Origin of the sequence: Flagellimonas amphidinii (assembly GCF_013090115.1) — a bacterium.
Lineage (GTDB): Bacteria > Bacteroidota > Bacteroidia > Flavobacteriales > Flavobacteriaceae > Flagellimonas > Flagellimonas amphidinii.
In genome coordinates this window covers 576,032-633,702 of sequence record NZ_JABFNN010000039.1, presented here as the reverse complement: position 1 = coordinate 633,702, position 57,671 = coordinate 576,032, and the positions used below count along the sequence as shown (strand labels likewise).

Below are 57,671 nucleotides of genomic sequence, written 5' to 3'. Positions count from 1 at the left end.
AGTAGAACAATAACCGCAGAACAGAAATGGGCGAGGAACAATGTTTTTATTATTTTCGTTAAAACCCCATGGGAATGATATCCGAAGAACAATTTCAAGAAGAGCTTACTATCATTATAAAAAATGCCATTCGGGAGGATGTTGGAGATGGAGACCACAGCTCTTTAGCGTGTATTCCAGAAACGGCAACAGGAAAAGCCAAACTTTTGGTAAAGGATAAGGGAGTAATTGCTGGAGTACAGTTTGCACAGCAGGTGTTTACTTATGTTGATGCCACTATGAAGGTTGAAGTGCTCATTCCAGATGGCAAACCAGTGCAGTATGGAGATATTGCTTTTTATGTGGAAGGCAGTTCCCAAAGTATTTTAAAAGCAGAACGTTTGGTGCTCAATGCAATGCAAAGGATGAGTGCCATTGCTACAAAAACCAAAAGTTTTGTATCCTTATTGGAAGGAACACAGACCAAAATTCTAGATACCCGAAAGACTACTCCAGGAATTCGTGCTCTGGAAAAATGGGCCGTAAAAATTGGAGGAGGGGAGAACCACAGGTTTGCCCTGTACGATATGATCATGCTGAAAGACAATCATATTGATTTTGCTGGTGGAATTACCAAAGCCATTCAAAAAACACAGCAATATTTGGAGGCTACCCAAAGAGATCTTAAAATTATTGTGGAAGCGAGAAATTTGAATGAAGTGGAAGAAATATTACAATCCAAAGGAGTGTATCGCATCTTATTGGATAATTTTAATTACGAAGACACCCAAAAAGCCGTGAAGATAATTGGAGATCAATGTCTCACAGAATCTTCTGGGGGCATTAATGAGAACACCATCAGAAAATATGCAGAGTGTGGTGTGGATTATATCTCTTCAGGTGCATTAACACATTCCGTTTATAATATGGATTTAAGTTTAAAAGCTGTTTAATGTCTGTAGCCATAGAAGAGCAGCTGGAAAAGATACCCGTCATCAATTGGGTGGTTCGCTTATTGAAAAAGATAAAGCTCAAGGCATTTGAAGGACTTTCTTTTTACGATTTAATTGAAATGTATTTGGTTGGAATTGTAAAAGGAACGCTATCTACAAGGGCAAGTTCCATTGCTTTCAGCTTGTTCATGGCCTTGTTCCCCTTGCTCATATTTATGGTGACCCTTGTGCCATTTCTTATTCCCTATGTGAGCGTTGGCAATGAAAATTTTGATTCCCAATTCTTGGTTTTCTTGGAATCTTTCCTGCCAACTGCGACCAGTGATTATTTTGGGGATATATATCAACAGATCAAGGACCAAAAGAGGGGGGGATTGCTGTCATCTGCATTTTTGCTCTCTATATTTTTAGTAGCGAATGGGGTTAATGCTATTTTTTCGGGTTTTGAGAACTCCTACCATGTTGAATTGACACGAAACTTTTTTAGGCAGTATGCTTATGCACTTATGGTGGGAATAATTCTATCTATCTTATTGATTATAGGAGCGGTGGCTTTTGTGTATTTTGAGTTTTACATTGTGGAATATACCAGTGAATATTTCGGAAAAACACTGGGCTATGATGTGGAAAAAGGGGATACCATAGGCATCCAATTGACCAAGATCCTATTTTTTATGTTACTCTCTTACCTTACCACAGCAATTTTGTACTACTTCGGAACAGCAGAAGGTCGTAAGGCAAGATTCTTTTCAGCAGGTGCATTGATGACTACTTTGCTATTTTTGCTCACTTCATATCTTTTTGGGGTTTATGTAGAGAAGTTTGCCCGATATAACGAACTCTACGGCGCCTTGGGAGGATTGTTGATTTTGATGGTGTTTATCTGGTTGAATTCCAATATCTTGTTATTGGGTTTTGAATTGAACGCTACTTTGAATTCACTGAAGAAAAGGCATGAAAAACAAAACGAAGCTTCATAAACATGTTTTTATTGGCTGTTTATTGATTTTTCAACTAGGAAGATCACAAACGGTATTTGGAAAATGGAGAACTGTGGATGACCGCAATGGAATAACCAAAGCCATTGTTGAAATCTATAAAGAAAATGGTCTTCTGCAGGGAAAAATCGTTAAGATTCTGGAAAAAGGCAATGAGAATGCCCTGTGCACAAAATGTAAGGGAGAGCTTAAAGATAAACCTGTACTTGGCATGAAAATCATGAATGATTTAAGACAGAATGATAAAGGTGAATATAAAGGGAGTGATATGCTGGATCCTGAGCATGGAATGACTTTTAGAGGTAAAGTGTGGCTGGACCCGGAGGATAAGGACAAATTAAAGGTTAGGGGATATCTTGCATTTTTATACAGAACCCAAACCTGGTATAGAGTAAAGGGGGATTAAGTAAAACGTATGGACTATTTTTTGGATGTTGTCCTTCCTATTCCTTTGGAAAGGTTGTTTACCTATAAAATCTCGCAAGAAGAGGCCGATTTTATACAGCCGGGAATGCGTATTGCGGTTCCTTTTGGCAGGTCTAAAATTTATACTGCACTGGCATACCATATACACCAGAATAGGCCTTTGGCTTACGAAGCCAAAGAAATTTTCCAGATTTTGGACCAAAAACCTTTGGTTGCCCCGGTTCAATTAAAGCATTGGGAGTGGATTGCCAAATATTATATGTGCACTTTAGGTGAGGTTGTCCGAAGTGCTTTGCCAAGTGCTTTTCTATTGGAAAGTGAAACTCTGGTCCTGCCCAACAAGCAAACCCAGATAAATGAACTGGACCTTACTGATGATGAATTCTTGGTATTTGAGGCCCTACAGCATCAAACGGCATTGAAAATTGGCGAGATAAGTGCTATTGTGGACAAAAAGAATGTTTTGTCCTTGGTCAATGGATTGGTTCAGAAAGGTGTAGTGGTTCAAAAAGAAGAACTCTATGAGCAATACAAACCAAAATTGATACGGTATGTAAAGCTTTCAGAAGAATTTGATGATGAGCCAAAGCTTGAAGCATTGTTGGAACAACTTACACGTGCACCTAAGCAAAGTCAAGTAGTTTTGACGCTTTTTCAAATACAAGCTACCTCCAACAAACCTATCCGGGTAACAGAACTTGAAAAAGAAAGCGGGGGATCCAAAGCAGTAATCAAATCATTGATTGATAAAAATGTGCTGCAAGAATATCATATTAGAACAGATAGGATAGCTTATGATTTACAATCGGATGCATCTAGGGATATTGAATTAAATCAACACCAATCCAATGCTTTAGAAACTATAAAGCAAGGTTTTGACCTGAAAAAACCCGTGCTGCTTCATGGTGTAACCTCATCTGGAAAGACAGAAGTATATGTAAAACTCATTCAACAATGCCTGGATAACGGAAGGCAAGCATTATATCTTTTGCCAGAAATTGCTTTAACCTCCCAGTTGATCAGTAGACTCCGTCAATATTTTGGACATAAAGTATCCGTATACCACTCTAAATATAGTATACATGAAAGGGTTGAGGTTTGGAACAATGTATTGGCCAATGCTGAAAAAGCCCAAATTGTAATAGGGGCACGTTCCTCATTGTTTTTGCCATTTTCCAATTTAGGTTTAGTGGTTGTGGATGAAGAACATGAAAATTCCTTTAAACAATTTGATCCTGCACCCAGATATCATGCTCGGGATGCCGCTATGGTTTTGGCAGCTTACCACAATGCCAATGCTCTTTTAGGTTCGGCTACACCAAGTGTGGAGAGCATGGACAATGCTAAAAAAGGAAAGTATGGGTATACGTCGATTGAGCATCGGTATGGAAATGTACTGATGCCTGAAATCAACTTGGTGGATATTAAGGAAGCTACCCGTAAAAAACGTATGAAAGGGCATTTTTCTGAAGTATTGATCAATGCCATTACCGAAACCTTAGAGGAAGGTGAGCAAATTATCCTTTTTCAAAATAGGAGAGGTTTTGCCCCTGTGGTTGAATGTACTACCTGTGGCCATGTGGCCCAATGCCCCAATTGTGATGTGAGCCTTACTTATCATCAACACAGAAATGAATTGCGATGTCATTATTGTGGATATCATATGGCATTACAGCAAGCTTGCCTAGCCTGTGGCAGTTCTACTTTGGACAAAAAAGGATTCGGTACGGAGCAGATACAGGAGGAATTGTCCCAACTTTTTCCAGAGGTGTCTGTGGGAAGAATGGATTTGGACACTACACGGGGGAAATATGCTTATGAGAAGATTATTTCGGCTTTTGAGAATCAAGAAATGGATATTTTGGTGGGTACGCAAATGGTCACCAAAGGGTTGGATTTTAGAAATGTGAGTTTGGTGGGTATTATGAATGCTGACACCATGCTCAATTATCCCGATTATCGCGCGCATGAAAGGTGTTATCAAATGTTGACACAAGTTGCAGGTAGGGCAGGGCGTACTAAAAAAAGAGGCAAGGTCCTCATTCAAACCTATAATCCTTATCATCAAATACTACAACAGGTCACCACAAACAGTTATGATAAAATGTATGCGGAACAGCTTTATGAACGGGAGCAGTTTAAATATCCTCCAGTAGTACGCATCATAAAGATTACCTTAAAGGATAAAGACTTCAATAAATTGAATGAGGCAGCACAGTGGCTTTCGGATTCGTTGCGAAATGTATTGCGCTTACAGGTTTTGGGTCCAGAATATCCTCCGGTAGCTAGAATGAGAAGGGATTACCTAAAAAATGTATTGATTAAAATACCTCGTGGTCAATCAGTGCCCCAAACAAAAAATAGCATTAAAAGAATTGAAAAATCTTTTAATGCTATCTCCAAGTATAAAAGTGTTAGACTGGTCTATAATGTAGACCACATATAATTATACGTTGGCCAGTGCTTCAGCTAGCTCTGTTTTTTTGTTTCTACTTAAAGGAATCTGTCTACCCCCTACCTCAACATTTTTACTGTTGAATTTTTCTATTTTTTCCAGATTCACGATGTAGGATTTATGGATTCTAAGGAATTTTTCGGCAGGCAATTGCTTTTCGAAAGATTTCATAGTGGACAGGATTACAATATTGGCTTCATCTGTTACCAATTTAATGTAATCTCCAAGAGCCTCTATCCATTTAATATCGTTAAGGATGACTTTGCGTTTTTTGAGGTTGCTTTTTACGAAAATGTGTTCTTCATCCTCGTCAACCCTGTTCAATTGTTCGTATTTGGCTACTGCTCTTTTTACAGAAGCTTCAAATCTTGCCAAAGTGATGGGTTTGTGCAAATAATCAGTTACATCATAATCAAAAGCCTTGAGTGCGTAATCAGGCTTTCCAGTGATTAAAATTACTTGTGGAGGGTTCTCCAATGCTTCCAAAAGGTCGAAACCACTAATGATTGGCATTTCAACATCCAAGAAAATCAGGTCGATTTCATGGTTTTTTAACCCGTTCTTAGCTTCAATAGCATTGCTATATTCAGCTACAAGGGCAAGGTGAGGGTGATTGTTGACCAATTTGGCAACGGCCATCCGCTGCATGGAGGAGTCGTCGACAATTATACTTTTTAATTTCATAGAATGGGGTGATTTGTAGGGTTTTAAATCATCGGCAAATTACACAAAAAAGACGTTTAGGAGCAACAAAAGATGTAAACATGGTCTATTTTGTTGTGTATATTACCATATACGTTACGTAGGTTTAATAGGTTTGTTTGTGTTAATAACTCTTGTACTTTAAACGAAGTTTTTTACCTTTTCTTGCGAGGGGAAGGAAATATTACTAATTTTGCGCTCCTTTTAAAATATAATATATGAACCATTACGAAACTGTTTTCATTTTGAATCCCGTTCTATCTGAGACCCAGATAGAGGAAACAGTCAAGAAATTTGAGGATTTCTTGATTAAGAATGGTGCCAAAATGGTCTCCAAAGAAGATTGGGGACTTAAAAAGTTGGCCTATCCCATTCAGCACAAAAAAAGTGGATTTTACCACTTGTTTGAATTCACTGCTCCAGGAGAAGTTATTGCTCCTTATGAGGTTGAATTTAGAAGAGATGAGCGCATTATGCGTTTCTTGACCGTAAAATTGGACAAGCATGCAATTGCTTGGGCAGAGAAAAGAAGAACTAAATTAAAAGCAAACGCATAGGGCTATGGCATCTATTGAACAACAAGCAAAATCAAAAAAAGATGGGGAAATCAGGTATTTGACCCCATTGAACATAGAGACCAGTAAGCAAAAAAAATACTGTAGATTCAAAAAATCAGGGATTAAGTACATTGATTACAAAGATCCAGATTTCTTGATGAAATTGGTAAATGAGCAAGGAAAACTTCTTCCAAGAAGACTTACCGGAACCTCATTGAAGTATCAGAGAAAAGTGGCCCAGGCCGTTAAACGAGCCCGTCATTTGGCCTTAATGCCGTATGTTGGCGATATGTTGAAATAAAAATTGTTGGAAGCATGGAACTTATTCTAAAAGAAGACGTACAGGATTTAGGCTTTAAAGATGATATCGTAACTGTAAAAAATGGTTATGGAAGAAACTTTTTGATACCGCAAGGGTTGGCTACTTTAGCCACTCCATCCGCAAAAAAGGTTTTAGAGGAAAACCTTAGACAAAGAGCCCATAAAGAAAAGAAAATCATTGATGAGGCCAATACAAAGGCTGACGCATTGAAGCAATTGGAAATTAGAATTCCAGCCAAGGTAGGTACTGGAGACAAATTGTTCGGTTCTGTGAACAATATTGACTTAGCTGCAGCCTTAGATAAGGCAGGACATCAGATTGATAGAAAATTCATAAATATTAAAGGGGGAACCATTAAAAGAGTAGGTCCTTACGCTGCTCAAATAAGACTTCACAGAGAAGTTGTGGTTGATTTTCCTTTTGAAGTAATCGCCGAGGCCAAGTAAATATTAAGTTTTGGTTAATAACTTGTTAAGAGCTATGCGTGCATAGCTCTTTTTTTTGTCTATGTTTGTAGTTACTCAAAACTAATTAACTCACTCATTATGAAGAAATTTCTACCATTGGGGATACTGTTCTTTATGGTATTCTCATCAGCGTTTTCCCAAATCACTACATCCAACATCAGAGGTACTGTTTTGGATGATCAGCAAGTTCCGCTGTTAGGAGCTAACGTGGTGGCGGTGCATACCCCAACGGGTACCCGCTACGGTGCCATTACCAATGAAGAAGGTAGGTACAATTTATTGAACTTAAGGGTAGGAGGTCCTTACGAGATTACCATTTCCTATGTTGGATTTACAACTAGCGTAAAAAATGATATTTTTTTAACGTTGGGTAAAACTTTTAATCACAATGTTGCACTGACTTCAGATAGTCAGCAACTGGATGAAGTGATTTTGGTTGGCGATCAAACCGGAACCTTTGGAAGTGATAGAACTGGAGCTGAGACCAGTGTTGGTAGGAGGGAATTGACCCGACTTCCCACTATATCAAGATCTACCAACGATTTTACTAGATTGGAGCCTACGGCCAGTGCAGGTTCCTTTGGAGGTCGAAACGACCAGTTTAATAACTTTTCCTTGGATGGGGCCATTTTCAATAACCCTTTCGGGCTGGATGCCGCACAGCCAGGTGGGCAAACCGATGCAAATCCTATTTCCATTGACGCCATTGATCAAATTCAGGTGACTACGGCACCTTATGATGTTACACAATCTGGTTTTACAGGAGCTTCAGTCAATGCGGTTACCAAAAGTGGAACCAATGAATTTTATGGAACTGTTTACGGTTTCTTCAGAAATGAAGACCTTACTGGAGGCAAAGTAAAAGGGGATGATGTATTTAAGGCGGATTTGAGTCAGACCCAATACGGAATCAGTATTGGTGGTCCGATTATAAAGAATAAACTTTTCTTCTTCGCCAACTTTGAAAAAGATGATAGGACCGATTTAGGTTCTAATGGCTTTGTGCCCAATAGGGGTACTGGCGCAGCCAATGAATCAAGAGTTCTTGCATCCGATTTTGAACTGGTTTCCAATATTTTGAGCCAAGTATCCATAGGAAATGGACAGTTTTACAACCCAGGGAGGTACGAAGGGTTTAATTTTGACCAAGAGTCCACCAAAGGTATCTTCAAATTGGATTGGAACATTAATGACAATAACAGATTGGCCATTATCTACAATTTCTTGGATGCATCCAAAGAAAAGCCGGCCCACCCAACAGCATTGGGTTTTAGGGGGCCAAACCTATCAACTTTACAGTTTGAAAATGCGGGATACCAAATCAATAACAAAATTCAATCGGTACAGTTGGAATTGAACTCTACGCTTTCCGATCAAGCTATCAATAAGTTACAATTGGGCTATACCCATTTTGATGATTTCAGAAATCCGAAATCAACTCCAGCACCAACCATTACATTGCTAGATGAAAATGGTAGTTCTAACTACATTATAGCAGGACATGAGCCGTTTTCCATCAACAACCGATTGGATCAGAAAGTGTTCCAGTTGACGAACAATTTAAACTTCTTTAAAGGGGATCATACCTTCACCGTAGGTTTCTCTTTTGAAAAATTCCAATTTGATAATTCTTTCAACCTCGGGGTATATGGTGCTCAGGGAGTATTTTTCCCAACAGGATCCATTGCTGACTTTAGAAATTTAGATGCTGCTGGGGAGGCTGCCCTAGTTGGTTTTTATCAAGATGCCTTTAATGCCGCAATTGCTGCGGATAATGCATTGAACGCAGCTGGAGAAGGAAATGCAGGAGGTTGGGCATTAGCAGAAACGAATGTTGGACAAATGGCTTTTTATTTGCAAGATGAATGGAACGCAACCGAAAACTTTAAATTGACCTACGGTATTCGTTTTGATAAGCCTTTATATTTTGATTCTGCCGAAAAAGCGCAAGATGTAATAGATGTTGCTCCAGCTTATGTGCCCGATATTCCTTACAACAACCCGAATACAGGCGAGACTGTATTCTTTGATTCCACTGAATTGCCGACCAATGATTGGTTGATTTCCCCAAGATTGGGCTTTAATTGGGATGTACATAATGATGCCACTTTGCAGATACGTGGTGGAACAGGTATATTCACAGGCCGTTTCCCATTTGTATGGTTAGGAAACCAGATTGCCAACCCAAATGTATTCTTTTATCAAGTGGTTGACCCAGATTTCAAATGGCCACAAGTTTGGAGAACCAGTTTGGGAGCCGATTATCAAATGGAAAATGGTGTGATTTTAACGGCTGATTTTTCATATTCCAAAGATGTAAATGGTCCGCACGTACAGAACTGGGGATTATTGCCCCCATCGGAAACCCTACAAGGTGTGGATAATAGACCTATTTATGGAGCAGATGATCTGATCAATAATGCGTATGTTTTCTCCAATTCTGACAAAGGGCGTATTTGGAATGCGGTATTCAAAGGACAAAAAACATGGGATAATGGGCTGTTTGCAAGTTTGGCCTATAGTTATTTGAATTCTAAAGATGTTAACTCCATCGAAGCGGAAATTACAGGTGACGCCTTTGTGGCGAACGCTATTTCTGGTAACGCAAATGATGATGTGCTGTCTTACTCTAGATACGGGGACACCCACAGATTTGTTGGGGTCATTTCCAAAGTATTTAAAACAGGAACTACCGTTTCCACTTTCTTTGAATATGCACAAGGAGGAAGATTTAACTATATCTATGGTGGAGACATTAATGGAGACGGCTCCAGTATTAATGATCTGCTTTATATTCCAACTGCATCAGAAGTAAGCCAGATGAACTTTAGTGGAGATGGACAGGCAGCTGCTTTTGAGGCCTTTATTCAACAAGATGATTATTTAAGTGAAAATAGAGGTTCATACGCTGAGCGTTATGGCGCATTGGCCCCTTGGAGAGGAAGATGGGACCTTAAAATTCTTCAAGACATTAAATTTGCTAACAAAAATACCATTCAGTTGAGTTTGGATGTACTGAATGTTGGTAACCTGATCAGTTCTGATTGGGGTGTAATTCAGATTCCAACCAACCAGCAAGTGTTGGGTGTAACCGTGGACGAAAACAATGTTCCAACTTATACCTTTGATGAAAGTTTGGCAGAAACTTTTAGTTCGGATACCAGTCTATTGTCTAGATGGCAAGCTCAGTTCGGTGTACGGTATATTTTCAACTAAAGACCATCCAATTAATAGAGAAAAGGTCGTGCGAAAGCATGGCCTTTTTTTATTTTTGCAGGATGAAATACAGACGATTGACACAACAGCAGCTGGAGGAATTACATCCGGAGTTCATCAATTTTTTGGCAACTCAATCCATAACGGCAGAAGAATGGAAAACCATCAAAGAAGAAAAACCAGAAGTGGCCGAAGAAGAATTGGATGTATTCAGTGATTTGATTTGGGAAGGCGTGTTGTCCAAAGTGGAATATTTGGAGAATATCTCAGAACTGCATATGCACCTGTTTCATTTGACGGACAAAGAAATGAAGTTGTTTTCTGTGAAAGTGATGAACCCAGAGATAGATTTGCGCACTCAAGAAGGCTTTGGTTGGTTCAAAAGAAATTTTCAGTCAGATTTTGTGGAATACTTGACCGCCTCCAAAGCTTACGGTGAAGATAAAAACTTGGATAAGTTCAAGTTGATAGAGCAAGGTGCTACTATTACCAAAGGTGAACTTTATCAATGGTTTGAGCAGATTATGGAGTAGTATCAGAGGTAAGATTTGCGATGACAGATATTGGATATCAGCGTAGATGAAACATTGTTGACCTTCCATTGTCAATTGCTCATTGTTGATTGTCCATTGCAAAACAACCCCCTATATTTGCAGCAGAATTTTTAGTACATGGCACAGAAACCAAGCATACCCAAAGGAACAAGGGATTTTTCACCTTCAGAGGTGGCCAAGCGTAGCTATATCATTCAAACGATAAAAAAGAACTTTGAAATCTATGGTTTTCAGCCGATAGAGACCCCATCTTTTGAAAATTCAGACACCCTCATGGGTAAATATGGCGATGAAGGCGATCGTCTGATTTTTAAGATTTTAAACTCAGGGGACTTTATCTCTAAAGTGGATGATGTTACCTACAGCTCCAAAAAATCCAGCTCATTGCTGCCCAAAATTTCTGAAAAAGCCTTGCGCTATGATTTAACCGTGCCCTTTGCACGTTATGTGGTCATGCACCAAAATGAGATTGATTTCCCTTTTAAACGTTACCAAGTACAGCCCGTGTGGAGGGCAGATAGACCCCAAAAAGGACGTTTTCGCGAGTTTTACCAATGCGATGCAGACGTTGTTGGTGCCAACTCCTTATTACAAGAAGTGGAGTTTGTGCAATTGTACGATGCTGTCTTTTCGGATTTAGGGTTGAAGGGAACCGCTATTAAAATCAATAATAGGAAAATACTCTCCGGTATTGCAGAAGTTATCGGAGCCAAACACCTTTTGATAGACTTTACGGTCGCTCTGGATAAGTTGGATAAAATTGGTGAGGAGAAGGTGAAAGAGGAGCTATTGGAAAGAGGTATTTCTGAAAATGCCATTGCCAAGGCACGACCTTTGTTTGAAATGTCCGGTTCCGTTTCTGAGCAACTGAGCCAACTAAAAAATTTGTTGGAAGACTCTGAAGTGGGAATGCAAGGTGTTGGGGAGCTGGAAGAAATCATCAATACTGTGGATGCCATGGGTTTGCAATCAGCCAGTCTACAGTTGGATGTGACTTTGGCCAGAGGACTCAATTACTACACAGGAGCTATTTTTGAAGTAGCCGCACCAGAAGGTGTAAAAATGGGATCTATTGGCGGTGGCGGACGCTACGATGACCTTACAGGTATTTTTGGTCTGAAAGATGTTAGTGGTGTGGGGATTTCCTTTGGATTGGACCGAATTTATTTGGTTTTGGATGAGTTGAAGCTTTTTCCAGAGACTTTGGATGTTTCTTTGGATGTATTATGTCTCAACTTTGGAAAACAAGAAGCAATGGCAGCATTACGATTAGTTTCAAGTTTGAGAAAACAAGGACTTCGTGCAGATTTATACCCAACTGACGCTAAATTCCAAAAACAGCTAAAATATGCCGATAGACGGGATGTGCCCTATGTTATTTTATTAGGGGAAAAAGAGCTTGCTGAAGGCAACTTTGTGGTCAAGAACATGAAAACGGGTGACCAGAGTTCTTATGCCTTGGAAAATGTTGACCAATTTGTCCAAGAAATCCACTAAAGCCTTTTTTTGATTTCCTTTATGATTGTTTTGTAATAATCAGAACCGTGGGATACATATTTTGCCGTATGGGCCAATCCCCAAGTTTCTTCAGCAAATTGGTGCAGGGAAATCAAGTCCAAGGCTTCAACTTCACTTTCTTGTTTTTTCAAAGTTTGCAAAGGTGATTTGAGTTCACACAAAAATATATGATGGAATTCTGCATCAGTAAAATCTTTGGAAATAGTATGGATTTCTTTGAAGGTTCCAATAGATTTTAAATCACTTTCAATAATATCCAATCCAATTTCTTCTTGTACTTCCCGGATTGCTGCAATCATGATTTTCTCTCCTGAAGAAACATGGCCGGCAACGGACACATCCCAAAGTAGGGGGTGGGTTTCCTTGTCTTTTCCTCTTTGTTGAATCAAGATTTGACCATTAGCTGTATACAACCAAACATGGACTGTAGCATGAAAAAGACCCTTCTGGTGCGCTTCAGATTTTAAACAGGATTGTCCAGTAGGTTTTCCGTTTTCGTCAAGAATATCTACCAGTTCGTCCATTGTTTTTTAATTATCAAATGTCATTTCGAACGGATGTGAGAAATCTCAAAACAGTAATCAATATGGCTTAGATTCCTCCTGACATTCGAAATGACACTGGTTTTAATCAAAATAGCTGAAAGTCTCCCCTTCCTTAATGGTCAATAAAGTTTCGTAAATCAGGCGAATTACGTTTTCTACATCATCTCTGTGCACTGTTTCCACTGTCGTGTGCATGTAACGCAATGGTAAAGAAATCAAAGCAGAAGCTACGCCACCATTGCTATAAGCAAAGGCATCGGTATCCGTCCCTGTATATCTGGACGAAGCTTGACGCTGGAATGGTATTTCTTTGGCCTCCGCAGTTTCAATGATACGTTCACGCAACTTTTGTTGCACCGCAGGAGCATAGGAAATCACCGGTCCTTTTCCCATGGAGCAATCTCCCTGGGTCTTTTTTTCAATCATTGGAGTGGTGGTGTCATGGGTCACATCAGTAACTATGGCAACATTGGGTTTGATGGTTTCCGTAATCATCTCCGCACCTCGAAGTCCAATTTCTTCCTGCACAGAATTAGTGATATAAAGTCCAAATGGCAATTTTTCACCGTTTTCATGAAGCAATCGGGCCACTTCGGCAATCATGAAACCACCGGCACGGTTATCCAAAGCGCGACATACGAATTTGTCTTTGTTCAATATTTGGAACTCATCTGGATAAGTGATGACGCACCCCACATGAACACCCATTTTTTCAACTTCAGCCTTATCTTTTGCACCTATATCTATAAAGATGTTGTCCAATTTTGGCGGTTCTTCCTTGGCTCTGTTTCTAGTATGGATGGCCGGCCACCCAAAAATACCTTTTACAATTCCTTTTTTGGTATGGATGTTCACCCATTTAGATGGAGCAATCTGATGGTCACTACCTCCATTTCTTATGACGTACAACAATCCATTTTCGGTAATGTAGTTCACATACCATGAAATTTCATCAGAATGCCCCTCGATAACAACCTTGTATTTGGCCTCGGGGTTAATAACGGCTACAGCTGTGCCGTAGGTATCTGTGATAAAATCATCAACATAGGGTTTCAGATAGTCCATCCAGATTTTTTGTCCTTCCCATTCATAACCTGTTGGAGAAGCATTGTTCAAGTATTTTTCAAAAAATTTAAGCGACTTTGCGTTGATGATTTTTGATGCTGCCATAAGATAAAATTAGTCCACAAACATAACAATATTCACTTTTATTTAATAGCCAAATCTTACCTTTATCCTTAATTTTGGCAGGACTTTTGAGAATTTAACCGCATGTTTCGCTATTGTATAGCCATATTTTTTTTATTGCTTCAAGTCTTTGGGTTTTCCCAAGAGATTCAACAAGATTCGCTCATACATGAGAAAGATTCCGTAGCGGATTACTGGGTTCGGTTTGAGGGTGATTCCATTCTCTACAGCTCTATTGAATTAGATGAAGTCTATCTTTTTGATAAACTCGCATTTGCCAACAAAAAAGAAAAGCTCAGGTATTACATTTTACGAAGAAAGACTTTAAAAGTATACCCATATGCTAAAATGGCTGCAGAGCGCTTGGTGGAATTGAATGATAGTTTGGAGCACATCAAGAAAAAAAGGCATCGAAAAAAATACACCAAAAAAGTCCAAAAATTCATTGAGGATGAATTCTCTGCAGAGTTGAAGAAGTTAACGCGGACCGAAGGTCAGATTTTGGTGAAACTGATTTATCGTCAAACTGGTAAAACCGCTTTTGATTTGGTCAAAGAGCTTCGGAGTGGCTGGAGGGCTTTTTGGTACAATACCACGGCAAAGGCATTCAAAATTAATATCAAAGAAGAATTCCATCCAGAATCAATACATGAGGATTATTTGATAGAGGACATTCTACAACGTGCCTTTGCTTCCAATAGATTGGAGCGACAAAAGTCCGTTTTGGATTACGATTATGCCCAACTCAGCAATAAATGGAAAGAAGGCTATCCAGAAACCAACAAAAATTAGTCTTTTGATTTCTTTCCGAATATGGCATCCATCATAATATTTACAGAACGGAAGCCTAAAAAGATTGCCAATCCGGCAAACAAAAATCCAAGAATCAATACGGGAATAAATAAGGGATTGTCTTTATTTTTAAATGCTTCGTAAATCAAGAATGGTCCTGTAAACATTGCTAAAACCGTAAATCCAAAAGATTTTAGGCTTTTCACCAAAAGTTCTTTGTCCGTTCGTCTCATACGACCAAAGTAGGAATATTAGCTTATATTTAATGCCAATCAACTAAAAATTAGGTATGGAAATACTTGTCTTAACCATAGTCATTCTGTTTATTATCGTTGCAACGGTAAAATTCAAAATGCACCCTATTTTTTCATTGAGTATTGCATCGGTGGTATCTGGTTTTTTATTGGGACTTACGCCTGAAGAAATTATGACGGCAATAGGTGAGGGCTTTGGGAAAACACTTTCAGGAATAGGACTGGTCATTGCTTTTGGAACAGTAATAGGTATTTATTTGGAGAAAACAGGTAGCACGCAAGTATTGGCCAATAGCATATTAAAGTTGATAGGGCTCAAACGTTCTCCATTGGCCATTAACTTAGCGGGCTATGTAATTTCCATTCCTGTTTTTTGTGATTCGGGATTCATTATACTTTCTTCATTGAATAAAGCTATAAGCAAACGCACAGGAATTCCGACTCTTGTCTTTGCTATTTCTTTGGCCACTGGATTGTATGCCGCCCATGTGTTTGTACCCCCTACTCCTGGACCTTTAGCTGCAGCAGCTATTTTGGATGCTGATTTAGGGCTTGTGTTACTTTTGGGACTGGCAGTTTCCATTCCGGTTTCTTTAACTGGGTATTTTTGGGCCAGATTTATTGGGAAATCATTGGAAGAGGAAGAACATATTCAAAAACCGGTTGAGGCAGAAGCAATCGAATCTTCAATAAAACCCATTCAGGCATTTTTGCCGCTGTTGGCTCCGATAATTCTCATTGCTTTAAAATCCATAGCAAATTACCCTACGTATCCTTTGGGCAAAACATGGGTGTTTTATGTGCTGGATTTTTTGGGCAATCCTATTATTGCTTTATTGATAGGTGTTTTGTTCGCGTTTATGTTAGGAAATAATACACCTGCCAAAGAACGACAAGATTGGGTAGCAACAGCGTTTAAACAAGCAGGTGCCATTGTATTGATTACAGGAGCGGGAGGAGCATTTGGAGCTATCTTACGGACTATTGATATTGCTTCTTTAATTAGCTTGGAATCCAATTCTGGAGTTGGCGGACTTTTGATCGCTTTTGTAATTGCAGCGGTATTAAAGACAGCACAGGGGTCTTCCACTGTTGCTATTATTACCACATCAGCAATAATTGCTCCTTTGTTGGAAACCTTTGGTTTATTGTCTATAACGGATAAAGCTTTAGCAGTTCTTGCAATAGGTGCTGGTGCCATGACGGTATCCCATATCAACGATAGTTATTTTTGGGTGGTTTCACAATTTTCCAACATCAATGTAAAAACTGCTTTAAGAGGACATACTTTAGGGACTTTGCTTCAAGGGGTTACTGGAGTAACAATAATATTATTATTGTATTGGATACTTTAAGGGAAATTGTCTATTCTATGGTAATGGACCGTTTGAATTCCTGTACAACGGCAAAGTAACCTAGGGCAAAATCTTCTGGTCGCTCAACATTATCAAAAATATTGATATTGTCCAACCCAGTAACATCAAAGACGTTTCCTCGAACAGTGGCAACCGGGGTGTCAAAAATACCTCCATCGTTTTCAGTTTGCTCCACTAAAAGATCCATGTAATTGAAAAATTCTTGATCTGCACCCAGAATACTTACCGTGGCTTCTTCACCAGGCTCCAAAGTTGCATCATAGAAATAGGAAAACTGAAATTGTTGACCATCAATGAATTCATCACGTAGTGCTAAAAATTCACCAAAATCAAAATCAAAAATATAATAATCATGCAGGCCAGGAGGATCGGTGAAGGTAACAATTACCTCGGTATCGTCTTCATCGAATAGTGTTTCGGTTCCTTGTGTCAAATTATCAATAGGAACTGTAGGAGCATATTCGGTTCTTGCATAATAATTCCTGTCATTATGTGTTACCTGTAAAATGAAGACCACACCAGGTTCAGCAGCGGCTGTGCGAATACGCTGATCTGAAGAAAAATTTGGATCTGGAACGTAAACCCCAGAGCCTGGTTCCCTTTCTGCCAATGAGGAAAATCCCAAACTGTCAAGTTCTCCAAATTCGTTTGGGGTTCCATAGGCGATCACGGCACTTTCTACTTGGGTAGGCTGGTTATCTTCAAAGAAATTACTGGTTTCCTTCATGGTGATCTCCACATCGATGAACTCTTGACTTTCATCCACACGGAGAATCCCATCTACAACAAGTTTGGTCTCGGTTTCTGGCAACTCTACATCGATGACATCTTCACAGGATGAAAGGACCAAAAAACCTAAAATTGAAAGAATGATTGTCTTTTTCATGGCCTAGAATTTAAAATTATAGGTAATCGCTGGGATAATACCAAAAATTGAGGTTCGAATTGCTTCATTTCTACCCGTATCCTCATTTTCCCTAAAATTGATAGAGGCGGCGTTTCTTCTGCTGTATAGGTTATAGATGCTGAATACCCATTCTGACTGCCAGTTTCTACCTTTATTTTTTCTGGGGGTGAGTGTGGCAGAAACATCCAACCGGTGATAATCGGGGAGTCGTACCTTATTTCTTAATCCATAAAAAGGAACGGTAATGCCTTGGAATTCAAATTGACCGACTGGGTAATTGGTGGGTTGGCCAGTTTGATAAATAAAGTTGGCATTGATGTTCCACTTATCATTAAGGTCATAGCTTCCAAAAATGGATAGGTCATGGGTTTTGTCATACGGAGTACTGTACCATTCTCCCAAGTTGATTCCGGTTTCCAAATCTGAGCGACCTGTGTCCAACTCTAAATCTCGGCCCGGGGTTCTTTGTTCCGACCTTGATAGTGTGTATGCCAACCAACCTGTTAATCGACCTTCATTTTTCCTTAGTAGGAATTCAAGACCATAGGCCCGGGCTTCGCCATTTAAAATAACCTGTTCAATGGCATTGTTTGCTATTAAATTGGCGCCGTCTATATAATCGATACGGTTTTCTATGTCCTTGTAAAAAGCTTCTGTTTCAAAAGTATAGTCTCCTCCTTTAATATTTCTGAAATAACCAATGGCATATTGGTTTAGCAATTGTGGTTCCACAAATGGTCCACTTGGCGTCCAGACATCTAGGGGAGTAGGGGAGCTTGTATTGGACAATAGATGTAAATATTGTGCCAATCGGGTATAACTGGCCTTAATGGAACTTTTTCCATTGAAATTGTAGGAGGCCGCTACTCTGGGTTCAAAATTGAAAAATTTCTTTAATGTACCGCCTCTTCCTGGATTAATGGTATCTATTGGTTCAGCTTCTCTATACGATAATGTAAATGGGTCAAAAATGACTGGGTTGTCATCTTCATAAACAAAAAACTCATCTTGCCCCAAACGGTTAAATTGACTTACCCTAAGTCCGTATTCCATGCTTAGGTTTTCCGAAATTTTATGTTCAATATCTACGTACAATGCATTTTCATTGGCGTATTTCTTAGTCAATTGGTCTTCAACTATACCAGAATCTGGACTGTTTGGCCGAATTTTACCAGGATTGAACACATAGTAAATATTGTTGAGGCCATAGTTGAGCTGCAACTTGTCATTAACGTAGTGTTTTAGATCATACTTTAAATTGAAGTTTTGGATGCCGGAATCCCAATCGAAACCAACAAAATCTAACTCCAAACCGTAGAAATAATCAGAATAGATGACCGAAAGATTAGAAAACAGCTTATCTGAGAATAAGTGGTTCCACCTGAAATTTCCAACGGCGTTGCCATACGTATTTATAAAGCTATCAGAAATACTAAATAGATCTCGTCCAAAATACCCAGATAGGAATATATTATTTCGGTCATTGATTTTATGATTGATTTTGGTATTCAAATCATAGAAATATGCCTTGTTGTCCACATCAAACAAGGGCAGGAACAAGTGCGCATATGAAGCTCTTCCACCGACCAAAAATGCTGTTCTATCTTTGATGATGGGACCTTCCAACAATAATCTACTGGCTACAGCACCAATACCGCCACTTACTTTAAAGTCTTTGCTATTGCCTTCTTTTTGGAAAATTTCCAGAACGGAGGAAACTCTTCCTCCATATCTGGCAGGTATTCCACCTTTGAACAACTTGACATCTTTAATGGCATCTGGATTAAAAACGGAAAAGAAACCAAATAAATGGGAAGAATTAAACACGGTGGCTTCATCCAAAAGGATAAGATTTTGATCTACGGCACCACCGCGCACATTGAATCCGGAGGAAGCTTCGCCCGCATTGGTAACACCGGGCAATAGAAGAAGGGATTTTATAACATCAGCTTCACCAAGTACCACAGGAATTTGCTTTATGGTTTGTGCAGCTAAGGTATTGACACTCATTTGTGGTTTTCTAATGTCTAACCGCTCGGCATCATCGGTAACTACAACTTCATCTAATTCTTCTGCCCTTACAGATAGGCTGAAATCTTTTTTGATATCCTTATCAAGTATGATGGTTTCTCGAATGTCCTGGAATCCCAAATAACTGACAACAACTTCATATTCTCCTTGGGGTAGGGTAATGGAATAAAATCCATATTCATTGGTAGTAACGCCTGATTTCAGTGTTGGAAATGCAATGGTAACACCAATTAAAGTCTCATTGCTGGCCGCCTCTGAAATTGTACCGCTGAGCGTAAATTTTTGTTGGGCTTGAAGGGAAATGCCAAGGACAATCAAGACAAATGAAAGCAAAAAATGTCTTTGTGGCATTTTTAGAATTTTCCTAAAAATACATATAATCCTTCATGAAGGAAAATGAAAAAGAATTTTTAAGACATCATCACTTAAAGTGACAAAATAACTTGGTCTAATATTTTCCGGTGTGTTGAATCCTTACTTTTCTTAAACCTATTTGATAGCGTCAAGAAGGGCATTGAAAGTAGCACTTGGGCGCATGGCGTTTGAGGCCATTTCCATATTGGGAAGGTAATATCCTCCGATATCTATGGATGATCCTTGTGCATCAATCAATTCCTGTGCTATTTTTTCTTCGTTGGATGAAAGTTCTTCAAATACCTTACTGAATATGGATTGTAACTCAGGCTCATCGTTCTGGTTTGCCAGTTGTTCCGCCCAATACAAGGCTAAATAAAAGTGACTTCCCCGAGTGTCCAGTTCGTTCACTTTTCTTGAAGGGGATTTGTCATTGTCCAAAAGCTTCTCTGTAGCTGCATCCAACGCATCGGCAAGGATTGCCGCCTTTTTGTTGTTGCTTTTTTCACCTAAAAATTCCAGAGAGACACCTAAGGCCAAGAACTCGCCCAATGAATCCCATCTGAGATGTCCTTCCTCCAAAAATTGTTCAACATGTTTTGGTGCAGAACCACCTGCCCCAGTTTCAAAGAGTCCCCCCCCGTTCATTAACGGCACAATGGAGAGCATTTTGGCACTGGTACCCACCTCTAAAATTGGGAATAGGTCAGTGAGGTAATCACGCAATACATTTCCAGAAACAGAAATGGTATCCTTACCATCTTTGATGCGTTCCAAAGTAAATATGGTGGCTTCAATAGGGGATAGGATGCGCAAATCAAGACCATCTGTATCGTGATGAGTCAAATACTCATTGACCTTTTGAATAAGTTCCGCATCGTGGGCACGATTTTCATCCAACCAAAACACAGCAGGAGTATGGGTTGCCCTAGCTCTGGAAACGGCCAATTTCACCCAATCTTGAACAGGGGCGTCCTTAACCTGGCACATTCTCCAGATATCTCCTCCTTCAACAGGATGTTCCAACAAAGTTTCTCCAGATGAACTGCTCACTACTTTTACAACACCGGCTTCAGGGATTTCAAAAGTCTTGTCATGAGAGCCATATTCTTCAGCCTTTTGGGCCATTAGGCCAACATTTGGAACTGTTCCCATGGTTGTTGGATCAAAAGCACCGTGTTCTTTGCAGAAATCAATAGTTGCTTGATAAATTCCTGAATAACTACTGTCTGGGATAATGGCTTTGGTATCCTGTAGCTCACCATTTTTATCCCACATTTTACCAGAGTTTCTGATCATAGCGGGCATGGAGGCATCAATGATCACATCACTGGGCACATGCAGGTTGGTTATTCCTTTATCTGAATTCACCATTGCCAAATCAGGGCCATTCTCAATGGTCTGCGCAATTAATGTTTCAATTTCTTCCCGTTCATGATCTGAAAGCTGTTGTAACTTGTCCAAAAGACTTTCTAAACCATTGTTTGGGTTAATGCCAACTTGATTTAAAGTATCTCCATATTTTTTGAACAGCTCTGAAAAGTAAACTGTAAGTGCATGACCAAAAATAATGGGGTCGGAGACTTTCATCATTGTTGCTTTGAAATGAAGGGAAAGTAACAATCCTTTGGCTTTGGCATCCGCAATTTCCTGAGTTAAAAAATCTACCAATGCTTTTTTGCTCATTACGGTAGCATCAATGATTTCTCCATCCTGAAGAGCAATCTTGTCTTTTAGAACAGTTACGTCTCCATTTACGTTTGTTAGTTCAATGCTTACGGTGTCGGCATTTTTTAATGTCAATGACTTCTCATTGCTTCTAAAGTCACCATTGGACATAGTGGCCACATGGGTTTGTGAACTTGAAGACCAAGCACCCATGGTGTGTGGATTTTTCTTAGCGTAATTTTTTACAGCTTTTGGAGCTCTTCGGTCTGAATTACCTTCACGAAGCACTGGGTTTACAGCACTTCCTTTAATTTTGTCGTATTTGGCCTTTATAGCTTTTTCCTCTTCGGTCTTAGGTTCATCAGGATAATTGGGAAGGTTATATCCTTTCTTTTGTAGTTCTTCAATGGCTTCTTTTAGTTGAGGAATAGAGGCACTGATGTTTGGTAGCTTAATGATATTGGCTTCCGGAGTTTTGGCTAAATCACCCAAAAGGGCAAGGTCATCCGAAATTTTTTGTTCCTCATTCAAGAATTCAGGGAAAACGGCAGCTATTCGACCAGCAAGGGAAATATCTTTGGTATGTATTGCGATATCTGCGGTTTTGGTAAAGGCTTTAACAATGGGTAAGAAGGATAGTGTAGCTAAGGCTGGTGCCTCATCAGTTTTGGTATAAAAAATTTTAGCCATTTAGATAATTTTATTTGAGCGGTGCAAATATACGATTTATGGCCGGTGGAATATGAATGAATCTCTTAAAAGTAAAGGGGATAAACAGAAGAAAATAAAAAACAAAAGCCATATCTATGTGCGAACATTGATATGGCTTTCTGAAAAGGGCTAAAGGACTTGCCTCATGTTGCCACGAAACTGTAACCGAGGTTACTTTCCGTTGCCCCTTTGACGTTTACTCTACACGTTGCCTTTAATTATTCAACTAAACTGCTTTTTGTAAAGCATCCTAAACGTTTCCTAAATTTTATCAAAATGGGAAATTGCTCTCCCATCCGCACATAAAACTTATTATTTCTCTTTGAGGTCTGCCGAAACTCGCCTCAATTTGAAATTCCTTTTGTGATTAGTAGTGTTACCAATTTAAAGGGAAACATCAGTTTTTAAAGAACGTCAACTTTAAAAAGAAATAAGAATTTGATAACATCATCTTCATTATTTCTTCCGCTAAATTAGCATAAACGACCAGATATCCAAATTTTATAACCAATTAAAAATCAACAGGATATGAACTAAGGTTATTAACAATTGTTCATAAAAAAAGCACCTAAAAGGTGCTTTAATTTAATGTTATGTGGTTAAAAGGGAGCGAGTGATTACCCTCTAATCTCCTTTATACGGGCCTTTTTACCGGTAAGACCTCTAAAGTAGAATATTCTTGCTCTACGCACTTTTCCTTTCTTATTTACTTCAATTTTTTGAAGTGCAGGCATGTTGATTGGGAAAATTCTTTCTACCCCAACAGTACCAGACATTTTACGAATGGTAAAAGTTTCTGTGGCACCACTACCTCTTCGTTGTATCACAACTCCTTTAAAGAACTGTGTACGTGTTTTTTCTCCTTCTTTAATTTCATAGTATACCGTGATGGTATCTCCAGATGAAAATTTTGGAAAATCTTTCTTTGGAACAAATTCGTCTTCAACAAATTTTACTAAGGACTCCATTGCTTATTTTTTAGCGTTTACCAAAACCAACTTACACGTATTTCGTCAGAGGTTAATTTTGAGATTGCAAAAATAATGCAATATTTAGAAATAGCAAGGTGTTTTTTGGTTTTTGAGAATTTATATGTCCTTGGGAGCCTTTTTTACTTTATGAAATACAAATAAAAGCAATCCAATGGCAAAAAGAATATGAGGTATAGGGCTTAGTACTGCGGTCATTTTGCTTGCATATAAAACAGATTCTGGACCAAGTTGTGCTGAAAGTCCTGTCCAAGCAAAACCCCCTATTGAAAAAAACAATCCCAATATTTGGGCGATTAACATCAGAATTGTGGCGCCACTTTTTTGTTTAATTACCAAAACGATGCAAGCAATCAGCACGATTAATTGTGCAATTCCATTTAGCACACCGCCAGCCGCATAAAAAATGGTATGTGTGTTATCCATGATTGGTTATAATAAATCGGGCCTTCTTTTTTTGGTTCGTTCCAAGGCTTGCTCCTCTCGCCATTTTTCTATTTTTGGGAAATCTCCGCTCAACAAAATTTTGGGCACTTCCCTTCCTTTGTATTCCGAGGGTCTGGTATACACCGGGGGAGCCAATAAATTATCCTGAAAAGTATCGGTAAGGGCAGAGGTCTCATCATTTAAAACCCCGGGCAATAATCGTATCACAGCATCGCAAAAAACTGCTGCTGCCAATTCGCCACCTGAAAGCACATAATCGCCGATTGAAATTTCACGTGTCACAAACATATCCCTCACCCTTTGGTCTACACCTTTGTAATGTCCGCAGAGTACAATCAGATTCTTTTTTAATGAAACTTCATTGGCAATGCCTTGGTTGAGTGTTGTGCCATCTGGGGTCATATAAATGACCTCGTCGTATTCCCTTTCGTTTTTGAGTTGTGTAATGCACTTGTCTATGGGTTCTACCATGAGTACCATTCCTGCACCTCCGCCAAATTGATAATCATCAACCTGACGATAATTGCCAGTGGTGTAATCCCTTAGATTATGTAGATGTACTTCAACTAAACCTTTGTCAATTGCCCTTTTTAGAATGGATGCTTCAAAAGGACTTTTTAAAAGTTCTGGTAGTACGGTAATGATGTCTATCCGCATTGGCTTGGTCAATTTTCCCACAAACAGTTTACTTGATATTTGTGTTTTTCCAAAAGTAATGAAAATAGGCCTCGTCCTTTATCCATCCCAATCGCTCATACAGTTTTTGGGCGGGGTTATCCGCAGCGGTTTCTAACGCTAGACCTTTGTAACTTAATGTTTCGCAATACGTTTTGGCGTGATTGAGCAATGCTTCACCAACTCCTTTTTTTCTATGATTGGGGGATACATATAAATCATTCAAAATATAATAGGGTTGTAAGGACACCGAAGAGAATGTTTTATATAGCTGTGTAAAACCAACTGCTTCATTATTTTCCACCGCCAGAAATAGAACTGTTTCGTTGTTCAGGAAACGATCCCTTAGGAATTGATTTGCAGCATTGATATCTGAATTTTGCGAATAGAAAACCCGATATGCATCGAAAAGAGGTGCAATAAGCTCCAAATCTTCAATAGTGGCCTTTGTGATCTCCATATTGTGCAGGTTGTGTTTATATAATAGGCTGCAAAATTAAAAAGGCTTCCTTTAGGAAGCCCGAGACTATTTTTTCTGTTTGTTCAGTTCATCCTGGAGCTGTCGGCTTATTTTTTGTTCTCGTTCTAAAGCTCTTCGCCTATGGTCTTCATATTCTTGTTCCAAATCGGCCAAAGCTGTTTTAGCTTGATGTGTAAGGGTATTACTGTTCCTAAACTTATAAATAAAAAATAATAGAAACAGTAATAAAGCTACTATAATGGCCCATAGCAAGAATTTATATGTTCCTTTGCTTATCAATGCACCAAAGAATGAAATACTGTCTTTCTCTTTGGTTGTGGTATTTAGTTTTTGTGTGGTATCCTGTAATTTGGTGTTGAGGTCCTCTATTTCTGCCTTATTGGCAGTAATAGTTGCGGATAAATCCTTGATGGATGAGTTGGCCGTGTTGATGGAATCAAAAATATTTTTTTTGATTTGATTTAAGGCGGACAAGCGAATTACTTCATACCGAATACCATTGGCTGAATAGTTGCCGGATTTCCTTTCCAATTCCCTGAACTGTCCTACCAAGGATTGGTCTTGGGTATCATCAGTTTCTTGATTTTGCGCATTAACGGCAAAGAATGTGGTAAGTAAGGTTAGGGTACAGAAAATTTGTAATCGCTTCATGGTCAATGTTCTTATTAATTTAGATTGTAGGGTAGAGCGAAATTACACCAATAAACCAAAAATCAAAAGAAAAACTGTTTTAGCAGTATGTTGACTGCTTTGTTACTATTAATAATAGGTATATCTGCGAACCTTAGCAATATATTTGGCCAGGCGTATAACCTGATGGGAATAACCATATTCATTATCATACCAAATATATAGAACAATACTTTTGCCATCGCCGGATACCAAAGTGGCCTTGCTGTCATAAATTGATGGGGCGGATGCTCCTACAATATCGGAAGAGACCAGTTCATTACTCAGGGAATATTTGATTTGCTCTACCAAATCCCCTTCTAGAGCATATTTTTTTAGAATGGTATTGAGACTCTCTTTTGTGGTTTTACGCTTCACTTCAAGATTTAGGATGGCCAAAGATCCGTTGGGTACAGGAACCCGTATAGCATTGGAAGTCAACTTTCCTTTTAAAGCAGGCAAGGCCTTCGCCACGGCTGCTCCTGCTCCCGTCTCGGTGATGACCATATTTAGGGCGGCAGCACGACCTCTTCGATATTTTTTATGCATATTGTCCACCAAATTCTGGTCATTGGTGTAAGCGTGAATGGTTTCTAAATGTCCTTTTTTAATGCCGAGCGAGTCTTCAACAACTTTTAAGATAGGAGTAATGGCATTAGTGGTGCATGAAGCTGCTGAGTAAATCTTGGTCTTGTCTGGATCAAACTCTTTGTGGTTGACTCCATGCACTATGTTTGGAACCTCCTTGCCCGGTGCGGTGAGCAAAACTTTGCTGGCACCTTTGGCTTCCAAGTGCCTGGAAAGTGCTTCTTTGTCCCTAAAAACTCCAGTATTGTCAATGATTAGGGCATTGAATATTCCAAATTTGGTGTAATCAATTTTTTCAGGTTTGTCCGCGCTAATGAACTTCACGGTGGTACCATTGATGATCAAGGCCTTGTTTTTTTCATCTACATCTACTGTGCCCATAAATTTTCCATGCACTGAATCAGTTTTCAGCAAAGCTGCTCTTTTTTCAAGAACTTCGTTGTCCAACTCACCCCTCACAACAATTGCTCTTAGTCTAAGCTGGTTGCCTCGGCCTGTTTTTGCCATAAGCTCTCGGGCCACAAGTCTACCTATTCTACCAAACCCATAGAGAACCACATCTTTTGGTTTTATTTCTTTGGACGCTTGGGCATCTTTTAATTTTTCAATGACAAAAGCTTTTACGTTAAGATGGTCATTGTCATCAGAATGATATTCGTAAGTGAGTTTGCCAATATCAAGTTTGGCAGGAGGGAGGCTGATATCGTTGATGGCCCGTAGAATTTCCACAGAATCGAATATGGAAATGGGTTTTTGTACAAATTCTCCAGCGTATTCATGCAAATTGATAATATCGCTTACATTCTTATCTATAATTTGATTTTTAAAAAGAACCACTTCTATAGCCTTGTCATACCATAGGTCGCTAATAATTTTGATGAATTCTGTAGTGGCTTTTCTTCTATCGGCTTGGAACGCAAGTTCCTTTTCGTATGACTTGATGTCGCTCATGGAAGGTAGTAGTTGTATTTAAAAATTTTTGGCAAAAATATATATTTCAAACGTTTTCGTAAAAGTATTTGAAAAGAAAAAAGCACCCATACATGGGTGCTTTCACAAGTTACATATTTTCTTTTTTATTGAAGAATCAAACGCTCTTTCTCACCTTTTTCATTGATCATGGTGAAACTAGTGCGCCCATACCTTGAGATTTCACTGAAATGCTCTTTGGCATCGTCAATATTGGTGATTTCTTTATCATCCACCTCTGTGATGACCTTGTTTTTAAGGTCATACCTACCATATCCTTCAGGAACATCAATGATTTTGACTCCTTTTGATACCCCAAAAGTTTTCTTGTCCTCTTTAGATAAATTTTTCACCATAAATCCTGTCATGGGAAGAATGATGGTTTGTTGTTTTTTAAGCGTTACATTTTTAGTGATACTCTTTCCGTCCCTGTCAATAATCACCTTTACAACGTCTCCCGGTCTCTTGGAAGATAGATATCCTGAAAGTTCAGAGAATTTGTTCACCAATATATTGTCCACACGTTTGATGATATCTCCTTCTTGCAGACCTGCATCGGCTGCACCGGAATCTTCACTGATTTGGGAAATGTAAACACCCTCAATTTCGTCCAGACCCATCTCCATGGCCTGTTTGGAGTTAACATTGGCAGCAGAGATTCCTAATAGACCTTTTTGAACATTACCATATTCCATAATATCTTCCACCACTTTTCTGGCAATGTTGCTGGGAACTGCAAAAGCATAACCCACATAGGATCCCGTTTGTGAGGTAATAGCGGTGTTGATACCAATAAGATCGCCGTTGGTGTTTACAAGAGCACCACCACTGTTACCGGGGTTTACGGCAGCATCAGTTTGGATAAAAGATTGATTTCTCCCTAAGGATCTTGCTTTGGCGCTTACAATTCCAGCGGTTACCGTGGATGTTAAATTAAAAGGATTTCCAACAGCCAATACCCATTCGCCAATTTGTGCATTGTCAGAATCTCCAAAAGCCAAATAAGGCAGCGCTTGTTCCACTTCAATTTTGATTAGGGCGATATCGGAATCAGAATCAGCACCAATTACCTCTGCTTCATATGTCTTGTTATTGTTCAAGGTAACTTCCAATTGACTAGATTGTGCAATAACATGGTTGTTGGTCACTATATATCCATCAGGGGAAATAATAACCCCTGAACCCGTACCGACCTGAGGTGTTTGTCTACGCTCAAAACCATAGAAAAAATCTGAAAGACTGGTTTGCCCTTTTGTAGTGGTCAAGTTCTTAACGTGTACTACGGCATTTACCGTTTTTTCAGCGGCAAGAGTGAAATCAACTTCATTAATTCCTGCGCCCTTCGCGGACACCGGTAAGTTACTGGTACTTAAAACTGGCATTTGCTGCTCAGAAGTGACCATTGTATAGCTGTCTTTTTCAAAAAATAGTTTGTAGGCTCCCAAAGTAATTGCTCCAGCAAATATGGAAACCAAAAATAAACTGGCTATTCTCTTCATATTCAATAATTATTTAACATTTAGCAGTAACAAAATTAAATCAATTCGTCAGTGACTCGGTCTGTTTAACTCGTTTTTAACTACAAAATTTTCCTTAAAGAATACCCTATATTTGTTCCTTTGTAGGGAATTATGAGGCTACAGTTTTTTAAATATCAGGGAACGGGTAACGATTTTGTAATTATTGACAATCGACAAGAGTTTTTTCCTAAAAACGATACCGATCTTATTGGGAGGTTATGTGACCGTAAGTTCGGCATTGGTGCAGATGGTTTGATTCTTCTGGAAAATGATGAAGCATCTGATTTTAAAATGGTCTATTTTAATGCTGATGGTAATGAAAGTAGTATGTGTGGAAATGGAGGTAGATGCTTGGTCGCTTTTGCACATTTTTTAGGCATTATTGATAAAGAAACCACTTTCAATGCCATTGATGGGCTTCATTTTGCCAGTATTGATGGTGAGACGGTTCACTTAAAAATGGTGGATGTCAGTGAGGTAAAGCAAAAACCAGCTTATAGTTTTTTGGATACTGGATCACCGCACCATGTACAATTGGTTGGGGATTTGGAGCATTTTGATGTAAAGAAAGAAGGAGAAAAACTTAGATATGGCCTTTACGGGAAATCTGGTAGCAACATCAATTTTGTAGAGCAGGCAGCAGATGATGTATTTACTGTTAGAACATACGAGCGCGGGGTAGAGGATGAGACCTTGTCTTGTGGTACAGGTGTTACTGCGGTAGCTTTGGCCATGCATGGAGCAGGGAAAACAGCTTCCAATACTGTGAAAATAAATACTCCAGGAGGAGATTTGTCCATCAGCTTTGAGCAGTTGAACGGTGGATACACCAATGTTTTTCTAAAAGGCCCAGCCAAACAAGTTTATAAAGGAGAAATTGAATGTTGAACTTGAAAGGGGAACATCTTTATCTGAGAGCTTTGGAACCAAAGGATTTAGATTTTCTATATCAGTTGGAAAATGATACTACCATTTGGGAAGTCAGTGGTACTTTGAAACCTTACTCTAGAAAAGTGCTCAAACTTTATTTGGAAAATGCCCATAGGGATATTTATGAGGTGAAACAATTAAGGTTGTGTATTTGCAATATGGATGATGAGTGCATTGGTCTAATTGATTTGTTTGATTTTGACCCTAAACATCGAAGAGCAGGAGTGGGTATAGTGATTGCAAATCCAGATGAGCGAAATAAAGGGTTGGGAGCCGAAGCGATATCTCTTCTAAGTGATTATGCCTTCACAACTTTGGACCTCCATCAACTTTATGCCAATATCATGGAAGAAAACAAACCCAGTATCCATTTGTTTCAAAAAATGGGTTTTGAGAAAGTTGGGGTCAAAAAAGAATGGGTCAGGACAAGTTCTGGCTTTAAGAATGAAATTATGTTTCAAAAGATAAACACCAATGTATCTTAAGAAAGTATTTTGGGCGGCAGCTATACTTGGACTTGTGATTTGTGGCTTTATAGCTTATCAGATTTATGGGGCCATTTTCAACCCCAACACACAATTTAATAACGAAGAAGCCTTTGTGTACATCCCTTCGGATGCATCATTTACTGATGTTACAACTTCTTTACAACCTTTGCTGAAAGATGTCTCCACTTTTGAGGCGGTAGCCGGTCGTAAAGGTTACACTACGAATATCAAACCGGGAAAATATGCAATAAAAAAGGGGATGAACAATAATGAGATTATCAATACCCTTCGTAGTGGAAACATTCCGGTAAGAGTTTCTTTTAATAACCAAGAGTCTTTAGGTGCTTTGGCCGGAAGAATTTCCGAACAAATTGAAGCAGATAGTCTTTCTCTTTTAAAGGCTTTCAATGATGGACAATTTTTGGGTGAAGCTGGTTTTGATGATGATAGTAAATTAGGGATGTACCTTCCCAATACCTATGAGTTCTTCTGGAATACCGGTGCTGATGGTTTTAGGGATAGAATGTTGAAGGAATATAAGCGATTCTGGAATGAGGATAGATTGAAAAAAGCTCAGACCCAAGGATTGAGTCCTGCAGAAGTTATTGCCTTGGCAGCTGTTGTTCAAAAAGAAACGGTAAAAGCCGATGAACGTCCCCGTGTAGCTGGAGTGTACCTAAACCGAATTAGGAAGGGTATTTTATTGCAGGCCGACCCCACCGTAATTTTTGCCATCAAAAAAGAAACGGGCAATTATGACACTATTATAAAAAGAGTGCTTTTTCGGGATTTGGAAATGGAATCACCATACAATACCTATAAATATGCAGGCATTCCTCCTGGGCCGATTACCATGCCAGATATGTCTTCTATAGAGGCTGTTTTGAATCCAGAAAAGCACGATTATTTATATTTTGTTGCCGATGTTTCTAATTTTGGATATCACATTTTTGCCAAGACCTTGGCGCAGCATAACCGAAATAAAGTGCAGTATATCCGATGGCTCAATAACCAAAAAGTGTACAGATAAGTACGCTTTAGCGTTAATTTCCAGCACTTTAACGTATTTTGGGCTTCATTTATGAAAATCTTAAGAGCTTTATAATTGCCATAAAAAAGTCTCCCCCTATATTTGCCGGCCGAAATTAACTTTACAGCTGTAGAGCTCTGAAGTTCTAAATATGAACATTATGAAAAGATGGATAGGTTTTATAGTACATCTTGCCATGATTGTAATCTTAACCAGTTTTGGTTCGTATACTTGGGAAAAGAAGACGAATCAAAAAGTTCCTGAATCACTTCAGGTGATTTTTAATGTGGAACACAACCACCCCCAAGGTTCTTCTGCATATCAAGATGATGCAGACGTAGCATCTCCTTTTTTGGGAAGCTCTTATAATGGGTTTAAAGAAGCTTTGGCTTTTAAGGAATCTCAAGGAAAGTATGATGTGGTGAATACGCTGGGCTATCTTGGTAAATATCAGTTTGGATTGAGCACACTAAATTTAATGGGAGTGCGCAATGCTACGGATTTTTTGAACAGTCCTGTATTGCAAGAAAAAACTTTTGATACCAATATTGCTCGTAATAAATGGATATTGCGAAGGTATATCAAACGATTTACAGGGAAAAGAATTAGGGGAGTTGAGATTACGGAATCTGGCATATTGGCTGCAGCACATTTGGCTGGAGCCGGAAATGTAAAGAAGTATCTACGTTCTTATGGACAAAATGATGTATCAGATGCCTATGGAAGCAATATTTCGCACTACATGAAAAAATTTGCAGGATATGATATTTCTGCAATCAAACAGAAAAAGAACCCAAAGGTTTAGTTTAAAATTGAAAACAATATGGAAAAAGCCCGGAGGATTACTTCGGGTTTTTTTATGCTTGTATAATATAGATGGTCGGTCTTTTGTCCAAGTCTACGTTAATTTCGCTCCACTCATGCACAATCTTGGTCTTAATGAATTCAGTGGCAAGGGTAATATCGGTGGCAATACACAAACGAGTTCCTTTTTGCAAGGTTTTAATCAATTCCTGTAACAGTTTATTGTTGCGGTAAGGAGTTTCCATAAAAATTTGGGATTGTCCCTTCTCGCGCGATATTCGTTCCAAGTTTTTAATCTTGACTTTTCGCTCCGCATTATCAATGGGCAAATATCCATTAAATGCAAAGTTTTGTCCGTTCATACCACTTGACATCATGGCCATCAAAATAGAAGAAGGTCCGACCAAAGGAACAACTTGAATCCTTTTTTCATGTGCGACTTGCACCACTACTGCTCCGGGGTCTGCAATTCCTGGGCAACCTGCTTCGGAGAGCACCCCAACATCAAGCCCTTGAATACAGGGATTCAGATAGGAAGGTATTACTGCAGGGTCCGTGTATTTGTTGAGTGTTTCTATATGTAAGCTTGGTTGAGGTTTGCTAGGGGATATCTTTTTAATAAAACGTCTAGCAGTTTTTTCATTCTCAACAATATAATGGTCAATATTCTCTATGGTTCTTTTGATGGAAATGGGAAGCACTTCCAAAGGAGCATTATCTCCTAGGGTAGTTGGTATTAAATAAACTTTTCCTAGAACCAGGCTTGGTTTGGTGTCTTCCATAGGTTCATTCAGTTCAGTTTTGCCGCAATAAAATCACAGGCCGTATTGATTAGTTCGTAAACATACTCAAATCCATCGGTTCCTCCATAATATGGGTCAGGTACTTCGTCCAGTTCAACATTGGACTCGTCCAGCAGCAATTTTACTTTTTGAATTTGCGCTTCATTTTGGGCCAATTGTAACACATTGGATAGATTGCTTTTGTCCATGACATAAATCCAATCAAATTCCTCAAAATCAATTTTGGAAAATTTCCTGCATTTTTGATGACCAATGTTTAGTCCATGTCTTTGTGCAACAGCAACAGATCTTTTATCAGGGGGATTGCCAACATGGTATCCTGCAGTGCCAGCAGAATCGACATATACTTTATCCGGATTCACTTTGGATTTAAGAATGCCTTCGGCCAAAGGTGATCTGCAAATATTACCTAGGCAGACCATCAAAACTTTGGTTTTCATCAAACAAAAAGGGTTAGGAGAATTTTTTGTTGAGGTCTTCTATGTATTTTCTGAATTGTTTGTCGGTCTCCGCTAGGTTGTCTACGGTCTTACAGGCATGTAAAACTGTAGCGTGGTCTCTTTTTCCTATTTGGGAGCCAATACTGGCCAAGGAAGCCTTAGTGAACTTTTTTGCAAAGAACATGGCCAATTGCCTAGCCTGAACAATATGTCTTTTTCGTGTTTTGGATTGCAGCGTGGCAACATCCATTTCAAAATAGTCCGAAACTACTTTTTGAATATAGTCAATGGAAACTTCACGTTTGGTGTTCTTTACGAATTTTTCCACTACCTGCTGGGCCAACTCCAAAGTAACCTCACGTTTATTAAAAGAGGACTGCGCTATCAAAGAAATAATGGCACCTTCCAACTCTCTAATGTTGGTTTTGATGTTTTTGGCCACATGATCTATGATGTCTTCTGGCATTTCAACGCCATCACGGTACAATTTATTTTTCAATATGGATACCCTGGTCTCATAATCTGGACTCTGCAACTCTGCTGAAAGTCCCCATTTGAAACGAGAAAGCAAACGTTGCTCAATGTCCTGCATATCAACGGGAGCTTTGTCCGAAGTCAAGATTACCTGTTTGCCATTCTGATGCAGGTGATTGAATATATGGAAGAAAACATCTTGTGTTCCAGATTTACCAGATAAGAATTGTACATCATCTATAATGAGCACATCGATCAACTGGTAAAAGTGGATGAAATCATTTCGCGTATTTTTCTTTACCGACTCTATATATTGTTGGGTAAACTTTTCCGCTGAAATATACAGTACTGTCTTTTCTGGATATTTATCCTTTATTTCTACCCCAATAGCATGTGCCAAGTGAGTTTTACCCAGACCCACGCCACCAAAAATCAACAAAGGATTAAAAGAGGTTCCCCCAGGTTTGTTGGCCACGGCCATACCAGCTGATCTTGCCAAACGGTTGGAATCGCCTTCCAAGAAATTTTCAAAATTATAATTGGGATTCAGTTGGGATTCAATTTTAATATTGCGAATCCCTGGAATCACAAATGGATTTTTTAATTCAGGACTTTTGGAAGTAATGGGGACGTCCAATTCCTGAGGGCCAACGGCGGTACGATTGGAACTTGGAATTTGCTCCGTAAAAGGCTCTTTGTTCCCGTACTTGTTTTCCATTTTTATGATATAGACGAGCTTGGCGTTGCTTCCAAGTTCTCTGGTAAGAGCTACCTTCAACAGCTTTACATAATGCTCTTCCAACCATTCATAAAAGAATTTGCTGGGAACTTGAATGCTCAAAGCTTTATCTGCTAATTTGATAGGCTTAATAGGCTCAAACCATGTTTTGAATGCCTGCGGTTGGATATTATCCTGGATAAAAGCCAAACAGTTTTTCCATACGGAATTTGCAGTGACACTCATAAAAGTTTTTCCTTGTTTTGTTGGTTAGCTTTATTACTTTAGATATAACATCCGGGGGTTCTTAGATGCTAATTGGATGCGACAAATATGTGAACAAATCTTTTAAAAAAAAAATACTTTTGTCGTTGAATATTCTCTTTTTTTTTCGCATGTTACCCGAATGTTAAGCAAGCCTCTAAATATATAATTTTTCATTTAAAAATATGCGGTTAAATTCATTTTCTTTTCGCGTACGCTACGAAGAAACCGACCAAATGGGTGTGGTTTACCATGGCAACTATGCGCAATATCTGGAATTGGGCAGAGTGGAGTGGTTGAGAGCTTTGGGAGTCACTTACAGGGGCATGGAGGAAAACGGAATCATGCTGCCCGTAATTTCCTTACACATTGATTATAAAAAGCCTGCGCTCTACGATGATTTAATTACGGTTGAAACCAAACTGGTAAAAACACCATTGATAAAAATAGAATTTGACTATGCTATTTATAATGAAGCAAGGGAACTGTTGGCAACTGCCCATACAGTTTTAGCATTTATCAATAAAAAAACAAACAAGCCTGTTAAGTGCCCAGAATATGTTTTGGAAAGAATAGTTCCCTAGTTCATTTCTTTAACAGTTACTTTTTGCATTTCCTCAAAAAGCTGATAGGTTGCATAGGCTTCGCTCTGTCTAACAGAGATGAACAATGTGCAATCCAGTTCCATTTGTTGCGATAGGATAGTAATTCCTTTTTGTTTGATGGCGCGCATTACTTTGTCCATTTCTGCATAACCAAAAGATAGCATAAAGCAAGACTCAATTGTTTTTTCAATGATTGGGGCGTTTTCCAAAGTCATTTGCGCAGCAGTTCTATATGCGCTGATAAGTCCGCCAACTCCTAATTTGGTGCCTCCAAAAATTCGGGTAACGGTTACCAATATATTGGTAAGCTCATAGGACTGAATTTGCCCATAAATGGGCATCCCTGCAGAATTATTGGGTTCTCCATCATCATTGGCTCTATATGAATGTGTTTTTTCACCCAGTTGCCAGGCATAACATACATGGTTTGCAGTATGGTATTTTTTCCGTAGAGTTTCGATTATGGGTTTCACTTCATTTTCAGAAGAAATAGGAAACGCCTGTGCATAAAATTTGCTCTTCCTGTCCTTATGTAAAATTTCTTCAGAAGGTTTAGAAATCGTGCGGTATATATCTTCTTCACTCATTAAAACAACGCAACCAGAATTATACTTACAATTGCTAAAGCTACACCGCTCCAATTTTTAAGGCTTAAACGTTCCTTAAAAAGTACTATCCCTACAATTGTGGATAACAATACAATGGCAACATTATTTAGGGTAAACAGGGCAGCGCTATCAAACACATTGGATTTGAGGGCTCTGATAAGAAAATATATTGAAAAATAGTTGGGTACGCCCAAAACAATCCCTCCAAGTACATTTTTAAAATTCAATTTGAGTGGTTTTTGGGAGGATTTCATTAGAATGAAAATACAGCCGGTCAACGCTGCGCACCCAAAAATCATGGAAGAGAAAATAGCAACTTCTTCATTGCTCAAATGTCTTTCCTCAAAATATTTCATACTGGTGTCAATGATTCCAGAGCCTAAAAACACCAAAAGAGGAAGTAGTACATCTTTTTTGTTGATGCTAATATTTTTGGTCTTGACAGAAGCTAAATAAACCGCCCCCAATGCAAGGAAAATTCCCAATACTTGAAGCAGTGATAATTTTTCCTTGAAAAAGATGACTCCAAAAATCACGGGAATGACCAATGACATTTTGGTAGCCACGGAAGCAACTGAAACCCCAGCTACTTGAGCTGTTTTGGCCATCAAATTGAAAATGACAATGAAGAGCACCCCAAGGGCAACAGGTCCCCAAAACCAAGAAGCTTCAATTATTGGTTCTACTTCAATAGGATTCTCGTAAAGGAAAAGACCAACAATACAAGCCACCATATAATTTACTACAATGGCATATAGGGTTTGTACCTTATATATATCAAATAGCTTAAAGACCACAAAGATTAATGTGGAGCTAAGAATACTTAACCCTAGGTCTATCATTTATAAATGCGATTTTAATTGGGTAATGTCCTCTTGACCAACTTGCAGGTTCCAAACATGTATGCCCAGGTCGGCGGCCGAATCGGTATTTTCTTTGGTATCGTCAATAAACAATGTCTCTGTGGAGATCAAATTGTTTTGCTCTAGCACAAATTCAAAAATTTCGCCATCCGGTTTGCGCATTCCCATTTCATAGGATAAATAGAACACCTCAAATGAATCTTTAAATCGGGAATAGTCTTTTGTCCCCATTTGTTGTTTTACAAATTCAATGTGAAGGTCGTTGGTGTTGCTCAAAAGAAATAATCGGTATTGATTTTCCTGTACAAGCTGCTCTAAAAATTGTAGTCGATTCTCTGGAAAATCCAATAAAATGGAATTCCATGCATCAATGAGTTGGGTTTCGTTGGCTCTTGGAAAAAGTTTGGAAACGGTTTCTAAAAAGACCACGGAACTCATCAATCCTTTTTCATAGGTTTTAAAAAGGAAATCCATTTCTGGAGTAAGGCCTGTAAAACCAAATTCCTCCATGGCTTTTGGAGTTGCATTTTTGTCTAAATTGATGAACACATCGCCAAAATCAAAAATGATGTTTTTAATCATTGCGCAATATTGTTAAGTTATCTGATAATAGTTGACGGGTTTCCAATAATCTTCCAGAAATTTTTGGAGCTGATGTTCCTTCTACAAACCGCGCATTTCCTTTAAAGATTCTTGCTTCATCCCACAAGTTTTCATCAATAAAGGTTTGAAGCGTCTGATATCCTCCTTCAACAACTACGCTTGTGATGGAATGTTTGTGCAGCACATTGCAAATTTGAGCGGCCATTGGTTTTGTAAAATCGATCACTTCGTAAATGGCGCTGGATAAATATGTTGATTCATTCTCTATGGCTGTGATGATGATAGTCTTGGCCGATGCATCAAAAACATGAGAATTTGATGGGATTTTTAAAGTTTTATCTATGATGATTCTAATTGGATCATTACCATCCCAACTTCTCACATTCAGTTTGGGATTATCCTCCAAAACAGTATTGGTTCCTGCCAATATTGCTTGCTCTTCACTTCGCCATTGATGCACCAACTGACGTGAATACGCATTGGTTATCCAATAAGGTTCTGGATCAGAATTCCGTTTTTCTTTTTTCGGAGCAATGAAACCATCAACAGTTTCTGCCCACTTCAATATAATGTAGGGGCGTTTTTTTTCTTGGAAGGCCAAAAACCTTTTATGATGTCTCCTACATTCATTCTCCAATACGCCAACGGTGACTTCGCATCCCGATTGTTGTAGCTTTTCAATTCCTTTGCCAGCTACTTTCGCGTGTGGGTCTTTAAGTCCAATAAATACCTTTGGAATTTTATGGGAAGTAATCAAATCAGCACAAGGCGGTGTCTTTCCATAATGGGAGCAAGGCTCTAATGTGACATACAATGTGGATTTGGCCAATAGACTTTTCTCTTTTACAGAATGAATGGCATTCACTTCTGCATGGGAGCCTCCATATGGACTTGTGAAACCTTCGCCAATGATTTTGCCTTCATGCACAATAACACAACCGACCATAGGGTTCGGAGCAGTGGTGCCCAGCCCTTTTTTGCCCAGTTCAATGCACCGGAGGATATATTTTTGGTGTATATTCACAATCGCAAAAATAGGACAATATGCACAATATAGAGGAAGCCCTATTTCGTAAGATCAAGCCTGAAGATAATTTACAAGTAGCCACATTGGTACGCCAAGTTTTACAAGATTTAGGTGTGCCAAAAATTGGATCTGCATATTCTGATAAAGCGTTGGATGACATGTATGCTGCTTATAATGTGCCTAAGGCAGTTTATTATGTGGTAGAATCTAATGGGAAAATTATTGGTTGTGCAGGAATTGCCCAGTTGGATAATTATGAAGGGAACGTTTGCGAACTTCAAAAAATGTATTTTTTGGAAGAGGCAAGAGGTAGAGGACTTGGCTCAAAATTGATATCTGTTTGCTTGGAAAAAGCGAAGGAATTTGGTTTTGAAGGATGTTATCTGGAAACCATGCCTTACATGAAAGCAGCCCAAAAATTATATCAAAAGAACGGATTTGAATACATAGAAGCCCCTATGGGCAATACAGGACATAATGCTTGTCCGGTTTGGATGCTTAAAAAACTATAGGGTGCTTTTAAAGGAAATCAAAGCAATATTTCATGATGAATTGAAACAATACTATCCGCAAGAAGAGATAGATGCTTTTTTTTATGAAATAATTGAACATTATCTGGGATTGGAGCGTTTTGTTTTGGTACTACAGCCAAATCTCACCATAATAAAGGAAGAGGAACAGCCCTTGTTTGAGGCATTGGCCCAACTCAAGTTGGAAAAACCTTTGCAATATGTTTTAGGGAAAGCCCATTTTATGGATTTGGAGCTGGAAGTGAATGAAGCTGTTTTGATTCCAAGGCCAGAAACAGAAGAATTGGTACACTGGATTCTTGAAGATTGGCAAACCAAGAGCAGTCGTGATATAAACATACTGGATATCGGCACCGGGAGTGGGTGTATTGCCATTGCTTTGGCCAAGAGTCTGTCAAATGCCAAAGTATACGCATTGGATGTTTCAGAAAAAGCTTTGGAGGTAGCTCAACGTAATGCCGCGAAGAATGGGGTGGCGGTTGATTTTGTGCATGGTGATATTCTTCAAACCACAAAAGTAAAATTTGAACAAAAGTTTGACATTATAGTTTCCAACCCGCCTTATGTTAGGGAATTGGAGAAGAATGAAATCAAAAAGAACGTAAAGGATTTTGAACCACATTTGGCGCTCTTTGTGCCAGACAACAATCCTTTAAGATTTTACAAGGCTATTTTGGAGTTCGCAAAAGAAAACCTGGTTGATTCAGGGAAGATGTATTTTGAAATCAATCAATATGTAGCGATGGAAACCAAGGCGCTGATGGATGCCCATAATTTTTCTGAAATTGAACTTCGAAAAGATATCTTTGATAATTACAGAATGCTAAAAGGAAACAAATAGATGGAGAAAGTCGCAGTTTTCTGTGGAAGTAGTGATGGTAATGACCCAGAAATCATCAAGAAAGCCTATAAATTGGGTAAAACCCTGTCAAACAGAAGTATGGGATTGGTCTATGGCGGTGCCAAGGTTGGACTTATGGGAAGAGTTGCCAATGGTGCCTTGGACCATAATGGGGAGGTCATCGGTATAATTCCTGATTTTTTGAAGGCAAAAGAAATATTTCATGATAACCTATCAGCATTGATTGTAGTGGAAAGCATGCATGAAAGAAAGACCAAAATGCACGAAATGTCAGATGGGATCATTGCACTTCCAGGGGGTTTTGGTACGTTGGAAGAACTTTTCGAAATGATTACTTGGGGGCAGCTTGGGTTGCATCAAAAACCTATAGGACTGTTAAATACAAACGGTTTTTTTGATGAGATGCTGAATTTTATTGATTCCATGGTATCCAAAGGATTTCTAAAACAAGAAAACAGAGACATGCTTTTGGTTGATGATGATTGCGATGGCCTTCTCAATCAAATGGAAATGTATCGACCAACATTCACTCCAAAATGGATTAAAAAAGAACAAACATAGATGGGTTCAATTCAAGAAAAAATAGCAGCGTTAAGGGAAGAACTTCGCGGGCATAACTACAGCTATTATGTGCTCGACCAACCAACTATATCGGATTATGAATTTGATATGAAGCTTAAGGAACTTCAAAAGTTGGAAGAGGAGTACCCTGAATTTTATGATGCTACATCTCCAACGATAAGAGTTGGAGGAGCGGTGACCAAGAACTTTGAAACCATTCAGCATGAACACCGGATGTATTCCTTGGACAACTCATATTCCAAGGAAGACTTGGAAGATTGGGAAAAACGTATTCAGAGGATTTTGGGCAATGTAGCGGTGGAGTTCACCTGTGAATTGAAATACGATGGGGCCTCCATAAGTTTGACCTATGAGGATGGAAAATTGGTGAGGGCCGTTACCCGTGGTGATGGTTTCCAAGGAGATGATGTAACCACGAACATCAAAACCATAAAATCTGTTCCCTTACAATTGAAAGGTGATTACCCTCCTAAATTTGATATTCGAGGAGAAATTATTCTAACCTTGGACGGTTTTGCCAAAATGAATGCTGAACGTGTTGAAGCAGGTGAGGACCCCTATATGAATCCCAGAAATACAGCTTCAGGAAGTTTAAAGCTTCAGGATAGTGCCTTGGTGGCACAGCGCCCCTTGGAATGTTTGTTGTACAGTATTGTGGGGAACAATCTTCAGATTTCTTCACAATTTGAAGTGCTGGAAAGAGCCCGCTCATGGGGTTTTAAAGTCCCAACAGTAGCCAAATTGTGTAAAACTACTGATGAAGTTTTGGATTTTGTCAATGAATGGGAAATCAGAAGGCACGATTTGCCTTATGAAACTGATGGGGTCGTAATCAAGGTGAATAACTTAAGGCATCAAGATGAGCTCGGCTATACGGCAAAATCTCCCAGATGGGCCATGGCTTACAAATTCAAGGCGGAACAAGTATCTACCGTCTTAAACGAAATCACTTATCAAGTAGGGAGAACGGGGGCTATCACTCCCGTTGCAAACTTAGAACCTGTTTTATTGGCCGGAACAACGGTAAAACGTGCGTCATTGCACAATGCCGACCAGATTGCAAAGTTGGATATTCGTGAAGGCGACACCGTTTTTGTGGAAAAAGGAGGAGAAATTATTCCAAAGATCATTGCAGTTGATTTTACTAAACGTTCTTCGGACTCAACTCCTACACAGTACATTCAATACTGTCCAGAGTGCGGTACAGAATTGATAAGAAAGGAAGGAGAAGCGCAGCATTTTTGTCCAAATGATGTAGGTTGTCCACCGCAAATTACCGGTAGAATCCAACATTTTATTTCTCGAAAGGCCATGGATATTGAAGGTTTGGGAGGTGAAACAGTAGAATTGCTCTTTAAAGAGGGATTGATTGCCAATTATGCAGATTTATACATTCTCACCAAAGAACAAGTAATGCCCTTGGAACGCATGGCGGAAAAGTCGGCGGAAAATCTGGTCAATGGTGTTGCTGCTTCAAAAAACATCCCTTTTGAACGGGTATTGTTTGCTTTGGGAATTCGATATGTTGGAGAAACTGTTGCCAAAAAGTTGGCCAAGGCCTATAAAAATATTGATGCACTGATGGTTTCTTCTGTTGAAGATTTAGTGGCTGTGGATGAGATTGGGGAACGAATTGCGGAAAGTGTGGTGAGCTTTTTTGCAGCAACCTCCAATGTGGAATTGGTGGAACGGTTAAAATCCTACGGACTTCAATTCTCCTTGTCCGAAGAGCAATTGGAAAATCAGACTGAAAAATTAAAAGGTCAGACTTTTGTAGTCTCAGGTGTTTTTACATCCATCAGCAGAAATGAACTTAAAAAGCTTATAGAGGACAATGGGGGTAAAGTGGCTTCTTCTGTTTCTTCTAAAACTACTTTTTTGGTGGCGGGTGAAAATATGGGACCCAGTAAAAGGACCAAGGCCGAAAATTTGGGAGTTCCCATTATATCAGAACAGGAGTTTTTGAAGACGTTATAGATTACTTGGATTAAAAAATATACAATAGAATAATGAGGAAAATATCGATAACATTAATTGCAGGTTCCTTTCTTTTTTTAATTTCTTGTTCAAAGAATTCTGATTCCGATGATGATGGGTTTGTAGGAACTGTGGAAGAGAAGAGTTTCACTATACGGAATACAGAAACTATCACCTATTATCTAGGTGATTTAGGCGAAAGTGGGTTTGCTAATATCACAGTTCAGGCCAAGAATTATTCAATAAGCAAGGTTGAGCGGGGTAATTATTTATATGAACCCAAGGAGGACTTTGTTGGAGAAGATTACGTAGAGGTTACCAGTACCAATCGAAGTAAAGATACCAACGGAAATGATGTTTCCAGAAACACCAAAACAAAAATTACTATTGAAGTAACTCCTTAAGGTATAGCGGGAGTTATACTTTTGTTGGGGCCAGTAGTTGATTTGGATATAAAGGTTATAATGAAACCACTTGATTTTGATTCTTTTATTGAAACATTAAAAGGACTTGCGCCTCCAAAAGATTATCCCTTGCCCTTACAGGCACTTTGGTGGGATGCCAAGGGTGATTGGAATGCTTCGCATGACATAGCACAAGAAATTCATTCGACAATGGGCAGTTGGATTCATGCTTATCTGCATCGCAAAGAGGGTGATGAATGGAATGCCAGGTATTGGTATAGACAAGCGTGCAGACCATTTCCCGATTATGGATTGGATGAGGAACTTAAGGTTTTGGTGGAAGCGGCGCTATAAATTCTTGAGTGGTTTTTTGATTTGGGAATCATGCTCATCAATCCAAAACCTGTATTCATCAAGTGCTGCTCTACAAATATAAATTGAAGTACTTTTCTGATATTTCTAATGATGACTTTTGAGGTCACAACCTTAAAATGTCAGAAAAATGAAATTTAAAAATGCACTTTTAACAACCCTAACTGCTATCGTCCTATTTTCCTGCGGGAAAGATGATGGCCCACAAAACAATACGCCAAAAATTAATGGACCGTTTACTTTTACTGTAAAAGAAAATGTTTCGGACAATGCTACTTTTGGAACAGTGCTCGCAAGTGATGCGGATGGTGACGAACTTGAATTCGCCATTGTAACCAACGATAATAATCTTTTTGAAATCGTTAAAACAAGCGGGGCCATAAGTTTAGCCCTTGGGAAAAGTTTGGATTTTGAAACCTCTTCTTCCCACAGTATTTCCATAAGCGTTAGTGACGGCATTGTTTCCGCAACGGCTTCAATTACAATTAACGTTGAAGATGTAGATGAAATCCTTGAAGGGAATAATGCTCCAGAGATTTCGCCACAAGATTTTGAGGTTTCCGAAAACATTCAGGATACAGATGTGATCGGGACGATTTCTGCTTCAGATGAAGACCAAGACCCACTTCATTTTGAGATTACTAGTGATGCGTCCGGTCTTTTTGAAGTTGATGAATCTAATGGTGACCTGAGTCTTGTTGAAGGTAAATCCCTAGATTTTGAAACTGCCGAATCATACACCATAACGGTAAGTGTAACTGATGGGATGGATACGGAAACTGCCCAGATTACCATTGATGTTACTGATGTTTTAGAACCGGGAGATTTGAGTTTGAGCTCTGATAGTTTTATTACAGCATGGACAATACAAGACCCAGTACCAGTTATAATTTATTTAGACCAGGACTATGAATACAATTTTAATGTAGATTGGGGGGATGGTATAGTAGAAACCATTACAGGAGGCCAGAGTTTCGAACACACCTATCTTTCCGAAGGTATTTATGAGGTTTCCATGAAAGGTCAAATGCCTCGTATTACAATTGCGGCCACTACTTCGCTCACCAGTATTGAGCAATGGGGAACTAATCCATGGGTGCAGTTGTCTTTTATACAATGTTTCAATATGGTATCCAATGCTACTGATGTTCCTAATTTATCTCAGACAATAAGTATGCAGGGCATGTTTCAAAGTTGTCATGCATTTAATGGAGATGTAAGTGATTGGGATGTCTCTAATGTAACAAACATGGAAGCAATGTTTTTTCAGGCATCCACATTTAATGGTGATTTGACTAATTGGGATGTTTCCAACGTTGCGAATATGCAATTAATGTTTTTTGAAGCTTCTGCATTTGAGGGGCAAGGCATTTCGGAATGGGAAGTGAATCAAGTAACGACCATGACGGGCATGTTTGAAAACGCAACTTCTTTTGACCAAAACCTAGGGTTATGGGACATTACCAATAAGCCTAGTATGAATCTTTTGTTCAGTAACTCGGGTCTTTCTCCGGAGAATTACGGAAATACTTTGGAAGGTTGGTTCAATCAGGAAAATACCCCAGAGGGAGTCACCTTAGGTGCAAATGGTTTAATCGTTTGCGGAGATAACCCAGCCCAAGCAGAAGCCCGGGTCAACTTGGAAGGTCAACTTTCATGGAATATCATAGGAGACTCAATCGAATTTTGTAATTAATTCTACCTAATAATTAACAACCATAAAAAGGAGGACTTTGTGTCCTCCTTTTTGCATTTTAACAATCTGCTCTTTTGCTGGTTGTTATGCTAATATTTTACACCCCTATACTGATATGCTGATGCCGTTGGCAGATGATTTTTTGTTGTGATCAAAGTAGAAATCTATTCTACCAAGATTTAAGCCATAGGCGCCTACTTGGTTCACCAATACGGAATCTCCATTTTGGTTGATACGTATATCGGGTTTATCCAAAAAAGTATGGGTGTGGCCGCCAATAATCAGATTGGTGTGATAAGTTTGCTGAGCCAATAGTACATCTGAAGGGCGCTCCTGATTTTCATATTCATAACCTAAATGGGAAAGACAAATGATGAGGTCGCAATGTTCCTCTTCTTTCAACTTACGTTCCATATCCAAGGCAATTTCATACGGATTTAGATATTTGGTCTCTTTATATAAGCGTTTGGTGACCAATCCATCCAAAGCAATACCCAACCCATAAACACCAACTTTGATTGTTCCCAAAGTATAAATTTTATAAGGTTTTACAAATCCATCCAATACGGTATTGGAAAAATCATAATTGGCGGACAATAAATCAAAAGTAGCATGGGGAACTTGGGCCAAAAGACCATCAACTCCATTATCAAAATCATGATTGCCTATGGTGGAGGCATCATATTTGAGCTTGCTCATGAGTTTAAATTCCAATTCACCACCATAAAAGTTAAAATAAGGAGTACCTTGAAAAATATCGCCCGCATCCAACAGTAAGGTGTTTGTATTTTCATTTCGAATTTTTTCCACTAAAGTGGCCCTACGTGCCACACCGCCCAGATTGGCATATCTGGAGTGCGAACTTGGAAAAGGGTCTATATGGCTATGCACATCATTGGTGTGCAATATGGTAATATGATTCTCTGCGGTTTTAGAGCAGGAATTGAGCGCAAGGCCTCCCATACCTATCAAGGTGGAAGCAGCGGCGGTATTGGTTAAAAAGTCCCTTCGTTTCATTTAATCCAATTGAATGAATCTGTCATCGACCTTAGCGGTCAGTGTGTCTATTTTTTTGAAATGGTCAATAATGGCGTTTCTTAAAAGGTAGCCTGTATCCGTAGTAGATAGTATTTCATTGAAAAAACCAATACTTGGGCCGCCTTGTACTAAATAATCTGAGGTGGCCACAAAATAACTTCTGTTTTCATCAAAAGGTTTCCCTTGAATGTTTACGGATTCCAAACCACCTTTTTTGTCAAGGATAATTTGCATGCCAGCTATGGGATGTACCCGACTGGCCGAACACAAGAAATTAATGAGTTCGCGAACAGCACTACCACTTAATTCCACAACGGCAATGTAATTTTCAAAAGGCATTACCTCGTAAGCCGTTCTCGCATTTACATCACCTGTAGAGATTATGGAACGAATTCCACCGCGATTAAGAACGACAAAATCCAAATCGTTACCGGTTTGTTTTTTGAAAATAGGAGCAGTTTCTTCAAAAACAACATCAGCCATAAAATTCCCCATAGAAGTGTTCCGTTTTCCATCATCCAATAAAAGAGGTTCTGGAGCATAGGCCAGAGTACTGTCCAAAACCTGATTGATTCTATTTCTATATGGCATTATAAAAGATTCAATGGAATCTACGGGTTCCAAAACGGAATCTATTGCTATTATTTGCCCTTTAATATTGGATAGGTATCCTTTTTCTTGCTTGCAGGATAGAACAATACAAAAAGTTATGAATATAACAATTTGTTTAATATTTAAATACTTCACTCAGTTATCTTTGTATAAGTAATCTTGGTAGAATAATTACTTTTGTAAAAATGCATAAAAAATATGTTTCTCAAAGGGCTCCAAGATAAATTTAAAGTTAAATCAGGCTTAAAATACTTACAAGAAGAAATGGAAAAGACTTCTGTAAGTGTGCCCAAAAAGAAGGGGATTAGTCGAATAGGTTGTATCGTTGATGTAGATAATTTTCATAATGCAGAAGCTTTTTACGATCTTATTGAGGAATATTCCCTTCGCCCCAACGCGATAAAGATCATTGGCTATAAACGTGAGTACGATAAAAACTCGCCGTATGCCATCCAAATATATTCTGATAAGGATTTAGGTTGGAAAGGTGAAATAGAAAATGGTTACGTATTGGAGTTTTTGGGAAGGGAATATGACATGTTGATCAGCTATTATGAAGAGGATAACTTGATGATGAAGCTGCTATCTGTTAAAACCAAGGCCAGAATAAAAGTTGGATTGGGAACACTTGATCCAAAAATTAATGATTTGATTTTAAATACACCTTTAAAGGATTTTCAATTGTTCAAAAGTGAACTAAAAAAATATTTGAAAGTTTTAAACGAGTTGTAATGAAAGAGTTTGTAGGTACGGGAGTTGCATTGGTTACGCCGTTTTCGCAAGATCTATCTGTAGATGTGCATGCCTTGGAGCAAATAGTGGAACATGCAATCAACGGAGGAGTGGATTATTTGGTTGTTTTAGGTACAACCGGAGAATCTGTAACCCTTACCAAGGCAGAAAAACAATTGGTGGCAGATGTTGTGGTGAGGACCAATGCCGGAAGGTTACCTTTGGTATTGGGTGTAGGAGGAAATAATACGGCTATGGTGGTGGAAGACCTGAAAACTTTGGACCTTTCAGAATTTACTGGGATTCTGTCGGTTTCTCCATGTTACAACAAGCCAACGCAAGAAGGAATATATCAGCATTTTAGAGCTATTGCCCAAGCTTCTCCCATTCCAATTATTTTATACAATGTGCCTTCTCGTACCGGAAGCAATATGTTGCCAGAGACCACATTGCGTTTAGCGCGGGACTTTTCCAATATTGTGGCCATAAAAGAGGCCTGTGGAAATATGGAACAGATTTCTGAAATCATTGAGAACAAACCAGAACACTTTGAGGTCATCAGTGGAGATGATTTTACAGCTTTGGCTACAGTTTTGGCTGGTGGAGCTGGAGTTATTTCCGTTTTAGGACAAGGATTACCTGATTTGTTTTCAGATATGATTTCTCTAGGAAGGAATGGCAATGTGGATGAGGCTAACCAAATACACCATCAATTGTTGCCATTAATGCACTTGATTTTTGAAGAAGGCAACCCGGCAGGAATAAAAACTATTTTCGAAAACCTAGGTTTGGGTGGCGCAAGGGTAAGGTTACCTTTGGTAGAAGCAACACCATCCTTAAAAACGAAGATAGACGCATTCTTAAAGTCTTTGCAAAAAGCCCATGCCTAGCATACGTTAAATCTACCCCAAAATGCTTGGGGAATCGCCAATATTACATTTCTTTTGAGGGATAAAACCATTTTTTAAATCCGTTCATTATCACTAGTTTTGCAAAATGTTTTTGAAAATGAGGAAGATTCTCTTTATATCCCTTGTAGTTGTATTTCTCTCATCTTGTAGCGAGTATCAAAAAGTGCTCAAGAATGAGGATGTGAAAGCCAAGTATGATTTAGCTGAAAAATATTATGCCGAGGGAGATTTTAAAAGAGCCAAAAGGTTATTTGAGCAAATAGCTCCCAAATATGTGGGAAGACCGCAAGGAGAAAGGGTAATGTTCTTTTTCGCCAATAGTTATTTTCAAACAGGTGACTATTATCTCTCAGGGTATCAGTTTGAAAGATTTATAAAATCATACCCAAAGAGTGATAAGATTCAGGAAGCCAGTTTTTATGGCGCGAAGAGTTATTATGAACTATCTCCTGCCTATTCTCTTGATCAGACAGATACCGATAAAGCTTTGGCAAAACTTCAAACCTTTATCAATACCTATCCAGAGTCAGAGTTTTTTACAGAAGCCAATACCATGGCAAAGGAGTTAACGGCCAAAAAGGAGAAGAAGCAGATTGAAATTGCCAAACAGTTTAACAAATTAGGGCAGTTTAATTACCCTATTTTGGTTTCAGCAATTAAAGCTTTCGATAACTTTGTTTCTGATAATCCTGGCTCTATCTACAGAGAAGAGGCTTTGTACTATCGTATTGAAGCAGCCACAAATTTGGCTTTGAACAGTACCGAGAACAGAAGAAAAGAACGTCTGGAAGAAGCAATGGAGTCTTATAATACATTGTTTAAATATTTTCCAGAAACTCAATTCAAGAAAAAAGCGGACAACCTGTCCGAAAAAATCCAAAAAGAATTGGTTAACTATACATCCGATTCTAAATAATAGTTTTTAAAGCAGTAGTATATGCAAGATTTGAAAAACACAAAAGCTCCGGTTTCCACGGTTACCTTCAACAGGAACGAGTTTGACCAAAATACGGATAACATTTACGAGGCAATTTCCATTACGGCCAAACGTGCAATCCAAATCAACTCTGAAATTAAAAAAGAGTTGTTGGAAAAATTGGAAGAGTTTGCCACGTATAGTGATAGCTTGGAAGAAGTTTTTGAAAACAAGGAGCAGATTGAGGTTTCCAAATTCTACGAAAAATTGCCAAAACCACATGCCTTGGCAATTATGGAGTGGTTGGAAGATAAAATCTATCACAGGAATACAGAGAAAGACGCCTAAACATGTTGGGCGGTAAAAAAATCCTTTTGGGCATTACCGGGGGAATTGCCGCTTACAAGACCACATTTTTGGTTAGGCTTATGATAAAAGCTGGTGCTGAGGTCAAAGTAGTGATGACCCAAAGTGCCAGCTCTTTTGTTTCCCCACTTACACTTTCCACATTGTCAAAGAATCCAGTTCTTATGGATTTTGTTAATGCTGAAGACGGTTCCATTTCATGGAACAACCATGTGGAACTTGGCTTATGGGCAGACTTGATGGTGATTGCGCCCGCAACTGCAAATACCCTTTCCAAAATGGCCAATGGCACTTGCGATAACTTGTTATTGGCAACCTATTTGTCCGCTAAATGCCCTGTTTATTTTGCTCCTGCAATGGATTTGGATATGTACAAACATCCGTCCACCAAAACATCCATTGAAAAACTCCAGTCTTTCGGAAATACAATGATTCCAGCGGAATCTGGTGAGTTGGCAAGTGGTTTGCATGGAGAGGGACGCATGGCAGAACCCGAAAATATCATACAATTTATTCAAGAAGACATAATCCAAGGACTTCCCCTAAAAGGGAAGAAAGTTTTGATCACTGCCGGTCCCACCCATGAGGCCATTGATCCTGTAAGGTTTTTAGGAAACCGTTCTTCGGGCACTATGGGTTTTGAATTGGCCAAAAAAGCCGCAGATCTGGGAGCTGAGGTTATTTTGGTTTCTGGCCCCACGAATTTGATTGTAGAAAATGTTGCCATCGACTTGATTAGGGTTATATCAGCCCAAGAAATGTATGACGCGTGCCATCAATATTATCCAAATGTTGATGTCGCTATAAGTGCCGCTGCAGTAGCTGATTATAGGCCTAAAAATGTTGCGAAAGAAAAAATAAAGAAAGAAGAAGGCGGCTTAAAAATTGAACTGGAACGAAATCCTGACATACTTAAATCTTTGGGAGAAGCCAAGAAGAATCAGTTTTTGGTGGGATTTGCCTTGGAGACAGAAAACGAGGTAAAAAACGCAAAAGGAAAGCTGCAGCGTAAAAACTTGGATGCCATAATTCTAAACACTCTTAAAGATGAAGGGGCCGGATTTGGAAAAGGAACCAATAAAATCACCTTTATTGATAAGAATTTGGACGAAAAAACGTTTCCATTGAAGACGAAGCCTGAAGTGGCTTCAGATATTTGGGAAGAAATCATCTCCAGAATTCATGCGTAAATCTGTATTACTTGTTTTTGCTTTACTGCTAACCGTTTCGGTCTTTGCACAAGAACTTAATTGTACCGTCACGGTCAATTCTGATCAAGTAAGCCAGACCAATCAGCAGATTTTCAAAACGTTGGAACGCTCTCTTAACGATTATGTGAACAAAAACAAATGGACGAATAGGGTATATCGCGAAAATGAGCGGGTAAATGCGCGTATGTTCATTACGGTAACCCAGTATGAATCGGACAGGTTTGAGGCCAATATTCAAATCCAATCATCAAGACCGGTTTTCAATACTTCTTATGAAAGCCCTGTGTTCAACTATAAAGATGATGCTTTCAATTTTCTCTATCAAGAATTTCAACCCTTGGTTTATAATGAAAATGTCTTTGATTCCAATTTGGTTGGAGTTATCTCGTACTATGTGTATATCATTTTAGGGTTGGATGCGGATACATTTTCTTTGGAAGGAGGGGATGAATTCTATAGAAAAGCACAAAATATCGTTACGCAAGCGCAAAGTTCCAATTACTCGGGATGGAGCCAAGAAACTGGTGAACGAACCCGTTTTGAGTTGGTGGATAATCTGCTCAGTAATTCTTTTAGGGAATATCGCATTGCCATGTACAACTACCACCGTAAAGGGTTAGATATCCTTGGCGATAACAATAGCACCGGAAAACAGATTATAGCTGGCAGCTTGAGATTGTTTGAGACTTTGATCAATAGAAGGCCCAATGCTTTTTTAATTCAGACATTTTTTGATGCCAAATCCGAGGAAATCCAGAATATTTTTTCCGATGGCCCCAAGATTGATATCGTTCGACTTAAAGAAACCCTCAACAAAGTTGCCCCATTTTATTCCAATATTTGGAACGAAATAAATTACTAGCCAAATTCTCTAAAGAGATTTATCTTTACGGATAAAATCGGCACTATTGCTTACAAATCTTTCCATTAAGAATTACGCACTGATTGATGACGTGAATGTCTCTTTCTCTGATGGTTTTACCACCATAACAGGGGAAACCGGGGCGGGAAAATCCATATTGTTGGGTGGACTGTCTCTTGTATTGGGCAAACGGGCCGATTTATCCTCACTCAAAGACGAATCCAAAAAGTGCATCATTGAAGCCGAATTTGAGATATCTAAATATCAATTGAACGACTTTTTTGAGGAAAATGATTTAGATTATGAGGACATCACTCTTCTAAGAAGGGAAATTTTACCTAGTGGCAAATCCAGGGCCTTTGTAAATGATACTCCGATTGTTTTGGAGGTATTGAAAAATTTGGGAAATCAACTAGTTGACGTGCATTCCCAACATCAAACATTGCAATTGACAGAAAATGATTTTCAGTTAAAGGTGGTGGATGCATTGGCGGCGAATTCTGAAAATCTGAAAAGTTATAAAACTCATTTAGCCCAACATAGCAAGGCATATAAAGAACTACAGGAATTACAGGATTTCCAATCCAATGCCGACAAGGAGCATGACTATAATTCCTTTTTGTTGAAAGAGCTGGAGACTGCACCTTTAAAAGAGGGAATGCAAGAAGAGTTGGAAGCTGAATATGAGCAGTTGAACAACGTGGAGCAAATCGTGGAGCAGTTGTCTGCGGGGCATCAATTATTGAATGATGAGCAATTGGGTATTTTGGGAAGATTGGCTGATTTAAAACGTGCTTTTCAAAACCTGACAGATTTTGGTCCAACTTTTAACTCGCTTAATGACAGGGCTCAATCACTTTTTATTGAAACTGATGATATTGCCTCTGAATTGGAAAGATTGAAGGATTCCATAGAGGCAAATCCAGAAAGACTGAAGACTGTGAATGGACAATTGCAACAGTTGTATGATTTGCAGAAAAAACATCAGGTAGGCTCGGTGAGGGAACTCATTACGGTGCGGCAAGAACTTTCGGAGAAGGTTGAAAAAGTTGCCAATATCGAATCGAAAATAGCGGAGAAAGAAGCAGAGGTTGTTAAAATCACTGAAAAACTAGACGCTTGGGCCGGTAAAATCCGAAGTGCCAGAAATGCAGTCATCCCTAAATTGAAAAGTATGCTGCAGGAAAATTTATATGCATTGGGAATGCCCTCGGCAAGCTTTAAGATTGAAGTAAATCCATCAGAAGCTTTCAAAACCAATGGCAAGGATGATTTGGTGTTCTTGTTTGCGGCCAATAAAGGTTCCAGCTATGGAGAATTGAAAAAAGTGGCTTCTGGCGGGGAATTGTCCCGTATCATGCTGACCATAAAATCCATTTTAGCCATTTACGAGCAACTGCCCACTATGATGTTCGATGAGATTGATACCGGAGTTTCAGGTGAAATTTCGAATAGAATGGGAGAAATAATGCAAGAAATGAGCAAAACCATGCAAGTGTTTTCCATTACGCATTTACCGCAGGTAGCATCCAAAGGAAAGCATCAATTCAAAGTGTATAAAGAAGAAAGTGAAGCGGGGACCAGTACGCGAATGAAAAAACTTAACGAAGAAGAGCGTATCACTGAATTGGCGGAGATGTTGGGAGGCAAGTCGCTTTCAGAGTCGGCTATGGCACATGCACGTCAGTTATTACAATAAGAAAAGCAGGGCCTTCACCATATTCATTCAAAAAATAAAAATCTTTAAATAGAATAAATATCTTTGTCGGCGAACCAACTATAGTACAATACATATGGCATACAATCTTTTAAAAGGTAAAAAAGGAATCATTTTTGGTGCTTTGGATGAAAACTCTATTGCATGGAAAACAGCGGAACGAGTGCATGCAGAGGGTGGAACTTTTGTTCTTACCAATGCACCTATCGCCATGCGCATGGGACAAATCAAAGATTTGGCAGCTAAAACCAACTCAGAAATTATTCCTGCTGATGCAACCAAAGAGGAAGAATTGGAAAATTTGGTAACCCAAGCTATGGAAATTTTGGGTGGAAAACTGGATTTTGTCCTTCACTCCATAGGAATGTCGGTAAACGTTAGAAAAGGTAGAGCATATACGGATGAGAATTATGATTTTACGGCCAAGGGATGGGATGTTTCTGCGCTTTCTTTTCACAAAGTATTACAAACGCTGTACAAGGCAGATGCCATGAACGAGTGGGGGAGTATTGTTGCCCTGACCTATATGGCGGCTCAGAGAACTTTCCCAGACTATAATGATATGGCGGACAATAAAGCTTATTTGGAATCTGTGGCCAGAAGTTTTGGTTACTTCTTTGGAAAAGAGAAGAAAGTAAGGGTAAATACCATTTCACAGTCACCAACCCCAACTACTGCCGGACAAGGTGTAAAAGGTTTTGGTGGATTCATCAGCTATGCTGAAAAAATGTCCCCGCTGGGTAATGCCACTGCGGATGATTGTGCGGACTATACCGTTACACTTTTTTCAGATTTGACGAAAAAGGTAACTATGCAGAATCTCTTCCACGATGGAGGATTCTCCAATACTGGTGTGAGTCAAGAAGTTATTGATGAATTTTCAGAGTAATTCAAACATAAAAGTCTTAAAGCCATCCATTAATGGATGGCTTTTCTATTTCATATGAATACATTTCTTTCCATAGTGGTTCCGGTTTATAACAGACCTGAAGAAATTCGGGAATTGTTACAAAGCCTTTTGGTGCAAGATTTTGACTTACCTTACGAAGTGGTCATTGTGGAAGATGGTTCTTCAGAAAGTTCGGAAACAATTGTACAGCAGTTTGAAGACAAGTTGCAGATTTCTTATTATTTCAAGGAAAATTCAGGCCCTGGTGATTCCAGGAACTATGGAATGCAAAAGGCGCAAGGCAATTATTTTATCATATTGGATTCCGATTGTATTCTGCCCAAACAATACCTTTCTGAAGTCCAAAAAGAATTGGAAAAAGCGTTTGTACATTGTTTTGGCGGACCAGATGCAGCGGACGAGTCCTTCACTATTGTCCAGAAGGCAATCAATTATGTGATGACCTCTTTTTTGACAACCGGGGGCATTAGGGGAAAGGAAAAATCTGTTGGGAAATTCCAGCCCAGAAGCTTCAATATGGGCATTTCCAAAGAGGCATTTGAAAAGGCTGGTGGTTTTGGCAGAATTCATCCGGGAGAAGACCCAGATCTTACGTTCCGTATTTGGAAAGCGGGATACAACTCTCGATTGTTTCCCAAAGCTTATGTGTATCACAAACGCCGAATAGATTGGAACAAATTCTACATACAAGTGAACAAATTTGGTAGTGTTAGGCCCATACTCAACAAATGGCACCCAGGTACGGCCAAACTTACCTACTGGTTTCCTACTTTTTTCATGTTGGGGCTGCTGGTATCGATAGTTTTAGCGCTTTTTGGAATGCTTTGGCCTTTAGCGCTTTATGCCTTATATTTTATAGTGTTGTTTTTGGACGCTTTAGTGAAAAATAAAAGTCTCAAAGTGGCATTTTACGCAATTTTTGCGGCATTAACACAGTTTACAGGATATGGAATAGGCTTTCTCAAGTCCACAATGTTGCTTAATTTTAGTAAAAAGGAGCCAGAGGGACTGTTTCCAAAACTGTTTTTTAAGCGTAAATAAAAGTGTTTAAAAATTTATTGCAAGGCCTCAATCAAAGAAAGGTGAAGATATTTTCACTGTTCTTGGCATGCTCTTTTTTCGCTTGGTTTTTGAGCAATCTGTCAGAATCCTACGAGTCTAGGGCAAATTTCACCATAAACTACAGGAATTTACCAGATACTTTGCTGTTGGGCAAAAATGCAACGGATCAAATTGAGGCGAAAATCAGAACCAGTGGTTTTCAATTTTTATACTTCAACTTTATCAATAAACGCATAGATATTGATGCTTCCCAGGTTGTTCTCCAGAGCGGACAATACATAATCTCTGAAGATGAACTTAAAAAGCAAATGGATTGGCAACTTTCCCAAAACATTTCGCTGTTGGATTTTGATAGAAATCAATTGGTGGTGGATTTGTATGAGGTAGACTCTCGGGAAATTCCTATTAGGGCAGATTTGAATATTCAGTATGAACCTAATTTTATTTTGGATGGTGAACTGAAAATAGATCCCTCTCATATCATTATTAAAGGACCAAAAAATGAAATAGATACCCTTAAGGGTATTTCTACATCAAAAATTGAATTGACCAATATCTCTTCAGATTTTAAAAAAGAGGCAAACCTTATCTTGCCCAAGGGTCTGGACAATACAATATATGCGACCAATAGGGTTACTGTTTCTGGAAAGGTTGCGAAGTTTTCCGAAAGGGTTTTTGAGGTTCCGGTCAAAGTATTGAATTTACCTGAAGGCTATCAAGTAAAAACCTTTCCCAATTCAGTTTCAGTATTATGTAAGGCAACCGTGGACCGCTTAAAAGAGATTGATGCTGCCGATTTTGAAGTTGTTTCAGATTATACCCAATTTACAGATTCAAAAAATAATACCTTGTTTCTAACAATCAAGCAAGCCCCAGCAAATGTTTATGATGTAAAATTGCAAGAGAACAGAGTTAATTTTGTTTTGGAACAGCTATGAAAATAATTGGGTTGACAGGAGGTATCGGTAGTGGGAAAAGTACTGTTGCCACTATGTTTAGGGAGCTTGGAGTTCCAGTTTATGATTCTGATAAGGAGGCCAAGCATTTGATGGTTACCTCTTCTGAACTCAAAAAAGCTATTGTTGATCTTTTGGGCAGTGGAGCTTATGTGCATGAGGAATTGAACAGGGCATATATTGCAAAAAAGGTTTTTAGTGATTCAGAGTTACTGGAAAAATTGAATGGAATAGTGCATCCCGCCGTGAGAAAGCATTTTCAGGAATGGGTACAGAGTCAGAAGAAACCTTACGTTATTCAAGAAACAGCACTGATTTTTGAAAATGGAGTTCAGAATCTGTATGATTATGTAATTCTGGTCACTGCTCCTATAGAACTTCGCTTGGAACGCACCATAAAACGAGATGGTTCGTCTGAAAAAGAGGTGTTGGAGCGCATGAAAAATCAATTGGATGATAACTTAAAAATAGACCTTGCACATTTTTGCATCACCAATATAGATATGGAGCAGACCAGGGCAAGGGTCGCCGAACTTCATGAAAGGCTCATAGGGTTTGCAACCCCGTAATTTTAACATTTTTGTTAAGGTTAGGTTAAACGATAAAAGGTCTAAATGTTAAATTTCTAATTTTACCGCAATGAACAAGAAGCTATTTGTTCTTCTGGTCATTTTGATGAGTTTGTCCCTCACTGGGATAATTTTTGTTCAGGTTTATTGGATAAGAACTTCTATAAACGACAAAGAAGAACAATTCTCAAGAACGGTTACGGATATACTGGACAAAGTGGCTAGTAGGGTGGAGAAAAGGGAGATGAAAGATTATTCAGATCGTTTGGCTTCACTGGTAGATAGTATTGGTCAACCCAAAACAACACAGTTCAGAAATTTTTTGTTTGTTGACCGAGACTTGAATTCAGATGAAATTCTCTTTTATTCCCATGGAATTTTAGAAGAAGACTATAATATTACGTCAACGTTCTTTGATAATATAGAAAGTGAAGATGACACTACTACGATTAAAAACTTTACAAGTAAACGTACTAAGGCCATCTTCAAAGAAGAGTACGGTCTAGATGGAAAAAGGTATAGTTTGACACCTATCCAAAGAGCTGAAAAAATAGGGGGATTGTCCAGTATAGACAAAGCCGCTTGGGAAGATGTGTTCATGGAATATGCCAAAAGCAGACCCATTCATAAACGAGTCACCAAGCAAGAGCTGGAATTATTGTTGAGCCAAGAACTAAAGAACAGAGGTGTTGATATTGACTATGAATATGGCGTGTACAGTCAAGGTTACCCAACCAAGGTTCGATCAAAAAAATTCAAGTTCTCTGAAGTAAAAATGTACGAAGCTCCTATTTTCAAGGATAGTGAGGGACAGACTAATTTTTCGTTATTGCTCACTTTCCCAACCATGAAAAAGTTCTTGTTTAGGTCGATTATGGGGATGGCATTTTTATCCTTGATTTTTACATTGGTCATTTTGATAGCCTATACCAGCGCCATATACCAATTGATCAAACAGAAACAGATTTCTGAGATAAAGTCTGATTTCATCAATAATATGACGCATGAATTCAAGACGCCCATTGCCACAATTAATTTAGCCGTAGAGGCTATTCAAAACCCCCAGATAATTGGCAGTCAAGATAAGGTGAAGCGCTATTTGGGCATGATTAGGGATGAAAACAAACGCATGCATGCCCAAGTTGAAAATGTGTTGAGAATATCAAAACTGGAAAAAAACCAGTTGGATATCAGTAAAGATAGAGTTGATGTTCATGAATTAATCTCAGATGCCATAGCTCACATCGATTTAATTGTGAAAGATAGAGGCGGTTATGTGAATTCCCATATGAAATCAGAAAGGTCAGAGGTTTTGGCCAATGAAACACATATGACCAATGTTTTGGTGAATATTTTGGACAATGCCGTTAAATATTCACCAGAACCGCCAAAAATTGATGTATATACTGAATTGGTGA

Annotated in this window: 59 protein-coding genes (1 of these 59 cut by a window edge); 36 read left to right on the top strand and 23 right to left on the bottom strand. The window is 38.9% G+C overall.

Annotation, left to right across the window (positions count from 1 at the left end; genetic code table 11):
• Window positions 1-74: 74 nt before the first annotated feature.
• Genes nadC through priA form a run of 4 tightly spaced genes read left to right on the top strand, consistent with a single transcriptional unit; the run spans window position 75 to window position 4,802 of the window.
• Entirely contained in the window at window positions 75-932 is an 858-nt protein-coding gene (gene nadC / locus HJC33_RS14785) for a carboxylating nicotinate-nucleotide diphosphorylase (RefSeq protein WP_171659588.1), read from the top strand.
• Window positions 932-1,912, top strand: a complete 981-nt coding sequence (locus HJC33_RS14780; RefSeq protein WP_171659587.1) for a YihY/virulence factor BrkB family protein — start codon at window positions 932-934, stop codon at window positions 1,910-1,912. Before nadC ends, HJC33_RS14780 begins: the two co-directional genes overlap by 1 nt.
• The gene (locus HJC33_RS14775; protein WP_171659586.1) at window positions 1,887-2,336 is read left to right on the top strand and encodes a DUF2147 domain-containing protein; all 450 of its coding nucleotides are present in this window, start codon (window positions 1,887-1,889) and stop codon (window positions 2,334-2,336) included. The genes HJC33_RS14780 and HJC33_RS14775 overlap by 26 nt, the downstream gene beginning before the upstream one ends.
• 9 nt (window positions 2,337-2,345) lie before the next feature.
• Window positions 2,346-4,802, top strand: coding sequence for a replication restart helicase PriA (gene priA / locus HJC33_RS14770; protein ID WP_171659585.1), 2,457 nt, complete (start codon window positions 2,346-2,348; stop codon window positions 4,800-4,802).
• On the opposite strand, the gene HJC33_RS14765 is transcribed toward priA, so the two are convergent.
• Entirely contained in the window at window positions 4,803-5,495 is a 693-nt protein-coding gene (locus tag HJC33_RS14765) for a LytR/AlgR family response regulator transcription factor (RefSeq protein WP_171659584.1), read from the bottom strand.
• Window positions 5,496-5,731: 236 nt separating this feature from the next.
• Between HJC33_RS14765 and rpsF the strand changes: the two genes are divergently transcribed.
• The 6 genes from rpsF (at window position 5,732) to hisS (ending at window position 12,126) form a co-directional block, all read left to right on the top strand.
• Entirely contained in the window at window positions 5,732-6,070 is a 339-nt protein-coding gene (rpsF, locus tag HJC33_RS14760) for a 30S ribosomal protein S6 (RefSeq protein WP_171659583.1), read from the top strand.
• A gap of 4 nt (window positions 6,071-6,074) precedes the next feature.
• Window positions 6,075-6,371, top strand: coding sequence for a 30S ribosomal protein S18 (gene rpsR / locus HJC33_RS14755; protein ID WP_014031368.1), 297 nt, complete (start codon window positions 6,075-6,077; stop codon window positions 6,369-6,371).
• A gap of 14 nt (window positions 6,372-6,385) precedes the next feature.
• Window positions 6,386-6,838, top strand: a complete 453-nt coding sequence (rplI, locus tag HJC33_RS14750) for a 50S ribosomal protein L9 (RefSeq protein ID WP_171659582.1) — start codon at window positions 6,386-6,388, stop codon at window positions 6,836-6,838.
• Between the two features lie 99 nt (window positions 6,839-6,937).
• On the top strand, window positions 6,938-10,075 hold the full coding sequence (locus tag HJC33_RS14745) for a TonB-dependent receptor (protein WP_171659581.1): 3,138 nt from the start codon (window positions 6,938-6,940) through the stop codon (window positions 10,073-10,075).
• A gap of 62 nt (window positions 10,076-10,137) precedes the next feature.
• Window positions 10,138-10,608, top strand: a complete 471-nt coding sequence (locus HJC33_RS14740; protein WP_171659580.1) for a DUF6495 family protein — start codon at window positions 10,138-10,140, stop codon at window positions 10,606-10,608.
• A 138-nt stretch (window positions 10,609-10,746) separates the two neighbouring features.
• A complete protein-coding gene (gene hisS / locus HJC33_RS14735; RefSeq protein WP_171659579.1) occupies window positions 10,747-12,126 on the top strand; it encodes a histidine--tRNA ligase in 1,380 nt (459 codons plus the stop codon).
• On the opposite strand, the gene HJC33_RS14730 is transcribed toward hisS, so the two are convergent.
• Both HJC33_RS14730 and HJC33_RS14725 read right to left on the bottom strand, forming a co-directional pair.
• On the bottom strand, window positions 12,123-12,671 hold the full coding sequence (locus HJC33_RS14730; protein ID WP_171659578.1) for an NUDIX hydrolase: 549 nt from the start codon (window positions 12,669-12,671) through the stop codon (window positions 12,123-12,125). The genes hisS and HJC33_RS14730 overlap by 4 nt on opposite strands.
• 102 nt (window positions 12,672-12,773) lie before the next feature.
• On the bottom strand, window positions 12,774-13,862 hold the full coding sequence (locus tag HJC33_RS14725) for a M42 family metallopeptidase (protein WP_171659577.1): 1,089 nt from the start codon (window positions 13,860-13,862) through the stop codon (window positions 12,774-12,776).
• Between the two features lie 102 nt (window positions 13,863-13,964).
• Between HJC33_RS14725 and HJC33_RS14720 the strand changes: the two genes are divergently transcribed.
• A complete protein-coding gene (locus tag HJC33_RS14720; RefSeq protein ID WP_171659576.1) occupies window positions 13,965-14,672 on the top strand; it encodes a DUF4294 domain-containing protein in 708 nt (235 codons plus the stop codon).
• On the opposite strand, the gene HJC33_RS14715 is transcribed toward HJC33_RS14720, so the two are convergent.
• Window positions 14,669-14,905 carry a DUF6095 family protein gene (locus HJC33_RS14715; RefSeq protein WP_171659575.1) on the bottom strand — a complete coding sequence of 79 codons (237 nt, stop codon included), beginning with the start codon at window positions 14,903-14,905 and terminating at the stop codon, window positions 14,669-14,671. The genes HJC33_RS14720 and HJC33_RS14715 overlap by 4 nt on opposite strands.
• Before the next feature lie 56 nt (window positions 14,906-14,961).
• Between HJC33_RS14715 and HJC33_RS14710 the strand changes: the two genes are divergently transcribed.
• Window positions 14,962-16,281, top strand: a complete 1,320-nt coding sequence (locus HJC33_RS14710) for a GntP family permease (protein WP_171659574.1) — start codon at window positions 14,962-14,964, stop codon at window positions 16,279-16,281.
• A 10-nt stretch (window positions 16,282-16,291) separates the two neighbouring features.
• On the opposite strand, the gene HJC33_RS14705 is transcribed toward HJC33_RS14710, so the two are convergent.
• The 10 genes from HJC33_RS14705 to HJC33_RS14660 form a co-directional block, all read right to left on the bottom strand.
• Window positions 16,292-17,188 carry a DUF4249 family protein gene (locus tag HJC33_RS14705; protein WP_171659573.1) on the bottom strand — a complete coding sequence of 299 codons (897 nt, stop codon included), beginning with the start codon at window positions 17,186-17,188 and terminating at the stop codon, window positions 16,292-16,294.
• A gap of 3 nt (window positions 17,189-17,191) precedes the next feature.
• Window positions 17,192-19,591, bottom strand: a complete 2,400-nt coding sequence (locus HJC33_RS14700) for a TonB-dependent receptor (protein WP_171659572.1) — start codon at window positions 19,589-19,591, stop codon at window positions 17,192-17,194.
• 138 nt (window positions 19,592-19,729) lie between these two features.
• Window positions 19,730-21,952 carry an NADP-dependent isocitrate dehydrogenase gene (locus HJC33_RS14695; protein ID WP_171659571.1) on the bottom strand — a complete coding sequence of 741 codons (2,223 nt, stop codon included), beginning with the start codon at window positions 21,950-21,952 and terminating at the stop codon, window positions 19,730-19,732.
• Window positions 21,953-22,590: 638 nt separating this feature from the next.
• The gene (gene rplS, locus HJC33_RS14690) at window positions 22,591-22,941 is read right to left on the bottom strand and encodes a 50S ribosomal protein L19 (protein ID WP_171659570.1); all 351 of its coding nucleotides are present in this window, start codon (window positions 22,939-22,941) and stop codon (window positions 22,591-22,593) included.
• A 120-nt stretch (window positions 22,942-23,061) separates the two neighbouring features.
• The gene (locus tag HJC33_RS14685) at window positions 23,062-23,388 is read right to left on the bottom strand and encodes a hypothetical protein (RefSeq protein ID WP_171659569.1); all 327 of its coding nucleotides are present in this window, start codon (window positions 23,386-23,388) and stop codon (window positions 23,062-23,064) included.
• Between the two features lie 6 nt (window positions 23,389-23,394).
• Window positions 23,395-24,066: a tRNA (guanosine(37)-N1)-methyltransferase TrmD gene (trmD, locus tag HJC33_RS14680; RefSeq protein ID WP_171659568.1), complete on the bottom strand. Its 672-nt coding sequence runs from the start codon at window positions 24,064-24,066 to the stop codon at window positions 23,395-23,397.
• Window positions 24,067-24,094: 28 nt separating this feature from the next.
• Window positions 24,095-24,544 carry a GNAT family N-acetyltransferase gene (locus HJC33_RS14675; RefSeq protein ID WP_171659567.1) on the bottom strand — a complete coding sequence of 150 codons (450 nt, stop codon included), beginning with the start codon at window positions 24,542-24,544 and terminating at the stop codon, window positions 24,095-24,097.
• 66 nt (window positions 24,545-24,610) lie between these two features.
• A complete protein-coding gene (locus HJC33_RS14670; RefSeq protein ID WP_171659566.1) occupies window positions 24,611-25,216 on the bottom strand; it encodes a tRNA (guanine-N1)-methyltransferase in 606 nt (201 codons plus the stop codon).
• A gap of 108 nt (window positions 25,217-25,324) precedes the next feature.
• Window positions 25,325-26,773 carry a glyceraldehyde-3-phosphate dehydrogenase gene (locus tag HJC33_RS14665; RefSeq protein WP_171659565.1) on the bottom strand — a complete coding sequence of 483 codons (1,449 nt, stop codon included), beginning with the start codon at window positions 26,771-26,773 and terminating at the stop codon, window positions 25,325-25,327.
• A gap of 125 nt (window positions 26,774-26,898) precedes the next feature.
• On the bottom strand, window positions 26,899-28,290 hold the full coding sequence (locus HJC33_RS14660) for a S1C family serine protease (RefSeq protein WP_171659564.1): 1,392 nt from the start codon (window positions 28,288-28,290) through the stop codon (window positions 26,899-26,901).
• Between the two features lie 132 nt (window positions 28,291-28,422).
• On the opposite strand from HJC33_RS14660, the gene dapF reads away from it, so the two are divergent.
• From dapF to HJC33_RS14640, 4 genes are all read left to right on the top strand, one after another.
• Window positions 28,423-29,199: a diaminopimelate epimerase gene (gene dapF / locus HJC33_RS14655; protein WP_171659563.1), complete on the top strand. Its 777-nt coding sequence runs from the start codon at window positions 28,423-28,425 to the stop codon at window positions 29,197-29,199.
• Window positions 29,193-29,726: a GNAT family N-acetyltransferase gene (locus HJC33_RS14650; protein WP_171659562.1), complete on the top strand. Its 534-nt coding sequence runs from the start codon at window positions 29,193-29,195 to the stop codon at window positions 29,724-29,726. The genes dapF and HJC33_RS14650 overlap by 7 nt, the downstream gene beginning before the upstream one ends.
• Window positions 29,716-30,759, top strand: a complete 1,044-nt coding sequence (mltG, locus tag HJC33_RS14645; protein WP_171659561.1) for an endolytic transglycosylase MltG — start codon at window positions 29,716-29,718, stop codon at window positions 30,757-30,759. The genes HJC33_RS14650 and mltG overlap by 11 nt, the downstream gene beginning before the upstream one ends.
• Window positions 30,760-30,919: 160 nt before the next feature.
• Window positions 30,920-31,564, top strand: a complete 645-nt coding sequence (locus HJC33_RS14640) for a hypothetical protein (protein WP_171659560.1) — start codon at window positions 30,920-30,922, stop codon at window positions 31,562-31,564.
• 52 nt (window positions 31,565-31,616) lie between these two features.
• On the opposite strand, the gene HJC33_RS14635 is transcribed toward HJC33_RS14640, so the two are convergent.
• From HJC33_RS14635 to dnaA, 3 genes are read right to left on the bottom strand one after another with little or no spacing between them, the layout of a single operon-like run.
• The gene (locus HJC33_RS14635) at window positions 31,617-32,345 is read right to left on the bottom strand and encodes an SAM-dependent methyltransferase (RefSeq protein WP_171659559.1); all 729 of its coding nucleotides are present in this window, start codon (window positions 32,343-32,345) and stop codon (window positions 31,617-31,619) included.
• 8 nt (window positions 32,346-32,353) lie between these two features.
• Entirely contained in the window at window positions 32,354-32,806 is a 453-nt protein-coding gene (locus HJC33_RS14630) for a low molecular weight protein-tyrosine-phosphatase (protein ID WP_171659558.1), read from the bottom strand.
• 13 nt (window positions 32,807-32,819) lie between these two features.
• Window positions 32,820-34,244: a chromosomal replication initiator protein DnaA gene (gene dnaA, locus HJC33_RS14625; protein WP_171659557.1), complete on the bottom strand. Its 1,425-nt coding sequence runs from the start codon at window positions 34,242-34,244 to the stop codon at window positions 32,820-32,822.
• 203 nt (window positions 34,245-34,447) lie between these two features.
• Here dnaA and HJC33_RS14620 point away from each other — a divergent pair, with 203 nt between their 5' ends.
• On the top strand, window positions 34,448-34,846 hold the full coding sequence (locus HJC33_RS14620; RefSeq protein WP_171659556.1) for an acyl-CoA thioesterase: 399 nt from the start codon (window positions 34,448-34,450) through the stop codon (window positions 34,844-34,846).
• On the opposite strand, the gene HJC33_RS14615 is transcribed toward HJC33_RS14620, so the two are convergent.
• The 4 genes from HJC33_RS14615 to ribD are packed head-to-tail and all read right to left on the bottom strand — an operon-like array spanning window position 34,843 to window position 37,965.
• Window positions 34,843-35,454, bottom strand: coding sequence for an IMPACT family protein (locus tag HJC33_RS14615; protein WP_171659555.1), 612 nt, complete (start codon window positions 35,452-35,454; stop codon window positions 34,843-34,845). The two genes, HJC33_RS14620 and HJC33_RS14615, sit on opposite strands and share 4 nt — an antisense overlap.
• A complete protein-coding gene (locus tag HJC33_RS14610; protein WP_171659554.1) occupies window positions 35,454-36,317 on the bottom strand; it encodes an EamA family transporter in 864 nt (287 codons plus the stop codon). Before HJC33_RS14610 ends, HJC33_RS14615 begins: the two co-directional genes overlap by 1 nt.
• Window positions 36,318-36,920 (bottom strand): HAD family hydrolase, encoded by a 603-nt coding sequence (locus HJC33_RS14605; protein WP_171659553.1) that lies wholly within the window; start codon window positions 36,918-36,920, stop codon window positions 36,318-36,320.
• The gene (gene ribD, locus HJC33_RS14600; protein ID WP_171659552.1) at window positions 36,913-37,965 is read right to left on the bottom strand and encodes a bifunctional diaminohydroxyphosphoribosylaminopyrimidine deaminase/5-amino-6-(5-phosphoribosylamino)uracil reductase RibD; all 1,053 of its coding nucleotides are present in this window, start codon (window positions 37,963-37,965) and stop codon (window positions 36,913-36,915) included. Before ribD ends, HJC33_RS14605 begins: the two co-directional genes overlap by 8 nt.
• A 20-nt stretch (window positions 37,966-37,985) precedes the next feature.
• On the opposite strand from ribD, the gene HJC33_RS14595 reads away from it, so the two are divergent.
• The 7 genes from HJC33_RS14595 to HJC33_RS14570 all read left to right on the top strand — a co-directional run bounded on the left by HJC33_RS14595 (window position 37,986) and on the right by HJC33_RS14570 (window position 44,391).
• Entirely contained in the window at window positions 37,986-38,480 is a 495-nt protein-coding gene (locus HJC33_RS14595) for a GNAT family N-acetyltransferase (RefSeq protein ID WP_216366707.1), read from the top strand.
• Complete coding sequence (prmC, locus tag HJC33_RS17385) at window positions 38,446-39,339, top strand: peptide chain release factor N(5)-glutamine methyltransferase (protein ID WP_246245565.1); 894 nt, start codon at window positions 38,446-38,448, stop codon at window positions 39,337-39,339. Before HJC33_RS14595 ends, prmC begins: the two co-directional genes overlap by 35 nt.
• On the top strand, window positions 39,340-39,921 hold the full coding sequence (locus HJC33_RS17380; protein WP_246245564.1) for an LOG family protein: 582 nt from the start codon (window positions 39,340-39,342) through the stop codon (window positions 39,919-39,921).
• On the top strand, window positions 39,922-41,919 hold the full coding sequence (gene ligA / locus HJC33_RS14585) for an NAD-dependent DNA ligase LigA (protein ID WP_171659551.1): 1,998 nt from the start codon (window positions 39,922-39,924) through the stop codon (window positions 41,917-41,919).
• Between the two features lie 32 nt (window positions 41,920-41,951).
• The gene (locus HJC33_RS14580; protein WP_171659550.1) at window positions 41,952-42,323 is read left to right on the top strand and encodes a hypothetical protein; all 372 of its coding nucleotides are present in this window, start codon (window positions 41,952-41,954) and stop codon (window positions 42,321-42,323) included.
• Between the two features lie 60 nt (window positions 42,324-42,383).
• Window positions 42,384-42,677: a hypothetical protein gene (locus HJC33_RS14575; RefSeq protein ID WP_171659549.1), complete on the top strand. Its 294-nt coding sequence runs from the start codon at window positions 42,384-42,386 to the stop codon at window positions 42,675-42,677.
• Between the two features lie 148 nt (window positions 42,678-42,825).
• Complete coding sequence (locus tag HJC33_RS14570) at window positions 42,826-44,391, top strand: BspA family leucine-rich repeat surface protein (protein WP_171659548.1); 1,566 nt, start codon at window positions 42,826-42,828, stop codon at window positions 44,389-44,391.
• 105 nt (window positions 44,392-44,496) lie between these two features.
• Here HJC33_RS14570 and HJC33_RS14565 read toward each other — a convergent pair whose 3' ends face one another.
• Together HJC33_RS14565 and HJC33_RS14560 are read right to left on the bottom strand one after the other, a co-directional pair.
• Window positions 44,497-45,408 (bottom strand): bifunctional metallophosphatase/5'-nucleotidase, encoded by a 912-nt coding sequence (locus HJC33_RS14565; protein WP_171659547.1) that lies wholly within the window; start codon window positions 45,406-45,408, stop codon window positions 44,497-44,499.
• Window positions 45,409-46,176 carry a 5'-nucleotidase C-terminal domain-containing protein gene (locus tag HJC33_RS14560; RefSeq protein WP_171659546.1) on the bottom strand — a complete coding sequence of 256 codons (768 nt, stop codon included), beginning with the start codon at window positions 46,174-46,176 and terminating at the stop codon, window positions 45,409-45,411.
• 63 nt (window positions 46,177-46,239) lie between these two features.
• Between HJC33_RS14560 and HJC33_RS14555 the strand changes: the two genes are divergently transcribed.
• The 12 genes from HJC33_RS14555 to HJC33_RS14500 all read left to right on the top strand — a co-directional run.
• Window positions 46,240-46,773, top strand: coding sequence for a DUF6913 domain-containing protein (locus HJC33_RS14555; RefSeq protein ID WP_171659545.1), 534 nt, complete (start codon window positions 46,240-46,242; stop codon window positions 46,771-46,773).
• Window positions 46,773-47,663: a 4-hydroxy-tetrahydrodipicolinate synthase gene (gene dapA, locus HJC33_RS14550; RefSeq protein WP_171659544.1), complete on the top strand. Its 891-nt coding sequence runs from the start codon at window positions 46,773-46,775 to the stop codon at window positions 47,661-47,663. Before HJC33_RS14555 ends, dapA begins: the two co-directional genes overlap by 1 nt.
• A gap of 106 nt (window positions 47,664-47,769) precedes the next feature.
• Window positions 47,770-48,600, top strand: coding sequence for an outer membrane protein assembly factor BamD (locus tag HJC33_RS14545; protein ID WP_171659543.1), 831 nt, complete (start codon window positions 47,770-47,772; stop codon window positions 48,598-48,600).
• A 21-nt stretch (window positions 48,601-48,621) separates the two neighbouring features.
• The gene (locus HJC33_RS14540; RefSeq protein ID WP_171659542.1) at window positions 48,622-48,948 is read left to right on the top strand and encodes a DNA-directed RNA polymerase subunit omega; all 327 of its coding nucleotides are present in this window, start codon (window positions 48,622-48,624) and stop codon (window positions 48,946-48,948) included.
• 2 nt (window positions 48,949-48,950) lie between these two features.
• On the top strand, window positions 48,951-50,156 hold the full coding sequence (gene coaBC, locus HJC33_RS14535; RefSeq protein ID WP_171659541.1) for a bifunctional phosphopantothenoylcysteine decarboxylase/phosphopantothenate--cysteine ligase CoaBC: 1,206 nt from the start codon (window positions 48,951-48,953) through the stop codon (window positions 50,154-50,156).
• Window positions 50,149-51,039, top strand: a complete 891-nt coding sequence (gene porD / locus HJC33_RS14530) for a type IX secretion system protein PorD (protein ID WP_171659540.1) — start codon at window positions 50,149-50,151, stop codon at window positions 51,037-51,039. Before coaBC ends, porD begins: the two co-directional genes overlap by 8 nt.
• A gap of 46 nt (window positions 51,040-51,085) precedes the next feature.
• Window positions 51,086-52,738, top strand: coding sequence for a DNA repair protein RecN (gene recN, locus HJC33_RS14525; protein ID WP_171659539.1), 1,653 nt, complete (start codon window positions 51,086-51,088; stop codon window positions 52,736-52,738).
• Window positions 52,739-52,832: 94 nt separating this feature from the next.
• Window positions 52,833-53,645, top strand: coding sequence for an enoyl-ACP reductase FabI (locus HJC33_RS14520; RefSeq protein WP_171659538.1), 813 nt, complete (start codon window positions 52,833-52,835; stop codon window positions 53,643-53,645).
• A gap of 54 nt (window positions 53,646-53,699) precedes the next feature.
• Window positions 53,700-54,707 carry a glycosyltransferase family 2 protein gene (locus HJC33_RS14515; protein WP_171659658.1) on the top strand — a complete coding sequence of 336 codons (1,008 nt, stop codon included), beginning with the start codon at window positions 53,700-53,702 and terminating at the stop codon, window positions 54,705-54,707.
• A 41-nt stretch (window positions 54,708-54,748) separates the two neighbouring features.
• Window positions 54,749-55,666, top strand: coding sequence for a CdaR family protein (locus HJC33_RS14510; RefSeq protein ID WP_171659537.1), 918 nt, complete (start codon window positions 54,749-54,751; stop codon window positions 55,664-55,666).
• Complete coding sequence (coaE, locus tag HJC33_RS14505) at window positions 55,663-56,253, top strand: dephospho-CoA kinase (protein WP_171659536.1); 591 nt, start codon at window positions 55,663-55,665, stop codon at window positions 56,251-56,253. Before HJC33_RS14510 ends, coaE begins: the two co-directional genes overlap by 4 nt.
• 70 nt (window positions 56,254-56,323) lie before the next feature.
• Window positions 56,324-57,671 carry the 5' portion of a sensor histidine kinase gene (locus tag HJC33_RS14500; RefSeq protein ID WP_171659535.1) on the top strand. It continues 236 nt past the right edge of the window, so 1,348 of the gene's 1,584 nt are visible here — the first part of the coding sequence; the start codon lies at window positions 56,324-56,326; its stop codon lies beyond the right edge, outside the window.

Excerpts from the sequence above, each read along its gene's own strand:
- nadC (WP_171659588.1), top strand. The coding sequence starts at position 75 with ATGATATCCGAAGAACAATTTCAAGAAGAGCTTACTATCATTATAAAA.
- HJC33_RS14780 (WP_171659587.1), top strand. The coding sequence starts at position 932 with ATGTCTGTAGCCATAGAAGAGCAGCTGGAAAAGATACCCGTCATCAAT.
- HJC33_RS14775 (WP_171659586.1), top strand. The coding sequence starts at position 1,887 with ATGAAAAACAAAACGAAGCTTCATAAACATGTTTTTATTGGCTGTTTA.
- priA (WP_171659585.1), top strand. The coding sequence starts at position 2,346 with ATGGACTATTTTTTGGATGTTGTCCTTCCTATTCCTTTGGAAAGGTTG.
- HJC33_RS14765 (WP_171659584.1), bottom strand. The coding sequence starts at position 5,495 with ATGAAATTAAAAAGTATAATTGTCGACGACTCCTCCATGCAGCGGATG.
- rpsF (WP_171659583.1), top strand. The coding sequence starts at position 5,732 with ATGAACCATTACGAAACTGTTTTCATTTTGAATCCCGTTCTATCTGAG.
- rpsR (WP_014031368.1), top strand. The coding sequence starts at position 6,075 with ATGGCATCTATTGAACAACAAGCAAAATCAAAAAAAGATGGGGAAATC.
- rplI (WP_171659582.1), top strand. The coding sequence starts at position 6,386 with ATGGAACTTATTCTAAAAGAAGACGTACAGGATTTAGGCTTTAAAGAT.
- HJC33_RS14745 (WP_171659581.1), top strand. The coding sequence starts at position 6,938 with ATGAAGAAATTTCTACCATTGGGGATACTGTTCTTTATGGTATTCTCA.
- HJC33_RS14740 (WP_171659580.1), top strand. The coding sequence starts at position 10,138 with ATGAAATACAGACGATTGACACAACAGCAGCTGGAGGAATTACATCCG.
- hisS (WP_171659579.1), top strand. The coding sequence starts at position 10,747 with ATGGCACAGAAACCAAGCATACCCAAAGGAACAAGGGATTTTTCACCT.
- HJC33_RS14730 (WP_171659578.1), bottom strand. The coding sequence starts at position 12,671 with ATGGACGAACTGGTAGATATTCTTGACGAAAACGGAAAACCTACTGGA.
- HJC33_RS14725 (WP_171659577.1), bottom strand. The coding sequence starts at position 13,862 with ATGGCAGCATCAAAAATCATCAACGCAAAGTCGCTTAAATTTTTTGAA.
- HJC33_RS14720 (WP_171659576.1), top strand. The coding sequence starts at position 13,965 with ATGTTTCGCTATTGTATAGCCATATTTTTTTTATTGCTTCAAGTCTTT.
- HJC33_RS14715 (WP_171659575.1), bottom strand. The coding sequence starts at position 14,905 with ATGAGACGAACGGACAAAGAACTTTTGGTGAAAAGCCTAAAATCTTTT.
- HJC33_RS14710 (WP_171659574.1), top strand. The coding sequence starts at position 14,962 with ATGGAAATACTTGTCTTAACCATAGTCATTCTGTTTATTATCGTTGCA.
- HJC33_RS14705 (WP_171659573.1), bottom strand. The coding sequence starts at position 17,188 with ATGAAAAAGACAATCATTCTTTCAATTTTAGGTTTTTTGGTCCTTTCA.
- HJC33_RS14700 (WP_171659572.1), bottom strand. The coding sequence starts at position 19,591 with ATGCCACAAAGACATTTTTTGCTTTCATTTGTCTTGATTGTCCTTGGC.
- HJC33_RS14695 (WP_171659571.1), bottom strand. The coding sequence starts at position 21,952 with ATGGCTAAAATTTTTTATACCAAAACTGATGAGGCACCAGCCTTAGCT.
- rplS (WP_171659570.1), bottom strand. The coding sequence starts at position 22,941 with ATGGAGTCCTTAGTAAAATTTGTTGAAGACGAATTTGTTCCAAAGAAA.
- HJC33_RS14685 (WP_171659569.1), bottom strand. The coding sequence starts at position 23,388 with ATGGATAACACACATACCATTTTTTATGCGGCTGGCGGTGTGCTAAAT.
- trmD (WP_171659568.1), bottom strand. The coding sequence starts at position 24,066 with ATGCGGATAGACATCATTACCGTACTACCAGAACTTTTAAAAAGTCCT.
- HJC33_RS14675 (WP_171659567.1), bottom strand. The coding sequence starts at position 24,544 with ATGGAGATCACAAAGGCCACTATTGAAGATTTGGAGCTTATTGCACCT.
- HJC33_RS14670 (WP_171659566.1), bottom strand. The coding sequence starts at position 25,216 with ATGAAGCGATTACAAATTTTCTGTACCCTAACCTTACTTACCACATTC.
- HJC33_RS14665 (WP_171659565.1), bottom strand. The coding sequence starts at position 26,773 with ATGAGCGACATCAAGTCATACGAAAAGGAACTTGCGTTCCAAGCCGAT.
- HJC33_RS14660 (WP_171659564.1), bottom strand. The coding sequence starts at position 28,290 with ATGAAGAGAATAGCCAGTTTATTTTTGGTTTCCATATTTGCTGGAGCA.
- dapF (WP_171659563.1), top strand. The coding sequence starts at position 28,423 with ATGAGGCTACAGTTTTTTAAATATCAGGGAACGGGTAACGATTTTGTA.
- HJC33_RS14650 (WP_171659562.1), top strand. The coding sequence starts at position 29,193 with ATGTTGAACTTGAAAGGGGAACATCTTTATCTGAGAGCTTTGGAACCA.
- mltG (WP_171659561.1), top strand. The coding sequence starts at position 29,716 with ATGTATCTTAAGAAAGTATTTTGGGCGGCAGCTATACTTGGACTTGTG.
- HJC33_RS14640 (WP_171659560.1), top strand. The coding sequence starts at position 30,920 with ATGAAAAGATGGATAGGTTTTATAGTACATCTTGCCATGATTGTAATC.
- HJC33_RS14635 (WP_171659559.1), bottom strand. The coding sequence starts at position 32,345 with ATGGAAGACACCAAACCAAGCCTGGTTCTAGGAAAAGTTTATTTAATA.
- HJC33_RS14630 (WP_171659558.1), bottom strand. The coding sequence starts at position 32,806 with ATGAAAACCAAAGTTTTGATGGTCTGCCTAGGTAATATTTGCAGATCA.
- dnaA (WP_171659557.1), bottom strand. The coding sequence starts at position 34,244 with ATGAGTGTCACTGCAAATTCCGTATGGAAAAACTGTTTGGCTTTTATC.
- HJC33_RS14620 (WP_171659556.1), top strand. The coding sequence starts at position 34,448 with ATGCGGTTAAATTCATTTTCTTTTCGCGTACGCTACGAAGAAACCGAC.
- HJC33_RS14615 (WP_171659555.1), bottom strand. The coding sequence starts at position 35,454 with ATGAGTGAAGAAGATATATACCGCACGATTTCTAAACCTTCTGAAGAA.
- HJC33_RS14610 (WP_171659554.1), bottom strand. The coding sequence starts at position 36,317 with ATGATAGACCTAGGGTTAAGTATTCTTAGCTCCACATTAATCTTTGTG.
- HJC33_RS14605 (WP_171659553.1), bottom strand. The coding sequence starts at position 36,920 with ATGATTAAAAACATCATTTTTGATTTTGGCGATGTGTTCATCAATTTA.
- HJC33_RS14595 (WP_216366707.1), top strand. The coding sequence starts at position 37,986 with ATGCACAATATAGAGGAAGCCCTATTTCGTAAGATCAAGCCTGAAGAT.
- prmC (WP_246245565.1), top strand. The coding sequence starts at position 38,446 with ATGCTTGTCCGGTTTGGATGCTTAAAAAACTATAGGGTGCTTTTAAAG.
- HJC33_RS17380 (WP_246245564.1), top strand. The coding sequence starts at position 39,340 with ATGGAGAAAGTCGCAGTTTTCTGTGGAAGTAGTGATGGTAATGACCCA.
- ligA (WP_171659551.1), top strand. The coding sequence starts at position 39,922 with ATGGGTTCAATTCAAGAAAAAATAGCAGCGTTAAGGGAAGAACTTCGC.
- HJC33_RS14580 (WP_171659550.1), top strand. The coding sequence starts at position 41,952 with ATGAGGAAAATATCGATAACATTAATTGCAGGTTCCTTTCTTTTTTTA.
- HJC33_RS14575 (WP_171659549.1), top strand. The coding sequence starts at position 42,384 with ATGAAACCACTTGATTTTGATTCTTTTATTGAAACATTAAAAGGACTT.
- HJC33_RS14570 (WP_171659548.1), top strand. The coding sequence starts at position 42,826 with ATGAAATTTAAAAATGCACTTTTAACAACCCTAACTGCTATCGTCCTA.
- HJC33_RS14565 (WP_171659547.1), bottom strand. The coding sequence starts at position 45,408 with ATGAAACGAAGGGACTTTTTAACCAATACCGCCGCTGCTTCCACCTTG.
- HJC33_RS14555 (WP_171659545.1), top strand. The coding sequence starts at position 46,240 with ATGTTTCTCAAAGGGCTCCAAGATAAATTTAAAGTTAAATCAGGCTTA.
- dapA (WP_171659544.1), top strand. The coding sequence starts at position 46,773 with ATGAAAGAGTTTGTAGGTACGGGAGTTGCATTGGTTACGCCGTTTTCG.
- HJC33_RS14545 (WP_171659543.1), top strand. The coding sequence starts at position 47,770 with ATGTTTTTGAAAATGAGGAAGATTCTCTTTATATCCCTTGTAGTTGTA.
- HJC33_RS14540 (WP_171659542.1), top strand. The coding sequence starts at position 48,622 with ATGCAAGATTTGAAAAACACAAAAGCTCCGGTTTCCACGGTTACCTTC.
- coaBC (WP_171659541.1), top strand. The coding sequence starts at position 48,951 with ATGTTGGGCGGTAAAAAAATCCTTTTGGGCATTACCGGGGGAATTGCC.
- porD (WP_171659540.1), top strand. The coding sequence starts at position 50,149 with ATGCGTAAATCTGTATTACTTGTTTTTGCTTTACTGCTAACCGTTTCG.
- HJC33_RS14520 (WP_171659538.1), top strand. The coding sequence starts at position 52,833 with ATGGCATACAATCTTTTAAAAGGTAAAAAAGGAATCATTTTTGGTGCT.
- HJC33_RS14515 (WP_171659658.1), top strand. The coding sequence starts at position 53,700 with ATGAATACATTTCTTTCCATAGTGGTTCCGGTTTATAACAGACCTGAA.
- coaE (WP_171659536.1), top strand. The coding sequence starts at position 55,663 with ATGAAAATAATTGGGTTGACAGGAGGTATCGGTAGTGGGAAAAGTACT.